Raw genomic sequence first — 49,484 nt, 5'->3', positions numbered from 1 at the left:
TCAGCCCGTGGGGAGAGGGAGCAGACACTAAAAACGGCAACATAGTTGCCGTTTTGCGTTTACCTTGTGCGGCCTGATGCCCTCACCCCACCCCTCTCCCACGGGGAGAGGGCGCAGACACTAAAAACGGCAACGTGGTTGCCGTTTTGCTTTTATTTATGGCTCAAACGGCCGACGCTGAAACTGGTCGTGCCCGCATTTCGGACACAGCGGCAACACATCCGGCGTATACACCGCAATATGGTGATGACATTTCTCGCACACCAGATTTCCCAGCCCAACCACTTCACCACTCTGGTACACACCGTGGTGGTTCAAATCCTGAAACACCTCGCGCCACTCCAGCTGCGTTTTATCAGTAATATCGGCCAGTTCCTGCCACAGACTCTCTTTAATCACCCGCATAAAGACGCTGTCGGCGATCTCGTCCTGGCTCTCCTCGTAGCTGCGCGCAAACTCTTCCAGGTCACGGCGCACGGCACGGGTCACCTCTTCCACTTCGGTTCGCGTTAACTCACCCGTTTGCGTCACCCGGGCACGAGCCTGCTCCACCAGCGCGTCAATATCGCGCTCGCCGTTACGCAGCCGTTCCGTCAGTGTCGCCACCAGTTCGCGGTAAAATTGAGCAACCTTGTTCATCATTTTGCCTCCCGGGTAAGTAACTATTTCTAATAATAGACCTTATTTCATCGCCGCTTTGTCAGGTGAAGCACAGACCCGGTAAATTCCTGCAAAGCGCATTTGTGCGAAAGGCTGTTTTGACGCGGGCGTTTGGGCTATGCTATGCGGATCTGAATTACCACATCCATTGGCTACATTTGTAGCTGTATTGAAAACAGGACCACTGGCTGCCATGCAAGAGCAATACCGCCCGGAAGAGATAGAATCAAAAGTCCAGCAACACTGGGACGAGAAGCGCACCTTTGAAGTAACCGAAGACGAGAGCAAAGAGAAGTATTACTGCCTGTCGATGCTTCCCTATCCTTCTGGTCGACTACACATGGGCCACGTGCGTAACTACACCATCGGTGATGTGATTGCACGCTATCAGCGCATGCTGGGCAAGAACGTTCTGCAGCCAATCGGCTGGGATGCGTTTGGCCTGCCTGCGGAAGGCGCAGCGGTAAAAAACAATACGGCGCCAGCCCCGTGGACGTACGACAATATCGCGTACATGAAAAACCAGCTCAAAATGCTGGGCTTTGGTTATGACTGGAGCCGCGAGCTGGCAACCTGTACCCCGGAATACTATCGCTGGGAACAGAAGTTCTTCACCGAGCTGTACAAAAAAGGCCTGGTGTACAAGAAGACGTCTGCCGTTAACTGGTGTCCGAATGACCAGACCGTTCTCGCTAACGAACAGGTTATCGACGGCTGCTGCTGGCGCTGTGACACCAAAGTTGAGCGTAAAGAGATCCCGCAGTGGTTTATCAAAATCACCGCTTACGCTGACGAACTGCTGAACGATCTGGATAATCTGGACCACTGGCCGGATACCGTTAAGACCATGCAGCGCAACTGGATCGGCCGTTCTGAAGGCGTGGAAATTACCTTCAACGTTGAGAACTACGACCAGACTCTGACCGTCTATACCACCCGTCCGGACACCTTCATGGGCGCGACCTACCTGGCCGTGGCCGCAGGTCACCCGCTGGCGCAGAAAGCGGCAGAAAATAATCCGGAACTGGCCACCTTCATCGACGAATGCCGCAACACCAAAGTGGCTGAAGCCGATATGGCAACGATGGAGAAAAAAGGCGTGGATACTGGCTTCAAAGCCATTCACCCACTGACCGGCGAAGCCATCCCTGTCTGGGCCGCCAACTTCGTGCTGATGGAGTACGGCACGGGTGCCGTAATGGCCGTTCCGGGTCACGACCAGCGCGACTACGAATTTGCCACCAAATACGGCCTGACCATCAAGCCTGTTATCCTGGCGGCTGACGGTTCTGAACCTGACCTGTCCGAACAAGCGCTGACCGAAAAAGGCACCCTGTTCAACTCAGGCGAGTTCAGCGGCCTGAGCTTCGAGGAGGGCTTTAACGCCATTGCCGATAAACTGGCTTCTCTGGGCGTAGGTGAGCGTAAGGTGAACTACCGTCTGCGCGACTGGGGCGTCTCCCGTCAGCGTTACTGGGGTGCGCCAATTCCAATGGTGACCCTGGAAGATGGCACCGTGATGCCAACGCCTGACGATCAGCTCCCGGTGATCCTGCCGGAAGACGTGGTCATGGACGGTATCACCAGCCCGATCAAAGCCGATCCCGAGTGGGCAAAAACCACCGTCAACGGCCAGCCTGCGCTGCGTGAAACCGACACCTTCGACACCTTTATGGAGTCATCCTGGTATTACGCGCGTTACACCTGCCCGCAGTATCAGGACGGCATGCTGGACTCCAACGCGGCAAACTACTGGCTGCCGGTTGATATTTACATCGGCGGTATTGAACACGCCATCATGCACCTGCTCTACTTCCGCTTCTTCCACAAACTGATGCGCGACGCGGGCATGGTGAACTCTGACGAACCTGCTAAACAGCTGCTGTGCCAGGGCATGGTGCTGGCAGATGCGTTCTACTACGTGGGTGCAAACGGCGAGCGTAACTGGGTTTCTCCGGTCGATGCGATCGTTGAGCGCGACGAGAAAGGCCGTATCGTGAAGGCGAAAGACGCCGAAGGTCATGAGCTGGTCTATACCGGCATGAGCAAGATGTCCAAGTCTAAAAACAACGGCATCGACCCGCAGGTGATGGTTGAGCGTTACGGTGCGGATACCGTGCGTCTGTTCATGATGTTTGCCTCTCCGGCAGACATGACCCTGGAATGGCAGGAGTCAGGCGTTGAAGGGGCGAACCGCTTCCTGAAGCGCGTCTGGAAACTGGTTTACGAACACACCTCACTGGGCGATGCTCCGGCCCTGAACGCCGCCGCCCTGACGGAAGATCAGCAGGCGCTGCGCCGTGATGTTCATAAAACGATTGCGAAAGTGACCGATGATATTGGTCGTCGTCAGACCTTCAATACCGCAATTGCGGCTATTATGGAACTGATGAACAAACTGGCGAAGGCGCCGCAAGAGGGCGAGCAGGATCGTGCCTTAATGCGTGAAGCACTGCTGGCCGTCGTTCGCATGCTGAACCCGTTCACGCCTCACGTCAGCTTCACCCTGTGGCAGGAGCTGAAAGGCGAAGGCGATATCGACAACGCGCCGTGGCCAGAGGCTGACGAAGCCGCGATGGTGGAAAACACCACGCTGGTTGTGGTCCAGGTAAACGGTAAAGTCCGCGGTAAAATTACCGTGGCGGTCGACGCAACCGAAGAACAGGTTCGCGAGCGTGCGGGCCAGGAACCGCTGGTCGCAAAATATCTTGAGGGCGTTACCGTACGTAAAGTGATCTACGTACCAGGTAAATTGCTGAATCTGGTCGTTGGCTAAGCGCGGGAGGAAACGTGCGACAACTGGCAACAATACTCTTATCTCTGGCGGTGCTTGTCACCGCTGGCTGTGGCTGGCACCTGCGCAATACCACGGCGGTGCCTGCTGAGATGAAAACGATGATTTTCGACTCATCGGATCCTAACGGTCCACTCAGCCGCGCAATTCGTAATCAGTTGCGTCTGAACGGCGTTGAGCTGATCGAAAAAGGCACCCTGCGCCAGGATGTACCGTCTCTGCGTGTGCTGGGGATGACGCTCAGCAAAGATACGGCCTCTATCTTCCAGGACGGCCATACCGCAGAGTATCAGATGGTCATGGCGGTTAACGCGGCAGTTCTGATCCCGGGTAAAGACATCTACCCGATCAGCACGAAAGTGTACCGTTCGTTCTTCGATAACCCGCAGACGGCGCTGGCAAAAGATGCCGAACAGCAGATTATCATCAACGAAATGTATGACAAGGCAGCGGAACAGCTGATCCGTAAACTGCCAGCTATTGCAGCGTCAAAAAAACAAGGATCTGACATTGTTGAAAAACCGGATGCCGACGCGTCTCCTGTTTCTACCTCAATGGGTAACTGATGATCAGGCTGTATCCTGAACAACTCCGCGCGCAGCTCAATGAAGGGCTGCGCGCGGCGTATCTGCTCCTCGGTAACGATCCGCTATTACTACAGGAAAGCCTGGATGCCGTGCGACACGCGGCGGCCGCTCAGGGCTTCGATGAACACCACACCGTCCAGCTGGATAACAATACCGACTGGAATGCCCTCTTCTCACTTTGCCAGGCGATGAGCCTGTTTGCCTCGCGTCAGACGATCCAGATCCTGCTGCCAGAGAATGGTCCAAACGCGGCCATTAATGAACAACTGGCCACGCTGGTCAGTCTGTTACACAGCGATCTGCTGTTGATCGTGCGTGGCAATAAGCTGACGAAAGCGCAGGAAAACGCGGCGTGGTTTACCCAACTCGCGACCCATGCGGTGCAGGTCACCTGTCAGACGCCTGAGCAGGCACATCTGCCAAAATGGGTGGCCGCGCGCGCGAAGCAGAACAACCTTCAGCTGGATGACGCGGCAAATCAACTGCTCTGCTACTGCTACGAAGGCAATCTGCTGGCCCTCGCGCAGGCGCTGGACCGGCTCGCCCTGCTCTGGCCGGATGGCAAGCTGACCCTGCCGCGCGTCGAGCAGGCCGTTAACGACGCGGCGCACTTCACGCCGTTCCACTGGGTTGATGCCTTGCTGTCGGCGAAGAGCAAACGCGCCCTGCATATTCTGCAGCAGTTGCGCCTTGAAGGCAGCGAACCAGTCATTTTGCTGCGCACGCTCCAGCGCGAACTGCTGTTGCTGATCGCGCTCAAGCGCCAGTCTGCCCATACGCCCTTGCGCGCGCTGTTTGATAAACATCGGGTGTGGCAAAATCGCAGGGCGTTGACCACCGAGGCCGTCAACCGCTTGAGTCATGAACAGCTGCGTCAGGCAGTACAGCTTCTGATGCGCGCTGAGCTCACGTTAAAACAAGATTACGGTCAGTCGGTCTGGGCGGAGCTGGAAAGCCTTTCTCTGCTGCTCTGCCACAAGGCGCTGGCTGACGTTTTTATTGATGGATAGTATGCACTCTCTCCAGGCTTTGTATGGTGGCACCTTCGACCCGGTACATTACGGGCATCTGAAGCCGGTTGAAATTCTGGCGAATCTGATTGGTCTTCAGCGCGTTATCATTATGCCCAATAATGTCCCGCCTCATCGTCCGCAGCCCGAAGCAACCAGCGAGCAGCGAAAAGCGATGCTCGCCCTGGCCATCGCGGATAAACCGCTCTTCAGCCTTGATGAGCGCGAGTTGCGCCGCGACACGCCCTCCTGGACGTCGCAAACGCTGCAGGAGTGGCGCGCAGAACACGGACCAGACCAGCCGCTGGCCTTTATCATCGGTCAGGACTCTCTGCTGAATCTCCCCACCTGGCATCAGTATGAAACCATTCTGGAGAACAGCCATCTGCTCGTCTGCCGTCGTCCGGGCTATCCGCTGACCATGCGCGAAGCACAGTATCAGCAGTGGCTGGAAGATCATCTCACCGACAATATAGAAGATCTTCACACACAGCCGGCCGGGAAGATTTATCTGGCGGAGACGCCGTGGTTCGATATCTCTGCGACCCTCATTCGCGAGCGTTTACAGCACGGTTTAGCCTGTGACGATTTGCTACCGGCCCCGGTGCTGGCGTATATCCATACGCACGGTTTGTATCAGAAAAGCGCAGATGAATAGCCGAAGGGCATAATTAAGTGGCTTATTGTTTTTCCTGCCTTGACAGGGTAAGCCATACTGTTATCCTCCGCTGCCAGACTTTCCCGCCGATCATTGCTTTACAGAAATTGTTTTACAAAAATGGCGATGCAATCTCAGGCGGAGGGTGGGATGATACCCGCCTTCAAAAGCCGGGCAGGAGACATTTGTCCCGTTACAGGCCTGAGTTCAGGTATACTGTCTGGCTACGAATTCAACGTTATACAATCTCATTCACCCCAGGGGGAAAACTTGCAGGGTAAAGCACTCCAGGATTTTGTTATTGACAAAATTGATGACCTGAAAGGTCAGGACATCATCGCTATCGACGTTAAGGGTAAATCCAGTATTACCGACTGCATGATCATCTGCACCGGTACCTCTACGCGTCATGTTGTTTCAATTGCCGATCACGTGGTGCAGGAATCGCGTGCTGCAGGGCTGTTGCCGCTCGGCGTTGAAGGTGAAGCGACCGCTGACTGGGTGGTTGTCGATCTCGGCGATGTGATTGTCCACGTCATGCAGGAAGAGAGCCGTCGCCTGTATGAGCTGGAAAAACTCTGGGGTTAATGCGTGAAGTTGCAGCTGGTCGCCGTCGGCACCAAAATGCCGGACTGGGTACAAACCGGTTTTACTGAATATCTGCGTCGTTTTCCAAAAGACATGCCGTTCGAACTGGTGGAGATCCCCGCCGGAAAACGCGGCAAGAACGCCGATATCAAACGTATTCTCGATAAAGAGGGTGAACTGATGCTGGCAGCCGCAGGCAAAAACCGCATCGTCACTCTCGATATTCCAGGGAAGCCCTGGGATACGCCGCAGCTGGCGCACGAACTGGAGCGCTGGAAGCAGGATGGTCGTGACGTCAGTCTGTTGATTGGCGGGCCTGAAGGGTTGTCCCCTGCCTGCAAAGCGGCAGCAGAACAAAGTTGGTCTCTCTCCGCGCTGACGCTTCCCCACCCGCTCGTTCGGGTACTGGTGGCAGAAAGCCTGTATCGCGCGTGGAGCATTACTACCAACCACCCCTATCACCGCGAGTAATGACTGACCAGGGTAGATTAAGCAGCGGATGAAACTACAGAATTCTTTTCGCGACTATACGGCTGAGTCCGCGCTGTTTGTGCGCCGGGCGCTGGTCGCCTTTACCGGGATTTTGCTGCTTACCGGCGTGCTGATCGCCAACCTTTATAATCTGCAAATTGTCCGCTTTACCGATTACCAGACGCGTTCAAACGAAAACCGGATCAAGCTGGTGCCCATCGCGCCCAGCCGCGGCATTATTTACGATCGTAACGGCACCCCGCTGGCGTTAAACCGCACCATCTATCAAATCGAGATGATGCCGGAAAAGGTCGATAACGTTCAGGACACGCTGGAAGCATTGCGAAGCGTGGTCGATCTTAACGATGACGATATCGCGGCCTTCAAAAAAGAGCGCGCCCGTTCCCACCGTTTCACCTCCATTCCGGTTAAAACCAATCTGACGGAAGTCCAGGTAGCCCGCTTTGCGGTGAATCAGTACCGTTTCCCCGGCGTGGAAGTGAAAGGTTACAAGCGTCGCTACTACCCTTACGGCTCCGCGCTGACGCATGTCATTGGCTACGTCTCCAAGATTAACGATAAAGACGTCGAGCGCCTCGATAAAGACGGCAAGCTGGCGAACTACGCAGCAACGCACGATATCGGCAAGCTGGGCATTGAACGCTACTACGAAGATGTTCTGCATGGGCAGACCGGCTATGAAGAGGTTGAGGTGAACAACCGCGGCCGCGTCATTCGTCAACTGAAAGAGGTGCCGCCTCAGGCGGGACATGACGTATATCTGACCCTCGACCTTAAACTGCAGCAGTATATTGAAACCTTACTGGCGGGCAGCCGTGCGGCCGTGGTGGTCACCGATCCTCGTACCGGTGGCATCCTGGCGATGGTGTCAATGCCAAGCTATGACCCGAACCTCTTTGTTGACGGCATCTCCAGTAAAGACTATTCCGGCCTGCTGAATGACCCGAACACGCCGCTGGTGAACCGCGCTACGCAAGGGGTTTACCCGCCAGCGTCAACGGTTAAACCTTACGTGGCGGTCTCTGCCCTGAGTGCTGGTGTCATCAACCGTAATACCAGCCTGTTTGACCCCGGCTGGTGGCAACTGCCGGGGTCTGAAAAACGCTATCGCGACTGGAAAAAATGGGGCCACGGCCATCTGAACGTGACGAAATCGCTGGAAGAGTCCGCGGATACCTTCTTCTACCAGGTGGCGTACGATATGGGTATCGACCGTCTGTCAGAGTGGATGAGTAAGTTTGGCTACGGACATTACACCGGTGTTGACCTTGCCGAGGAACGCTCTGGCAACATGCCAACCCGTGAGTGGAAGCTGAAGCGCTTTAAGAAACCGTGGTATCAGGGTGACACCATTCCGGTGGGTATCGGCCAGGGCTACTGGACGGCCACGCCGCTTCAGATGAACAAAGCCATGATGATCCTCATCAATGACGGCGTGGTGAAAGTCCCTCATCTGCTGCAAAGTACCGTTGAAGACGGCAAAAAAGTGCCCTGGAACCAGCCGCACGAAGCGCCTGTGGGTGACATCCATTCTGGCTTCTGGGAAATCGCGAAAGACGGGATGTACGGCGTGGCAAACCGTCCGAACGGTACCGCGCATAAGTATTTCGCCGGTACGCCTTATAAAGTGGCTGCGAAATCCGGTACGGCGCAGGTATTTGGTCTGAAAGCCAACGAAACCTATAACGCCCATCGCATTGCCGAACGTCTGCGTGACCATAAGCTGATGACGGCGTTTGCCCCTTATGATAACCCGCAGGTCGCGGTGGCGATGATTCTGGAAAACGGCGGTGCCGGCCCCGCGGTCGGGACCATCATGCGCCAGATCCTTGACCACATTATGCTGGGTGATAACAACACCGAACTGCCGGCTGAAAACCCGGCCGCCGCTGCGGCGGAGGACCAATAATCATGACGGATAATCCAAATAAAAAATCGCTGTGGGATAAAATACACATCGACCCAGCCATGCTGCTGATCCTGCTGGCTCTGCTGGTTTACAGTGCCCTGGTTATCTGGAGCGCCAGCGGCCAGGACATCGGCATGATGGAGCGTAAAATTGGCCAGATCGCGATGGGTCTGGTCATTATGGTGGTGATGGCGCAGATCCCGCCGCGCGTCTATGAAGGCTGGGCGCCCTATCTTTACATCTTCTGTATTATTTTGCTGGTTGCGGTAGACGCGTTTGGCGCCATCTCAAAAGGGGCGCAGCGCTGGCTGGATCTGGGCGTTGTCCGCTTCCAGCCCTCGGAAATCGCCAAAATCGCCGTCCCCCTGATGGTGGCACGCTTTATCAACCGCGACGTCTGTCCGCCGTCTCTGAAAAATACCGCCATCGCGCTGGTGCTGATTTTCCTGCCAACACTGCTGGTCGCGGCTCAACCTGACCTGGGAACCTCAATCCTCATCGCCCTCTCCGGCCTGTTCGTTCTTTTCCTGTCGGGCCTGAGCTGGCGTCTGATTGGCATCGCGGTGGTGCTGGTTGCCGCGTTTATTCCGATTCTCTGGTTCTTCCTGATGCATGATTACCAGCGCCAGCGCGTCATGATGCTGCTCGATCCGGAAACCGATCCGCTGGGCGCGGGCTATCATATTATTCAGTCAAAAATTGCGATTGGCTCCGGTGGCCTGCGCGGTAAAGGCTGGCTGCACGGTACACAGTCGCAGCTGGAGTTTTTACCGGAACGCCACACCGACTTTATTTTCGCCGTACTGGCTGAAGAGCTGGGGCTGGTGGGCATCTTAATTTTGCTGGCGCTATACGTCCTGCTAATCATGCGCGGATTGTGGATTGCAGCACGCGCGCAAACCACCTTTGGTCGCGTTATGGCTGGCGGGTTGATGCTGATTTTATTCGTTTATGTCTTCGTAAATATTGGTATGGTGAGTGGTATTCTGCCGGTGGTTGGCGTACCGCTACCGCTGGTGAGTTACGGAGGCTCGGCACTGATTGTGTTGATGGCCGGGTTTGGTATCGTGATGTCGATCCATACCCACAGAAAAATGTTGTCAAAAAGCGTATAAAAATAAGGGGATCGGAATGCGTAAGCAGTGGCTGGGGATCTGCATTGCGGCAAGTTTACTTGCGGCCTGTACAAGTGATGATGGTCAGCAACAGGCAACCATCGCGCCGCCGCAGCCTGCGGTGTGTAATGGCCCGATCGTTGAAATCAGCGGTGCCGATCCCGTTTATGAACCGCTGAATGCCAGTGCGAATCAGGATTACGAGCGCGACGGCAAAAGCTACAAAATTGTTCAGGATCCTTCCCGCTTCAGCCAGGCTGGCTTTGCCGCCATTTATGATGCCGAACCCGGCAGTAACCTGACGGCGTCCGGGGAGGCCTTCGACCCAATGCAGCTGACTGCAGCACACCCGACGCTGCCGATCCCGAGCTATGCCCGTATCACCAACCTGGCGAACGGCCGTATGATCGTTGTGCGCATCAATGACCGCGGCCCGTACGGCAATGACCGGGTGATCTCCCTGTCTCGCGCGTCCGCCGATCGCCTGAACACGTCGAATAACACCAAAGTCCGAATCGACCCGATTATCGTGGCGCAGGATGGTTCGCTCTCCGGACCGGGTACCGCCTGTACGACAGTAGCGAAACAGACCTATGCCCTTCCCGACCGTCCAAATCTTGACGGCGGAATGGGTAGCGTCTCTTCTCCGGCCGAACCGGCTCAGCCGGGGGGAGAAATCCGTCCAATCAGCAATGACACGCTGCAAAGTGATGATTCAACGGGCGCACCGGTAAAGAGTAGCGGCTTTCTTGGCGCACCAACGACCTTAGCCTCGGGCGTGCTTGAAGGCAGTGAGCCGACGCCCGCCCCTGCACCCGTGAGTGCGCCAGCAGCTCAACCGGCGCCCGTAACGGCGCCAGCGGCCACGCAAAGTCCGGCGGTGGCAGCTCCGGCAGCGGCCAGCGGCAGCTATGTGGTTCAGGTAGGCGCAGTGAGCGATCAGGCTCGTGCCCAGCAGTATCAACAGCGTCTGAGCCAGCAGTTTGGCGTCCCGGGACGCGTTGAGCAAAACGGTGCGGTCTGGCGTATTCAGATGGGGCCGTTTGCCAGCAAATCGCAGGCAGCGTCCCTGCAGCAGCGTTTGCAAAATGAAGCTCAGCTTCAGTCATTTATCGCTGTTGCAAAGTAATTAATCGGCGGTGTCCGAAATGTCAGTTTGTGTAAAACACATTCACAAACTCATGCTTAAAGTCGGATGCCTGCCTGAATAGCATTTGCTATAGTAAGGCACTTTTTTTAATTCCATCACGGATGTCGTAGTTCTGACCATGAAGACCACTTTTTCTGCTCGTTTTGTGCAGCGCATGGCGCTGACCACGGCCCTTTGCGCTGCTGCACTTTCTGCAGCTCACGCCGATGACCTGAATATCAAGACCATGATCCCTGGCGTTCCGCAAATCGATGCGGAATCCTACATCCTGATCGATTACAACTCTGGCAAAGTGCTGGCAGAACAGAATGCTGATGCCCGCCGCGACCCGGCCAGCCTGACCAAAATGATGACCAGCTATGTTATCGGCCAGGCGATGAAAGCCGGTAAATTCAAGGAAACTGACCTGGTCACCATCGGTAACGATGCGTGGGCAACCGGAAACCCGGTGTTCAAAGGGTCGTCTCTGATGTTCCTGAAACCGGGTATGCAGGTTCCCGTTTCTCAGCTCATTCGCGGGATCAACCTGCAGTCAGGTAACGATGCCTGTGTGGCGATGGCCGATTTTGCTGCCGGTAGCCAGGACGCCTTCGTGGGCCTGATGAACAGCTACGTGAACGCGCTGGGTCTGAAAAACAGCCATTTCCAGACCGTACACGGTCTGGACGCCGACGGTCAGTACAGCTCCGCGCGTGATATGGCGCTCATTGGTCAGGCGCTGATCCGCGACGTACCTAACGAATACGCCATCTATAAAGAGAAAGAGTTCACCTTCAACGGTATTCGTCAGACCAACCGTAACGGCCTGCTGTGGGATAACAGCCTGAACGTTGATGGCATCAAAACGGGCCATACTGACAAAGCGGGTTACAACCTGGTGGCCTCTGCCACTGAAGGTCAGATGCGCCTGATCTCTGCCGTGATGGGCGGCCGTACCTTTAAAGGTCGTGAAACAGAAAGCAAGAAACTCCTGACCTGGGGCTTCCGTTTCTTCGAAACCGTGAACCCGCTGAAAGCAGGTAAAGAGTTTGCTTCCGAACCCGTCTGGTTCGGCGACAACGACCGAGCCTCTCTTGGCGTGGATAAAGATCTGTACCTGACCATTCCACGCGGTCGTATGAAGGATCTCAAAGCCAGCTACGTCCTGAACAGCACCGAGCTGCATGCGCCACTGCAGAAAAACCAGGTTGTAGGTACCATCAACTTCCAGCTGGATGGCAAGACGATCGATCAGCGTCCGCTGGTTGTCCTGCAAGAAATTCCTGAAGGTAATTTCTTCGGCAAAATCATTGATTACATTAAATTGATGTTCCATCACTGGTTTGGTTAAAAATTGAACACTTGAAAGTGTGATTTTGATCCCCATATACTAAGTATCCTGATAACTCCCACCTGACGTGGGAGTTATTCTTTTTGACGTTACGCCGGAGCTGACATGAAAACCAAACTTAACGAACTGCTTGAATTCCCTACCCCATTTACCTACAAAGTAATGGGTCTGGCGAAGCCTGAGCTGGTTGATCAGGTGGTTGAAGTGGTACAGCGCCATGCGCCGGGTGACTACTCTCCGTCAGTAAAACCAAGCAGCAAGGGCAACTACCACTCGGTTTCTATTACCATCACCGCTACACACATTGAGCAGGTTGAGACGCTGTACGAAGAGCTCGGCAATATCGAAATTGTTCGTATGGTGCTGTAGTCCCTTTGCGGTTACCCGGTTTGCCGGGTAACCCCTCTCCCCGCTGTGATATACTCCCCCGCATCTTTTGTCCCTCGTCTTCGGAGACGCTGTTTTGTATCAGGATAAAATTCTGGTCCGACACCTCGGGCTGCAACCTTATGAGCCTGTCTCCCAGGCTATGCATGACTTCACCGATTCACGCGATGACAGCACCCCGGACGAGATCTGGCTGGTCGAACACCTGCCAGTCTTTACGCAGGGTCAGGCGGGAAAAGCGGAACATTTATTGATGACGGGAGACATCCCGGTGATTCAGAGCGATCGCGGCGGGCAGGTCACTTACCACGGCCCCGGACAGCAGGTAATGTACGTCCTGCTCAATCTGAAGCGCAGAAAACTGGGCGTGCGTGAACTGGTCACTCTACTGGAACAAACTGTCGTCAATACGCTGGCGGAATATGGTATCGATGCGCATCCACGCGCCGATGCACCAGGCGTTTACGTCGGGGAAATGAAGATCTGCTCTCTGGGGCTGCGAATTCGTAAAGGCTGCTCCTTCCACGGCCTGGCATTGAATATTAATATGGATCTCACCCCATTCCAGCGCATAAACCCCTGCGGCTACGCCGGCATGGAGATGACGCAAATGCGCCAGTGGGTCGAGACCGCTACGCCAGACACTATTCGTCCTGTGCTTTTGAAGAATGTGTTAGCACTACTTAACAATCCCCCGCACGAATATAACCCTACTTAATATATCATACAACATGGCTCGCTAATTTGACGGGCCACTGTTTATTTACCGCTTTTGCGCTTTACAATAAACCACAGATTCTATATTTTCGAAGCGCCCGAATATTGCCGTTACATATTATTTAGCTTCCCTCAAACGTGACAAACAGGGTCTAAGTAACGTGAGTGATAATCACACAACTGTTTGATTTTTGATAAATAAGTGAAACAAAACCAACACTTTACGAATCTCTACAAGCATAATAAATAAATTCAACTATCATTCATATTGTGAATGTATACGGAGTAAAAGCGTGGAGTATAATAATTTACCAGCCAAACGCCTGAATGACCCTGGTGGCGAAGACAAGCCGCAAATTTTTCGGACTTTACGTAATATTGATCTCAATTTACTGACTATTTTTGAGGCAGTATATGTCCATAAGGGTATCGTTAACGCTGCGAAAATTCTTAATCTCACGCCATCAGCAATAAGCCAGTCCATTCAAAAGCTGCGCGCTATATTTCCCGACCCGTTATTTATCCGTAAGGGCCAGGGGGTGACGCCTACGGCCTACGCCACGCACCTCCATGAGTTCATCAGCCAGGGGCTGGAATCCATTCTGGGCGCGCTGGATTTAACCGGCAGCTACGATAAGCAGCGCACCATTACCATCGGCTGTTCCCCTTCCGTGGGCGTTCTGGTGATGCCTGCAATTTATCAGGCCGTGAAAGAGCATGCCCCGCAGCTTCTGCTGCGCAATGTGCCTCTCAGTGAGCCTGATATTCAGCTTGCCCAGTTCCAGACGGACCTGATTATTGAAAGCGGCAGCTTCAGTGCCAGAGCACTGGGGCAAAATGTACTCTATGCGGATAATCTGGTTCTGGTGTGTCGCCAGCAGCATCCTGCTCTCAGCGAACCGCTGACCCTTGAAAATCTGCGCAACTATGACCACTCGTCTTTCATGACCGAAGGACAGGCGAATCATGCTCTGCGCCAGCGTATTGATGAAATTTTCCCGGAACGCCAGATCAGTTTCAGCAGTTACAATATGTTCACTACCGCATCCCTGATCGGCAGCAGCGATATGCTGTGCATTATGCCGGCCCGTCTGTACAACCTGCTGCGCAAATGCTGGCCGCTGGAAAGTATCCCGCTCAGCCAGCTTAATGCGGAATCTGTCGAGATTTCACTGCATTACAACAAATTGAGTTTGCGCGATCCGGTCCTGGAAAACGTTATCCGCATTATCCGTCAGGCCTTCTGACCGCTTCAGACAGCACAAGTCCCTGCTGCAGGCAGGGCAAAAGGCACAAAACAACAACTATTTTACAAATTGGCGACCTGGCAGGCTGCTTTAACGCCCCTTTCAATGATATACTGCCTGTCGTTCGTTCAAAAATAGTTGATAAATACAACATTCCCTTGAATTGAAACGCTTTCCTTCGATATTCGCAACTGGAACACGCACGCTATGAGTAAACCCATTGTGATGGAACGCGGTGTTAAATACCGCGATGCCGATAAAATGGCCCTTATCCCGGTTAAAAACGTGGCTACAGAGCGCGAGGCGCTGTTAAGAAAACCGGAATGGATGAAAATCAAACTTCCGGCCGACTCTTCGCGTATCCAGGGGATCAAAGCGGCGATGCGCAAAAATGGCCTTCACTCCGTCTGTGAAGAAGCCTCTTGCCCGAACCTTGCTGAATGTTTCAATCACGGTACCGCGACGTTTATGATTCTGGGTGCTATCTGTACCCGCCGCTGCCCGTTCTGCGACGTAGCCCATGGCCGTCCAGTTGCACCTGATGCTAACGAACCCCAAAAACTGGCGCAGACCATCGCTGACATGGCGCTGCGTTATGTGGTCATCACTTCCGTAGACCGTGACGATCTGCGCGATGGTGGTGCACAGCACTTCGCTGATTGTATTACGGCCATTCGCGAGAAAAGCCCGAACATCAAAATTGAGACGCTGGTGCCTGACTTCCGCGGCCGTATGGACCGTGCGCTGGATATTCTGACCGCCACGCCGCCAGACGTGTTTAACCACAACCTGGAGAACGTGCCGCGTCTTTACCGCCAGGTTCGTCCGGGTGCGGATTATAACTGGTCTCTGAAGCTGCTGGAGCGTTTCAAAGAAGCGCATCCGCATATTCCGACCAAATCAGGTCTGATGGTAGGGCTGGGTGAAACCAATGAGGAAATCATCGAGGTCATGCGCGATCTTCGCCGCCACGGTGTAACCATGCTCACCCTGGGCCAGTATCTGCAGCCAAGCCGCCACCACCTGCCGGTACAGCGCTACGTCAGCCCGGACGAGTTTGATGAGATGAAAGCCGAAGCGATGGCGATGGGCTTTACCCACGCGGCGTGCGGCCCGTTTGTTCGCTCTTCATACCATGCGGACATGCAGGCGAAAGGCGAAGAAGTAAAATAATGCTGTAATATTCATTTACAGTAATACAAAAAAACCGGCCTCATGAGCCGGTTTTTTTTCGCATGCCCTCAGGCATGGCTGTCACTCTTTGTGAGAAAGCTTGTCTGCCGGGATGTCGTCCTCGGCGCTTTTCTTCGCAGCCGCGTCATCGTCGTTCATCGCTTTCTTAAAGCCTTTGATGGCAGCCCCCAGGTCACCACCCAGTGTGCGTAACTTCTTGGTACCAAACAGCAGGACGACCAGTGCGGCAACCACCAGCAGTTTGGTAATACTAATCTCACCCATAGATACCTTCTTTACTTAAAACAGGCTGCATACAGCGCCAAAACCTGAATCTATTAACGGTCATTTAGCGCGTGCACACAATAGCAATCTGTAACAAGGTGAATCAAGCGTTGTTGAAAAAAACATCACAATAATTGCGGTGGCGCAAACCGACGATTGCGAAGAACAGGTAATTGCTGACGTGCAAGCGCGATTCTGTCTACGTTTATCTCCGCCACCAGCAACTCGGGGGTTTCAGCGGCGGCGGCGATCGTCACGCCAAGCGGATCCACCACCCTGCTTTGCCCGATATTTTTCGTGCCGCATTCGCCTGCTGCAACCACATAGCAGGTCGTATCCAGCGCGCGCGCCGCAAGCAGCGTCGCCCAGTGATGCTCCTTCAACGGCCCTTTGACCCACGCGGCAGGCAATACCAGAACGTCCGCGCCCTGTAACGCCAGATGGAGCGCCAGCTCCGGAAAACGCAGGTCGTAGCAGGTCATCAACCCAATCTTTACTCCGTCAATCTCCAGCAGCGGGGGAATACGGTCTCCCGGGTCAACTCGCCGGGACTCCTGAACGCTGAAGGCATCATAGAGATGCAGCTTGGCGTAACGTGCGACAATCTTCCCGTCACGAATCGCCACCAGCGTATTGACCGCACGATCCTGTGTTGAGGGAACATGCACGGTCAGAATGGTGGTCATCTCGTTACCAGCACTCTGCGCCAGTAAATGCTGTAAAAAACCGCCATCCAGCGGCTGGGCCGACTTCACCGACAGATCCGGGTCATTATCATCACGGGCCAGCAAGGCCTCCGGGAGCACCAGCAGCGACGCGCCTTTTTGCTGTGCCTGCGCCATCAGATTGACGCAAGCGATCGCGTTCTCGTGCCAGCGAGGCGTGACCGCAAACTGTCCTACCGCAACATACATATTTGTCCCCTCATCATAAACGGCGTTAAACTCGCTTCTCTTACACATCAAATAGCAGGTATTAAGCGTGTTACAACTACTTTTAGCCGTTTTTATTGGTGGGGGAACGGGTAGCGTTGCGCGATGGTTTCTGAGTATGCGGTTTAACCCGCTGCATCAGGCGATTCCGATGGGGACGCTTGCCGCGAACCTGATTGGCGCCTTTATCATAGGCATGGGACTGGCCTGGTTTAACCGCATGACGCACATCGACCCAATGTGGAAGGTATTGATTACGACAGGTTTCTGCGGCGGCTTAACCACCTTCTCCACCTTCTCTGCAGAAGTGGTGTTTCTCTTTCAGGAAGGTCGTATCGGCTGGGCGCTGGTGAACATCGCCATTAACATGCTGGGCTCCTTTGCGATGACGGGGATCGCATTTTGGCTATTTTCCACTGCAAGTCAGCACTAACAGCCGGCGCGTTAATGTTGGCTTAATTTTTCTCTGTCACTCTGAGTGCAATACTGAACGAGGGTGACAGAATGAAACAGAGTCTGATGAGCGCAGGAATGGTGTTGTTGAGCGTGCTGATCGTGGCCAGCTTCCTGAAAATGTATCTGCTTGGCTGATTCAAAACGAAAAAAACCCGCTCAGTGAGCGGGTTTTGAAATTCTTGCTGACGCGTCTGAATTACAGAGCGATTACGTTAGCAGCAGAAGGGCCTTTGGCACCGTTAGTGATTTCGAACTCTACACGCTGACCTTCAGCCAGAGTTTTGAAACCATTAGACTGGATTGCAGAGAAGTGTACGAACACGTCTTTGCTGCCATCTTCAGGAGTAATGAAACCGAATCCTTTGGACTCATTAAACCACTTAACGTTACCTTTAATCTTAGACATCAAAATTACCTTTACATTAAAAAACGACACAAATGCTGTGTCGGTTACCAGTACATCAATTGTGGGACCTTTTGTCCAGCGGATCTTTGATAAAAAGTGACTAAAGTCGCGTTAATTTTCACTGGCAGATTTTTATCGTTTATGAATCAACGCCTGCGCGTTTTTTCACCAACATGTAAAGTTTTTTCAGTTAAAACTGAAAACGCATCCAGGCGAAGTAAACGTTACCGTTGTTGTACGTACCGGGAATGTAGGTCATCTGGAACGTTGCCGGCCCATAGCCAATAGAGGCCAGCGGCAGCAGCACCGGGATCGGAATGTAGTTCCAGTTGTCACGCGCAGTGACCCCGGCGGTATAGCCCAAACCGACGTGGAAGTTCTCGTCTGCTAACGGGCGCCAGGTTTTCTCCCAGCCATAACCGCCAATCGGTTCCCATTTATTAAACGAGTCCTTAAAGGCCATCAGATAGATGCCGTGCCAGTTGCCCTTTTCATCCCAGCGCGACTGACCAAACCCCGCCCCCCAGGGACGCTCGTTGTATTTATCGGTTTTCTCTTTGTCATAAGCAAAGCGCGCATGCCACGTTATTGCCGGAACGTAGAGATCATAATGTTCTGGTGCCGACCATGTCTGGGAAACATTATCCGTAAAGGTTGAGAACCAGCCTTTATCCGTCGCGTTGTCCGCTGCCTGTGCAACAGAAGAAAACGTTAACTGCCCAAAAATAAACAACAAAATAGAGAAAAAAGTATTACGTACGATCACAATGCAATTACCATTCTTAGTATTCGAGGCAAAGTTTACCATAAAATAGTTGAACCAGAACTTAACGGCATCGCTGTTATTCCTAATTATCCGGCCTTTTTTCGGGAATATTCTTAATTAAACCTGTCGGGAACGTTCGAATAAGCCCATATTACGTAGGCTTTTTACCTCTTTAACTTTTTAATCAACAACATACTAAACTACACAGGTTATTAACATTTTGTTATCATTATAAAGACATCCTGCGCGATGTCTGACGGTCAAGCCTCTCATGACATAAATGTATGGGCCATGGCAAAAATGCGGTTGTTCCGTTCTCTAGTCGTCTGTTTATTGATTTTAATCAGCAAGAACGGGCCATTTATTCGGCACATTTTCATCCTTCTTATTTTATTGATTTTTTGTGCTCCAGTGCAGCAAAGATACAGGGGAAATCATGCTTACGTTTATCGAACTCCTTATTGGGGTCGTCGTCATTGTCGGTGTCGCACGCTACATCATTAAAGGCTACTCGGCCACGGGCGTATTATTTGTTGGCGGGTTAACACTGCTGATTATCAGCGCCATAATGGGGCATCAGGTATTACCAGCCAGCGCAACCAGTACGGGTTACACCGCCACTGATATTGTTGAATACATTAAGATATTACTCATGAGCCGCGGCGGCGACCTGGGTATGATGATCATGATGCTGTGCGGTTTTGCCGCCTACATGACCCATATCGGTGCCAACGACATGGTCGTGAAGCTTGCCTCAAAACCTCTGCAGTACATCAACTCGCCCTATCTGCTGATGGTCGCCGCCTATTTCCTCGCCTGCCTGATGTCGCTGGCCGTGTCGTCGGCTACCGGACTTGGCGTACTGCTGATGGCCACACTGTTCCCGGTCATGGTCAATGTCGGTATCAGCCGTGGCGCGGCAGCGGCAATTTGCGCGTCACCGGCAGCGATAATTCTCTCCCCGACTTCAGGTGATGTAGTACTGGCAGCAAAGGCAGCGGAAATGTCACTCATCGACTTCGCCTTTAAAACCACATTGCCGATCTCTATTGTCGCCATTGTGGGAATGGGTATCGCGCATTTCTTCTGGCAGCGCTATCTGGATAAGAAAGAGAACATCAGCCACGAAATGATGGATGTGAGTGAAATCACCACCACCGCACCCGCGTTTTATGCCATTCTGCCCTTCACGCCGATTATCGGGGTACTGATTTTTGACGGCAAATGGGGTCCGCAACTGCACATCATCACCATTCTGGTGATCTGTATGCTGCTGGCCGCCATGCTGGAATTTGTGCGCGGTTTTAACACGCAAAACGTCTTCTCCGGTCTGGAAGTGGCGTATCGCGGTATGGCAGATGCTTTTGCCGGGGTGGTGATGCTGCTGGTTGCGGCAGGCGTCTTTGCCCAGGGCCTGAGCACAATTGGCTTTATCCAGAGCCTGATCTCCATTGCCACCTCGTTCGGCTCGGCCAGTATTATCCTGATGCTGGTTCTGGTGGTGCTCACCATGCTGGCGGCCATGACCACCGGCTCCGGTAACGCGCCCTTCTACGCTTTTGTGGAGATGATCCCCAAACTGGCTCACTCCTCCGGTATTAACCCGGCGTACCTCTCCATTCCCATGCTGCAGGCGTCAAACCTGGGCCGTACTATCTCCCCGGTGTCGGGCGTGGTCGTCGCCGTTGCCGGGATGGCAAAAATCTCGCCATTCGAAGTGGTCAAACGCACCTCAGTGCCGGTGATTGTTGGGCTGATTATCGTGATTATCGCCACCGAAGTGCTGGTTCCCGGCGCGGCCTAAGCTAAATTACGGCTATCCAGAAAGCGCCTGCGGGCGCTTTTTGTGCTTTAATAACTTCCAGAAATTTATTGTGCTCATTCGATCAGGAAATCATATGTTCAGGAAGGATATCGTTATCCCGTCTGGCGCATTCGCGCTTGCTCTTTGTGTTTTCTCCGCACAGGCCGAACCGCTCAAGGCAACGCAGTATGGCGATTTCGATCGTTATGTGCTGGCGCTGTCCTGGCAAACCGGGTTTTGTCAGAGCATGGTCGAGCGCAACCGTAATGAACCAGACGAGTGTCGCCTGCAAAAAGAGACCGACAATAAAGTCGATTTTCTGACCGTTCACGGACTCTGGCCAGGCCTGCCGAAATCGATTGCCGCCCGCGGCGTGGATGAACGTCGATGGATGCGCTTTGGCTGCGCCACGCGCCCGATCCCGAACCTGCCGGAAGCGAAGGCCAGCCGCAAATGTGCCGCCGCCGAAACCGGGCTGTCGCTGTCCGGTGCCGCAAAGCTTAACAGCGTGATGCCGGGCGCGGGCGGTAATTCCTGCCTGGAGCGTTACGAGTATGCCAAACATGGCGTCTGCTTTGGTTTTGATCCCGATGCCTATTTCGGCACGATGGTGCGGATGAATCAGGAAGTAAAAAGCAGCGCTGTCGGTCAATTCCTCGCCGATAACTACGGGAAAACCGTCAACCGTAGCGACTTTGACCGCGCCGTTGCCAAAAGCTGGGGCAAGGAAAACGTCAAAGCGTTCAAGCTCACCTGCAATGGCAATCCGGCGTATCTGACCGAAATGCAGATTTCACTCAAGGCAGCGACCATTAATAACCCGCTGTCTGCGACGTCATTTGCCCCGCAGCCACATCCGGGTAACTGCGGTAAACAATTCGTGGTAGATAAAGCCGGTTACTGACCCGCACCCGGGCGAACCATATCAAACCGGTTTTCATCACTGATGCCATAGTACGCCGTCGGCCCACCCGCACGCAGGATGGGCTGCGCTTTCGCCGTCTGGTAGATCCCCTCTTCCAGCAGCGATTCGGCAATATGGATACCGACCACTTCCCCCAGCACCAGCCAGGTATCAACCGGCGTACCGTCGGCGCCGGTCAGCTGAATGCACTGCGACAGGCGGCACTCAAAATTCACCGGGCTCTCCGCCACGCGCGGCGCCTTAACAAGCTGGCTCGCCGCCGGCGTCAATCCGGAAAAGGTAAACTCATCCCGGTCGTGCGGAAGCATCGCGGACGTTTGGTTCATCGCTTCAGCCAGTTCGCGCGTGGCCAGGTTCCAGACAAACTCCCCCGTTTCGGTAATATTACGCACGCTGTCCTTCCAGCCGTTGCTGGAAAAACCAATGATAGGCGGACGATAGTTAAAGCAGTTAAAGAAGCTGTACGGTGCGAGGTTCAACTGACCGGCCTTATCAGATGAGGAGATCCAGCCGATAGGACGTGGGCCAATAATGGCATTCAGCGGGTCATGCGGCAGGCCGTGCCCCTGAGACGGTTGATAGAAGTACATAGTGCTCTCTCGTTGGTGGGCATGGCGCTTCGCACCAGACCCCGGTTCAGAACGCTCAGCGTAACGCAATCCAGCGGAAAGGAAGACTGAATAAAATTCAACGAAAATTCATATGGACCATGAATGTGACCTTCATCACTTCAAACTTACGCGCTCAGCCAGTATCATCGGGAGAGTTAAACCCTCGCTGCCAGACGGCGAGGGTTTTCTTTTGGATCAGTTTCTGCGTAATACGCAGCATTAACGACATGGAGTAAAAATGTCCAGACCAACCATTATCATTAACGAGCTCGACGCAGAACGTATCGACAGACTACTGGAAAAAGCAGAATTTGCCTCACTGCCGGTGGCAGACGCTCTGAATGAGGAGCTCGACCGGGCACAAATGTGCACGCCTGAGTCGATGCCCCATGACGTGGTCACCATGAACAGCCAGGTAAAATTCCGCAACCTCACCACTGGTGAAGAGCTAACCCGCACGCTGGTTTACCCAGCGCAAATGACGGACAGCAGCACTCAGCTTTCTGTCCTCGCACCGGTAGGGGCCGCGCTGCTGGGGCTGCGCACGGGGGATACCATCCACTGGGAATTACCGGGCGGCGCCTCAACCCATCTGGAAGTCCTGGCGTTACTCTACCAGCCAGAAGCGGCGGGCGATTACCTGCGTTAACCCCCTTCTGAACAAGCGCGCCCCGCGTTGCACAGAGGATGCAGTCGCATCCTCTTTCCGCCAATTCACCCTAATGTCCTATATCGCGCAAAATGGCCTTAATCCACGCTTAATCTGTTTTGGTGCCGCGGGGACGGTCATGAGTGAGATAGGGGTTATCACGCTTATTTTTCTCATTTTTGTGGCGATTATCGTCACGGCGGTGCTTTATCTGGAGCGCCACTGGTAGATGAGTCACCTCACACCACCCCACCCGGAAAGGCATTTACCAGCCCTTTAACCTGCTGTTCCGCCGCCTCGGGCGTTTCGGCGCCGGGAACCAGGATCACCTTCCGGCACTCCTCCTCCCGTTTTTCGAAAATCTTATAGGCGCGTTCCGCATCCGCAAGGGGGAGATAATGGGTGACGATCTCTTCCGGCGTAAGCAGCCCTTTTTCGATCAGCGGTAACAGTTCGCCCAGCCAGGCGTGAACGTGCGTCTGGCCCATCTTAAACGTCAGCCCCTTATCGAAGGCATCGCCAAACAGGAAGCCATGAATAAACCCGGCGTACACGCCGGGTACGCTGACCACCCCGCCACGGCGAACGGCCGCAATACACTGACGCAACGCTTTCCCGCTGCTGCCTTCAATTTTAAGATTGCTGAGGATCGTTTCCGTGGTGCTGCCTTTCGCTTCGAATCCTACCGCATCAATCACGGCATCAACCCCACGCTGGCCGGCGGTCTGCTCGATGATTTTTTCCGCGGCGTCATTATCTTCATCAAAGTTGATGGGGATGGCACCGTAACGCGCCTCGGCAAATCGCAACCGATACGGGTGGTGATCGATAACAAAGATCTGCTCGGCCCCTAACAGCCGTGCGCAGGCAATGGTCAGTAGCCCCACCGGCCCGGCACCGTAAACCGCCACGCTTGAGCCTTTTTCGATCTGCGCATTTTTTGCCGCCTGCCAGGCCGTGGGCAAAATATCCGACAGGAACAGCGCCTTATCATCAGAAAGAAGTTGCGGGACTTTAAACGGCCCGACGTTACCTTTCGGCACGCGCACGTATTCCGCCTGTCCCCCCGGCACGCCGCCGTAGAGATGGCTATAGCCAAACAGCGCTGCCGGCGCGGGGATTTGCTTTTTGTTCAGAGCCGCCCCCTGTCCGGCATTGGTATTCTCACAGGCCGCGTACTGCTGCAAACGACAAAAGAAACAGTCTCCGCAGGCGATGACAAAAGGGATCACCACGCGATCGCCCTTTTGCAGCTGCTTCACCTCTGAGCCGCACTCAACAATTTCGCCCATGAATTCGTGACCAAAAATATCGCCGTGCTGCACCTTCGGGATCTTGCCACGATAGAGATGCAAATCGGAGCCGCAGATCGCCGTGGCCGTAACGCGCAGGATGATATCGTCGGGCTGTTCAATGATGGGGTCAGGGACATTCTCGACGCGAACATGGTGCGGACCGTGATACGTAAGTGCTTTCATGCGACCTCCGAAAGGTTCCAGGTAAGTGTATAAGGGTAGCTACCCCTGAAGGTCTGCCCGGGAATAGAGGCCTTTTGAGATTTTTCCTGGCGAGATAAGAAAACTGACGAGGCGCTTACAGAAACCATGACTATTTTGTGGTTGAATGAGTTCAGCGTTTATAAACAAGGAGAAACGGGTATGTATCAGAGAATCATTATGCCGGTTGATGTTTTTGAGATGGAGCTGAGCGACAAGGCCGTACGCCATGCCGAGTTCCTGGCGCAGCAGGACGGTGTCATCCATCTGTTGCATGTGCTGCCAGGCTCCGCCAGCCTGAGCCTTCACCGCTTCGCCGCGGATGTGCGTCGCTTTGAGGAGCATTTGCAGCACGAGGCGGAAACGCGCCTGCAAACCATGGTGGGCCATTTCAGCATCGACCCTTCACGCATCAAAACGCACGTCCGGTTTGGCAGCGTGCGTGATGCGGTAAACGAACTGGCAAACGAACTGAAAGCTGACGTGGTGGTCATCGGTTCGCGTAACCCGTCCATCACCACGCATCTGCTCGGGTCGAACGCCTCCAGCGTGATCCGCCACACGCACATCCCGGTGATGGTTGTCAGATAAAAAAAGAGGCCACCTTCCGGTGGCCTCTTGCTATTGCAGGTGTCGTCTTACTTTTTTATGCGGTTTTGGTACGAATGAGATAGTCGAATGAACTCAGGGACGCCTTCGCACCTTCGCCCGTGGCGATGATGATCTGTTTGTAAGGCACGGTGGTACAGTCGCCGGCCGCAAATACGCCCTTCACGCTGGTCTCACACTTCGCATCAATAATGATTTCGCCCATACGGTTGCGCTCAATCGCCCCTTCCAGCCAGGTGGTGTTTGGCAGCAGGCCAATCTGCACGAAGATCCCCGAAAGCGCTACGCTGTGGACATCGCCACTCACGTGGTCGCGGTATTCCAGACCGGTCACCTTGCTGCCGTCACCCTTCACTTCCGTGGTCTGCGCGTTCAGGATGATGTCGACGTTTTTCAGGCTGCGTACTTTGTCCTGCAGAACCTGGTCGGCTTTCATCTCCGGGGCAAACTCCAGCAGGGTAACGTGTTCCACAATACCCGCCAGGTCGATAGCCGCTTCCACGCCGGAGTTACCGCCGCCGATCACCGCCACGCGTTTCCCTTTGAACAGCGGACCATCGCAGTGCGGGCAGTAGGTCACGCCCTTAGTGCGATACTGATCTTCGCCCGGGACGTTCATGTTGCGCCATTTCGCGCCGGTAGCAATGATAATGCTGCGCGCTTTCAGCACCGCGCCGGAGGCGGTTTCAATCTGATGCAAGCCACCTTCAACCGCGGCCGGAACCAGCTTGCTGGCGCTCTGGCTGTCGATCACATCCACTGCGTAATCACTGACGTGCGCTTTCAGTGCCCCGGCCAGTTTCTGACCTTCGGTTTTCGGTACTGAGATATAGTTTTCAATGTCCACGGTATCCAGTACCTGACCACCAAAACGTTCGCCCATCAGGCCGGTACGGATCCCTTTACGTGCGGAGTACACCGCCGCCGCCGCGCCCGCCGGGCCAGAACCGACAATCAGGACATCATACGCATCACGCGTGTTCAGCTCTTCGGCAGCCCGTTTTTCGGCACCCGTATCCACTTTGGCGACAATTTCCGTCAGGGTCATACGCCCCTGGCCAAACTCCTGCCCGTTCAGGAACACTGCCGGAACACCCATCACGTTGCGATCGGTGATTTCGTTCTGGAAGGTACCCCCGTCAATAGCCGTGTGTTTGATGCGCGGGTTCAGAACCGACATCAGATTCAGCGCCTGCACCACGTCCGGGCAGTTATGGCAGGAGAGTGAGTAATAGGTCTCAAACTCAAAATCACCGTCGATATCGCGGATCTGCTCCAGCAGCGCCTGTGCTTCTTTCGACGGATGGCCGCCGGTCCACAGCAGGGCCAGCACCAGCGAGGTAAACTCATGCCCCAGCGGGGAACCGGCAAAGCGCGGCCCTTGATCAGAGCCTGGGTTGGTTATCAGGAAAGAAGGCTTACGGACTGCCAGGGAATTGTCTTCTTTGAACGTCACTTTTGGCGACAGTTCAGCGATCTCTGCCAGCAGTTCCTTGATTTCTGCCGATTTCGCGCTGTCGTCCAGCGTGGCAATCAGCTCAACAGGTTTGGTCAGTTTCTCAAGGTAGGCCTTGAGCTGGGTTTTCATCGTAGTGTCGAGCATTATTCTTCCCTCTCTTAAAACGTCATCATGCAAGCAGCCTTTCTGCGGGCGGCCTGAATGCAACTTGCATCATGGTGCTGGAATGAAATGGGCGCGGGTGCGCCCATTGATTGCCGGGTGGCACTTCGTTTACCCGGCCTACGATACTGCAGGCCTGTGCAAGCGCAGCGCCGCCAGGCTTTACAGACTTAGATCTTGCCGACCAGGTCCAGAGATGGCGCCAGGGTCGCTTCGCCTTCTTTCCATTTCGCCGGGCAGACTTCGCCTGGGTGAGAAGCAACATACTGAGCCGCTTTCACTTTACGCAGCAGGTCAGAAGCATCACGGCCGATACCTTCAGCGGTAACTTCGATAGCCTGGATAATGCCCTGCGGGTCAACAACGAAGGTCGCGCGGTCAGCCAGGCCTTCATCTTCACGCATGTTGTCGAAGTTACGGGTCAGGGCGCCAGTCGGGTCACCGATCATCGCGTATTTGATTTTGGCGATGGTTTCAGAGCTGCTGTGCCATGCTTTGTGGGTGAAGTGGGTGTCGGTAGACACTGAGTAAACATCTACGCCCAGCTTCTGCAGTTCGTCGTAGTGATCTGCCACGTCACCCAGTTCAGTCGGGCAAACGAAGGTGAAGTCAGCAGGATAGAAGAAGAACACGCTCCAGCGGCCTTCGGTATCTTTTTCAGTGACTTCAATGAACTCACCGTTTTTGAACGCCTGGTTTTTGAAAGGTTTAATTTTGGTATTAATCAAAGACATCTGTACTTCCTCCGTGTTTTCGTTGAGATGTAAGGTAACCAACTTTATCCATCGGGGCTAATGCGTATGCTTTATCAAATCAATCAGCCAAACCTAACAACCCAATCAAGACAACGTTAAGAACTGAATAAACAAAAGCCCGAAAGTAAAAAGGCCGCCCTGGTGGGCGGCCCTGATACCTGAACTTTCCACAGGAACTTTCAGTGCCAGTAACACTGGCGTTGCGTTGCGCTCTACTTACCTTTTTATCAGGATCGTAACAGCCTCCTGATTACAGCACCCGTACTGACCCAGAGCAATGCGCGAAAGGGGTAATCGTATCTATGGCTGTGATAGGTTTTACCAAACGGTCTTTTTCACGCACGCCCCTCTTATCCGGCGTGAAAAATAGAAATGAGTGATATTTACTTGTCGATATATAAACGACACTATTTTTATTCAATTTTATCTGCGTTTTTAAAGATAAAAATATCTTCATCATAATTGAAGTTCTATTTCATTAATCTACGTTCGTGATATATTAAGTTCGCATTGAATAACAATTAAGTTAGTTAACTATCACGGATGGTAAATAGTTAACTTAGTTCTATAGTTATCATTGATGTGATAACGCAACGCAGCTCACTCAGGATGAAACATGGCAAACCTTTACGACCTTAAAAAATTCGATCTCAACCTGCTGGTCATTTTCGAATGTATCTACCAGCACCTGAGCATCAGCAAGGCAGCAGAAACGCTGTACATCACTCCGTCAGCCGTCAGTCAATCGCTGCAGCGTCTGCGTAACCAGCTCAACGATCCGCTGTTTATCCGTTCGGGGAAAGGAATTACGCCCACCACGGTGGGTGTCAATCTTCACCATCATCTTGAGCAAAACCTCAATCAGCTTGAGCAGACAATCAACATTATGAATGCGTCTGCACTTAAAAAGAATTTTATCGTTTACAGTCCGCAAATCCTGACGACGGAAAACCTGATTACCCCGCTTAAGCTCCTGATGAGACATCATAATTACGAGATAGAGCTTCACGATATGCTGCTGACTGCTGATTCCGCAGAAGACCTGCTGGCGTACCGTAAAGCGGATCTTATTTTTTCTATGGCGCCGGTTAACAACCGTTCCATGGTGTGTGTCCCTTATGCAAGCTATTCGATGGTTATGGTATGCAGTCAGGATCACCCGCGCATGAAGGACGTTGTGACGATGGAAGAACTTCAGGAAGAGAAATTTACGATTTTCCTCAGCGAGGAAGCTGGCGTGAAGAACTACCAGTCACAAGTGGCGAAGGTGCATGCTGAGAAAAACATTGGTTTCCGTTGCGATTCCGTATACACGATCCTCGCCATGATTAGCGCCTCGCATCTCATTGGTTATTTGCCCGAAGTATTATTTGAAAAATACAAAGACGTAATGCGGCTCAAAAGATTGCACGCCCCCATCACGCTTCCCCCTGTGGATGTGTTCATGATTTATAACCGCTCTGCCCTAAACAGCTCGATTTTCTCGACCTTTATTGGACAAGTTGCGGAAATTTAAACACCTCGGGCTGGGGTTCACACAGCCCTTTTCTTTTATAAACAGATAATCCTCATTTATAGATAATAAAAACTTTTCTCTTTTTCATTTACCTGTTCCTGTTTTTCACTACTATTATCCTCACACCTTAATTGACACCCATCCGGTATTTATATCCAGGGAGAAGATTGGTTATGTCAATGTATAAGTATCCGCTCAATCAAAATGTCCTGGAGGCTGCGGAGGACCGCATAACATGGACGCTTGAGAATCTACCCAGAGTTTGTGTTTCATTTTCAGGTGGGAAAGATTCCACCATTATGCTGCATTTAACGGCCCGTCAGGCCCGCAAAATGGGGAGAAAAATTCATCTGCTTTTTATCGACTGGGAAGCGCAGTTTACCTATACCATTCAGCATGTAAATAATATGCTCGTGCAATACGCCGACGTGATTGAACAATACTGGTGGGTTGCGCTCCCCCTCACCACGCAAAATGCCCTGACACAATTCGAGCCAGAATGGCAATGCTGGGAGCCAGGGAAACAGTGGGTGCGCCAGCCGCCTGCAGGGGCGATTACCGATCCGGCTTACTTCGATTTCTACCAGCCAGGCATGACGTTTGAAGCCTTTGTCCGCGCCTTTTCCGACTGGTACGCTCAACGACGCCCGGCGGCAATGATGGTCGGTATTCGCGCCGATGAATCCTACAACCGTTTTTTGACCATCGCCAACGCGCGAAAGCAGCGTTTTGCCGATGACAAACCCTGGACCACAGTCGCCCCTGGCGGCCACGCCTGGTATATCTATCCGCTTTATGACTGGAAAACCGCTGATATCTGGACATGGTTTGCCAAAACGGGCGGATGCTATAACCCGCTTTACGACCTGATGTTCCAGGCGGGCGTCCCCCCGCGCTATATGCGCATCTGTGAACCCTTTGGCCCCGAGCAGCGCCAGGGGTTGTGGCTCTATCACGTCGTGGAGCCCGAGCGCTGGGCGGCGATGTGCGAGCGGGTGGCGGGCGTTCACTGCGGTGGCGTCTATGCCGGGCAGGACAATCATTTTTATGGCCACCGCAAAATTCTGAAACCCGACGCGCTCAGCTGGCGGGAATACGCCCTGCTGCTGCTCGACAGCATGCCGCAAATGACGGCGGAACATTACCGCAATAAAATCGCGATTTATTTGCACTGGTATCAGAAGAGAGGCATGGCCGATATTCCCGACACGCAGGAAGGCGATATCGGGGCGAAAGATATTCCGTCCTGGCGACGCGTGTGTAAGGTATTACTCAATAATGACTACTGGTGTCGGGCGCTTTCATTCAGTCCTAATAAACCAAAGCATTATCAGCGTTACAGCGAACGGATAAAGTCAAAACGCAAGGAGTGGGGAATATTATGCAGCAACGATTGATTCAGGAAATTAAACGTTATCTTCAGTCTCTTCCCGAAGACCAACGCATTGAAGCCATCAACGCCTTTCGTCAGGCCATTCATGAAAATAGCCCTTTCCGTGAGCAGCCTGTCGACTGCGTGCTGTGGATTAAACAGGACGATATCACCGCGAACGATTACAACCCCAATAACGTCGCGCCGCCGGAAAAACGGCTGCTCTGCAAATCACTGGAGCTGGACGGTTTCACCCAGCCCATTGTGGTAACGGAAAGCGGTACTCAACATTATGAAATCGTCGACGGCTTTCACCGCCACGAAATGGGTTCGAACCGGGCGGTGTTAAAGCGCCAGCTAAAAGGCTACCTGCCCGTCACCTTTCTGCGTAAAGAACGGCAGAAAAAGTTCGACCGGATGGCGGCCACCATTCGCCATAATCGTGCCCGGGGTCGTCACCAGATTAGTGCGATGTCCGACATCGTCCGCGAGCTGGCCCAGCTTGGCTGGGATGACGAGAAAATCAGTCAGGAACTGGGAATGGACAACGACGAGGTCCTGCGCCTCAGGCAAATCAACGGCCTGCTGGAACTCTTTGCAGACCGTCGATACTCCGAAGCCTGGACGGTAAAATAATCAGAGCGCGTTTAGACGTTCTGCCGCCGCCAGCAGCGTCGATTCCTGTTTCGCAAAGCAGAGACGGATCAGCTTATGCGGGAAGGGATCGGCGCAAAATACCGATAACGGGATCGCCGCCACGCCCACCTCTTTGGTCAGCCACTGGCAGAAGCTGACGTCATCCAGATCGGAAACCGCGCTGTAGTCAGCCAGCAGGAAGTAAGTCCCTTCCGAAGGCAAAATCTCCAGACGGCTTTTACTGAGCGCTGAGACAAACAGATCCCGACGTTCGCGGTAAAAATGCGGTAATTCGCGATAATGTCCAGGTTCAGCGCGCAGCATATCGGCCAGCGCCAGCTGGGCTGGCGTATTCACGGCAAACGTCAGGTACTGGTGCACTTTGCGCAGCTCCGCGCTAATGGCGGCCGGCGCGATGCAGTAGCCCACTTTCCAGCCGGTCATATGATAGGTTTTACCGAATGACGACACGGCGATAGCCCGCTCGCGAAGCTGCGGATGGGCCAGCACGCTGGCGTGCCCTTCCTCTGCAAAGCAGATGTGCTCGTACACTTCATCGCTCAGAACATAAATCTCGCGTTCGGCGATAGCCTGCCACAGTGCGGCGAAATCGGCCTTCTGCCACATGGTCGCCGAGGGATTATGCGGCGTATTCAGGATCACCAGGCGGGTTTTGTCACTCAGCAGCGCAGCGAATGCCTGCCAGTCAGGACGGAAATGCGGTGGCTGTAACGCCACCCGTTTTACCACGCCGCCGGAGAGTTCAACCGCCGGCGCGTAGCTGTCGTAGCTTGGGTCAAAGCAGATCACCTCATCGTCGGTGCGGACCAGCGCCGTGATCGCCGCATACAGCGCTTCGGTAGCCCCTGCCGTCACCGTGATGTCAGTATTTGCATCAGGCTTATGGCCATATAGCTCAGCCGTTTTGTCCGCAATGGCCTCCCGCAGTGCCTGCACGCCGGTCATCGGCGCGTACTGATTCGACCCCTGTGCGACGTGGTACGCCAGTCGCGCCTGCAAATATGACGGTCCGTCAAAATCCGGGAACCCCTGCGAAAGGTTAATCGCATTGTGCTGCTGCGCCAGGGCGCTCATCTGCGTAAAGATGGTTGTCCCCAGTTGAGGAAGCTTACTCTGCGGAATCAATGCGTTAGTGCTCATTGTGTTGTGCCTGCTTGTAATACTTATGTTGCCGCCACTATAACACGATGTTAGTCTTTGGCAATCAAGACGCTTAGACGTCTATATGCTATTCATATTCCTGTCCGGGAGGATACAAGGCAATGACAGACAACCCGCAACTCACCTCTCTGGTCGACGCCTGCCGCTGGATCGGGGCCAAAGGCTGGGCGCCTGCCACCGGCGGCAATATGTCGGTGCGTCAGGACGAACATCTGTGCTGGCTCAGTGAATCCGGAAAAGACAAAGGCAGCCTCACAACAGAGGATTTTTTGCAGGTGGAGATCGCCACCAACCGCGCGCCATCTGGCCGCAAGCCCTCGGCGGAGACCGGGCTGCACACCCTGATCTATCGTCTGTTCCCTGAAGCCAACGCCGTGTTGCACGTTCACACGGTTAACGCCACGGTGCTGTCGCGTCTGGTGAAAGAAGCTGAGCTCAACATCAGCGGCTTCGAGATGCAAAAATCCCTCACCGGGCAAACCAGCCATCTGGATACGGTGGCCATTCCGGTGTTTGACAACGACCAGGATATCGACGCCCTCGCCTCGCGAATCGCCCATTACGCACAGGAACGCCCGCTTAATTATGGTTTTCTTCTGCGCGGTCATGGCTTAACCTGCTGGGGACGCGATGTGGCCGAGGCCCGCCGTCATCTTGAAGGGTTAGAATTCTTATTTGAATGCGAAATGCGTTTACGACAACTGGAGAAGGTATGATTCGCGCAATTGTGACGGATATTGAAGGCACCACCAGCGATATCCGTTTTGTCCATGATGTTTTGTTCCCCTACGCGCGTGAGCGTCTGGCGGCCTTCGTCACCGCTCAGCAATACGCCGAGCCGGTCAAATCCATTCTGGACAACCTGCGCGATGAAATTGACGCGCCGCACGCCAGCGTCAGCACGCTTATCGACACCCTGTTTACCTTTATGGATGAAGACCGCAAATCGACGGCGCTGAAGGCACTGCAGGGGATTATCTGGCACGACGGATACGTCAATGGCGACTTTACCGGCCATCTCTACCCGGATGTGCTCCCTGCGCTGGAAAAATGGAAATCGCAAGGGATTGATCTCTATGTTTATTCCTCTGGCTCCGTCGCAGCGCAAAAACTGTTATTTGGCTACAGCGACGAAGGTGATATTACTCATCTGTTCAGCGGCTATTTTGATACCCATATCGGCGCCAAGCGTGAAGTGCAGTCTTATCAGAACATTGCGGCGCAAACGGGCATCTCCCCGTCGCAGATCCTGTTCCTGTCAGATATTCATCAGGAGCTGGACGCGGCTGAACAGGCAGGTTTTCGCACCCTGCAGCTGATTCGCGGCGATGATGACGGCGCAAGCCACCATCATCAGGTTCACCAGTTTGACGAGATTAACCCGGAGCAGATCCCTTCATGAGCGCATTGACCATTTATTCCGACAAAGACGCCCGTCAGCCTCTGTGGCAAAGCACTGATGCAGCCGAGATTGCCCAACAGCTCAACGCCAAAGGCGTGCGCTTTGAACGCTGGGCGGCCGATCGGGATTTAGGACAGGACCCCACGCCTGAAGCCGTGATCGAAGCTTATCAGCATGCGATCGATAAGCTGGTGGCGGAGAAGGGTTACCAGAGCTGGGATGTGATCAGCCTGCGCGCCGACAACCCGCAGAAAGAGGCGCTGCGCGCGAAGTTCCTGAACGAGCACACCCACGGCGAAGATGAAGTGCGCTTCTTTGTAGAAGGTGCCGGGCTGTTCTGCCTGCACATTGGTGATGAGGTGTATCAGGTGCTGTGCGAGAAAAACGACCTGATTTCCGTGCCGGCGGGCACGCCGCACTGGTTTGATATGGGTTCAGAGCCGAACTTTACCGCGATCCGTATTTTCGACAACCCGGAAGGCTGGGTGGCCCGGTTTACCGGTGATGCGATTGCGGATGCGTATCCGCGCCTCGCATGATCTTTGCTCCCTCTCCCTGTGGGAGAGGGCCGGGGTGAGGGCCGGGGTGAGGGCACCAGCGCGCCCTACGCGTTAAGCCCCTTCACATACCCCACCAGTTGATCCAGCACAATCCCCCACCCTTCGTGGAAGCCCATCTGCTCATGCTGCTCGCGGATCGCCTTCGTTGGATGCCGCGCAATGGCCGTGTAGCGGGTCTTGCCCTCCCCGACATCTTCCAGCAACAGGATCGCCGTCATAAACGGCTTTTCGGCCGGTTTCCAGCCTTCGGTATAACCGTCGGTAAAGACCAGCTTTTTGCCAGGATCGATTTCCAGAAAGACGCCGCGGTTATCCATCCGCTGACCGTCCACCTCAAACACGGTGTTGAACCGCCCGCCCACGCGGAGATCGAGATCGCATTCGGTCACCTTATGGGGTGCAGGAATGAAGAAGTTTTTGATGTGCTCGGGCGTAGTCCAGCACAGCCATAGCAGGTCGCGCGGTGCATCCACCACGCGCTCCAGTTTTAAATCTGTCTCAGGGTCGAGCGTCACGATGTTGTCCTCTCAGGGGAACCCCTTAAAGGATAGCCGGAGTCAGGCGAATTTCCCGTTTGCCACCGCTTCCGGTGTGACCACGCCCGTATCCAGTACCCAGCCGCTAATCAACGAGGCAGGCGTAACGTCAAAGGCCGGGTTATAGACCCGTGCATTTTCCGGCGCCCACTGCACCGCGCCAAAGCTTCCCGCCACGCCCGTCACTTCGCTGGCGGCACGCTGCTCGATGGGGATCGCGTCCCCGTTCGGGCAGGCCGGGTCGAGCGTGGTCTGCGGCGCGGCAACGTAGAACGGAATACCGTGGAATTTCGCCAGCACCGCCAGAGAGTAGGTGCCAATTTTATTCGCCACATCACCGTTGGCGGCAATGCGGTCGGCCCCTACCCACACAGCGTCGACCTGACCTTTCGCCATCAGGCTGGCGGCCATGGAATCGGTGATAAGCTGATACGGCACACCCAGCTCGCCAAGCTCCCATGCGGTCAGCCTGCCGCCCTGCAGCAGCGGCCGGGTTTCATCCACCCAGACGTTAGTGACGTTGCCTTCCTGATGCGCACGGGCAATAACGCCGAGCGCGGTTCCCACGCCCGCGGTTGCGAGACCGCCAGTGTTGCAGTGGGTCAGCAGACGGCTACCGGGCTTCACCAGCGCACTGCCCGCACGCGCGATGGCGTCGCAGAGCTGCTTATCCTCATCAATCAGACGCAACGCTTCCGCCGTCAGCGCTGGCACAAAATCTTCCTGCCAGAGCGCCAGCTTCATGCGGTCGAGGTTGTTCATCAGGTTAACCGCCGTCGGCCGGGAGGCGCACAGCGTTTCCAGCGCCAGCGCCAGTTCATCACGGCTTTTGCCGTTTTCGGCCAACAGCGCCAGCAGCAGGCTTGCAGAGAGACCAATCAGCGGCGCACCGCGCACGCGAAGGGCATGAATATGCCCCACCAGCGCCTCTACCGTTGTCGCGTCCAGCCAGCGTTTCTCCTGCGGAAGCGCCTGCTGGTCGAGAATAAAGAGCTGATTATCCGTCACCCGCAGGCTGGTCGTCTGTATTGTCTGCATGTCGTTAATTCCCTGTTGCGTTGTTGTAGCACATTGTGTCAGGATGAAATCCAGATGTATAGACGTCTACATGTCTTTATTCGCAAAATCAGTGAGGAGCAGGCAATGTCGCAATACCGTACCTTTACCGCCCAGGACGCCGTGGAGTATGCCAGGCAGTTTGGCGGCCTTGATAATCCCTCATCGCTGGTAGAGGCGCAGGAAGTGGGCGACGGTAACCTTAATCTGGTTTTCAAAATTTACGATGCCCAGGGCGTGAGCCGTATCATCGTTAAGCAGGCACTCCCTTACGTGCGCTGCGTCGGCGAGTCCTGGCCGCTGACGCTGGACCGCGCGCGCCTGGAGGCGCAAACGCTGGTTGAGCACTACCGGCACAGCCCGCAACACACCGTGAAAATCCACCATTACGACCCGGAGCTGGCGGTGATGGTGATGGAAGATCTCTCCAGCCATCGCATCTGGCGCGGCGAGCTGATTAAAAATCATCACTACCCGCAGGCCGCACGTCAGCTGGGGGAATACCTGGCGCACACGCTGTTCCACACCAGCGATTTCTACCTGCACCCGCACGATAAAAAAGCACAGGTGGCGAAGTTCATTAACCCTGAGATGTGCGAGATCACGGAAGATCTGTTTTTCAACGATCCGTACCAGATCCACGCGCGCAACAGCTACCCGGCCGAGCTGGAAAGCGACGTCGCCGCCCTGCGCGACGACGCTCAGTTGAAAATTGCCGTGGCCTCACTCAAGCATCGCTTCTTCTCGCATGCCGAAGCGCTGCTGCACGGCGATATTCACAGCGGATCGATATTCGTGGCGGAAGACAGCCTGAAGGCCATCGACGCTGAGTTCGGCTACGTAGGCCCGATTGGCTTTGACGTGGGCACCGCTATCGGCAACCTGCTGCTCAATTTCTGCGGCCTGCCGGGGCATCTGGGCATTCGCGATGCCGCCGCCGCGCGCGAACAGCGCCTGACCGATATTCAGGAACTCTGGAACACCTTCGCGGAACGCTTCCAGGCGCTGGCACATGAGAAAACGCGCGATGCCGCGCTGAGCGTACCGGGCTATGCCTCCGCGTTTCTGAAAAAAGTCTGGCACGATGCCATCGGCTTCAGTGGCACCGAGCTGATCCGCCGCAGCGTAGGGCTTTCACACGTGGCGGATATCGACACCATCGCGGATGACGCCATGCGCCACGAATGCCTGCGCCACGCGATTACGCTCGGCAAGGCGCTGATTGTGATTGCCGATCGCATCGACAGCGTGGAAGAGCTGGTGGCACGGGTGCGTCAGTACAGCTGAGACCGTTTGCCCGGTGACGCTGCGCTTACCGGGCAAACTCTCACCCCAGATACTCAATCACCGACAGCCCGCCGTTATAATCCGTGCTGTAAATAATCCCCTGCGCATCCACAAACACATCGCATGACTGGATCACCTGCGGGCGATTCGGCCGCGTGTCCATCATCCTCTCAGGCGCAGCAGGCACCAGCGCACCGGTTTCCAACGGACGATACGGATTGGAAATGTCATACGCGCGTATGCCAGCATTCTGGTAAGTGGCAAAAATCAGCGTTGAGCTGACAAAGCTCCCCGGCCGGTTTTCATGCAGATTATGCGGTCCGAAATGTGCCCCTTTCGTCACGTAGTCTCTCTCATCCGGCTGCGGGAATGTTGAGATACTGACCGGGTTTGCCGGCTCGCGGATATCAAACAGCCAAATCAGTTTCTCGCCGTCTTCCTGATTGTCGAGCACCGCTTCGTCGAGCACCACCAGCAGATCGCGGTCGGGCAGCGGCAGCGCGGTGTGCGTCCCACCGCCAAACGGCGGACTCCAGTTGCGATGGCTAATTAATGTCGGCTGGGTGCGGTCTTTCACGTCCAGCAGCGTCAGACCGCCGTCGCGCCAGCTGCCGTAGGCGGTATCGCCTGCGACGATCGCATGATGCAGCGCATAGCGTTTGCCTTCCGGCCAGTCAGGCTTTTCCCCTGCCGCCTGATTCATCCCCGGCAGCCACCAGCGCCCTGCCACTTCGGGCTTACGCGGATCGGCCAGATCGATGGTCAGGAAGATGTAGTCGGTAAAACCGTCGATCAGCGCGGACACATAGGCCCAGCGCCCGCCGACGTACCAGATGCGGTGAATGCCGATGCCGCTCAGTGACAGAAAGCCGATCTCACGCGGCTTGTCCGGCGTGGAAATATCAAACACGCGCAGCCCGGCGCTCCAGCCTTTGTCCTGCACGTCGCTGACGGTCTCTCCCACCTGACGGGTGTAGTAAACCTTCTCGTCGGCAAAACGGGCATCGGCAAACAGATCCCGGGCATTGATCACCAGCAGCAGATCGTCATGCGCCTGGAGGTGCACATTCCAGGTGCCGGGCGGCGCGGGAACATAGCCCGCGGGTTTGGGTTTTTTCGGGTCGCGCACGTCCACTATCGAAAAGCCCTGCGACACCATATGGCCGATCCAGGCGAAACCGCGGTGCACCATCAGCTGCACGCCGTCAGGGCGACCGCCCTGGTCGCTATGGCCAATCAGCCGCATATTGCGGCTGTATTCGGGGGTGGGTAATGCTGACATAGTGGATTCCTTTCGCCCGGTGGCGCTGCGCTTACCGGGCCTACGGGTGCAAAATGTAGGCCGGGTAAGGCGCAGCCGCCACCCGGCTTGTTTTATTTATTTTTCGCTTCCAGCGTCGCAAACCACGGGGCGATAAAATCTTCCGTCTGGCCCCAGCCCGGAATGATTTTCCCCAGCGACGCTACGTTCACCGCGCCCGGCTGGGCGGTCAGCAGGGCCTGCGGGATGGCCGCGGCTTTAAAATCGTAGGTGGCCGGTGTCGGTTCACCGGCAATCTTATTGGCCACCAGACGCACGTTGGTGGCCCCAATCAGCTTCGGATCCACCGCCACGCTCACCTTCCACGGGCTGCCCGGCTCGCGCATCAGCTGCAGATCCTGGTTGGAGATGTCGATGCTGTAGAGCTTGATCTCGGTGCGGCCGTTCTCTTTCAGCGCCTTATAGGCGCCCTGGCTGAAGGCGTCCCAGGTGCCCCAGATGGCGTCGATTTTACCTTTCGGGTATTTCGCCAGGATCGCGCCCACCTTGTTGGCGGTGTCACCCTGCACGTCAGACGAGACCGCGCCGATAGACTCCAGCTCTTTGATCTCCGGATACTGCTTTTGCAGCGCTTTATAGGCCGCCTGACGACGCTCCATCGGCGGGAAACCCGCCACCCACAGCTTGACGATATTGGCTTTGCCGTTGAAATCTTTCGCCAGCTGGCCGAAGGAGAGATTGGTCAGGGAGGCATCGTCCTGCTGGGTAACGGTCACGCCCGGGATCTCGCCGTTCACCGCAGTATCGAATACCGCGACTTTGATCCCGGCATCCACCGCTTTCTTCACCAGCGCAGTCGCATACGGATCGCGCCCCTGGGAGAGAATAATCCCGTCATATTTCTGGCTGATGGCCTGGTTCACAAAGTCCTGGAATTTGGCATCGTCCCCGTTGCTTAAAAAGGTGCTGACCTTAAAGCCGAGCTTCTTGCCTTCCTGAATCGCTCCGGCAATAAACTGCGTGGTGTTGTCGTCTGAACCGAGGTTACGGATCACCGCGATGCGGATCGGGCCGTCGTGGTTAGCAATGGCTGGTGGAAGCGGTGCCGGCGTGGCCGCAAAGCCAGGCAGAGCAGTGAATAACCCTAATGCCACCAAAGAGCGTGCAATCTTTTTCATTTTTTATCCCGTTGTGTTGTCAGCGTTTTTGTATGTAGGTAATCGCCAGCGCTACCGCGAGCACCAGCCCTTTTATAATGTCCATGGCGTAATACGGCACCGAGAGCATCACCAGCCCGTTCGACAGCACGCCAAGAATGATCGCCCCGACCAGGGTTCCCAGCGCGTTCGGCTTGCCGGAGCCGGCCAGTGAGAAGCCGATCCACGCCGCCGCCACCGCATCCATCAGGTAGCCGCCGCCCGCATTGACCTGCGACGAACCGATGCGCGAGGCCAGCAAAATCCCCCCCAGGCCCGCCAGCAGAGAGGCAATCACGTAGGCCGCGACCTTGTAACGGGTAGTGCGGATGCCGGAAAGGCGAGCCGCTTCCGGGTTACCGCCGATGGCGTACATCCGACGGCCGTGGGTGGTCAATGACAGGCCCAGCTGCGCCAGAATGGTCACCGCCAGCATGATGATCACGATGGTTGGCACCTGCCCCAGCAGGCTGAACGCCGCCGGAATGGTCCCTTCCGCCATGTCACCGCTCGGCAGCACCATGTTCTCGGTAATCGACCCGCCGTAGCTGTAAGTCATCGCCACGCCCTGGATCACAAACAGGCTGGCAAGCGTCGCGAGCATATCCGGAATACGCAGGATGACGATCAGAAAGGCGTTAAACAGCCCCACCAGCGTGCAGAGCGCGAGGGTGATCAGAATCGACTCGGTGGTGCCGAAGCCGTGCCAGACGAAGAGTGAAATCACCAGCGCGTTCGCCAGCGACGCGGTAGATCCCACGGAGAGATCGAACCCGCCAATGGTCAGCGAAATCGACACGCCAATGGCAATCACCGTCACGATGGCAATCGAACGCAGAATATTGATGATGTTATTCGGGTCGAGGAAGCTGTCCGACGCCAGGCCAAAAACGGCCACCAGCGCGACGACGGTCAGCAACATGCCCCACTTATAGAGAAAATCGAAAATCTGCTGACGGCCAGACGCCGCCGCGTTCACTGAAAGGGCCTTACTCACGACGCCGTTCCTCCGGTTGAATAATAAAGCAGGGTTTCTTCACGGGCCTCGGCCCCGGCGATTTCCGCCACGATACGCCCGTCCCACAGCACACAGATGCGGTCGCACAGCCCCACCAGCTCGGCAAACTCGCCGGAGGCGTAAATGACCCCTTTGCCCTCGCGCGCCAGGCCGTCAATCAGCTGGAACAGGTCGGTTTTGGCCTTCACATCCACGCCTTTGGTCGGTTCGTCGAATATCAGTACGCTGGCGTCATTGCGCAGCCATTTGCCGATGGCGACTTTCTGCTGGTTACCGCCGGACAGACGGCGCAGCACCTGCCCCGGCCCGCGCGCCCGCACGCCGACGCGGGCGATAACCTCTTCCGCCCAGCGCCACGCCTGACGATGGCCGAACAGGCTCCAGCGCGAGAAGCTGTTATCCGCCGTCACCGCCAGATTCATGCTCACCGGCTCGTCGATAAAAATGCCCTCTTTGCGCCGCTCCTCCGGCACCAGCGCCAGGCCGCGCAGCACCGAATCCGCCGGGTCGCGCGGTTTCCAGGGCTGATGATTCAGCTCACCGCGCGCCACGCGGCTTTTGCTGGCACCAAACAACGCTTTGCAGAGTTCGGTTTTACCTGCGCCCGCCAGCCCGGCTATGCCGAGAATTTCGCCTTTGCGCAGGTGCAGGGAGATATCTTTCAGCAGCGCGTCGTCGTGCAGCCCCTCCACGCGTAGCAGCGTTTCGTCGCCGTGCGCAGGGCGCGCGGGCGGGTAGATATCGCTCAGCACGTGGCCAAGCATCTTCTCGACAATCGCCTCGCCGCTGAGATCCGCCATTGGACCGGACTCAATCAGCTTGCCGTCGCGCAGCACCGTCAGGGTGTCGCAAATGGCTTTCAGCTCGTGAATGCGGTGCGAGATAAACACCACGCCGATGCCCTGCTGCTGTAAACGTCTGACCACAGCAAACAGGCGCTCGCTTTCGTGGGCGTCCAGCGGCGCGGTGGGCTCATCGAGAATTAAAAAACGGCAGTGATGGGACAACGCCCGCGCCAGCAAAATCTGCTGTTTTTCGGCAAGCGAACAGCTGTCGATAACGCGGCGTACGTCAAGAGAGACGTCCAGCTGTGCCAGGGCCTGTCTCGCCTGCTGGCGCAGCGTACGCCAGCTGAAGCGATGTCCCGGCTGCGCCAGCGTATCGAGCATGATGTTCTCGGCAATGGTTAATCCCGGGATCAACGCCACATCCACTTCCTGCTGTACCAGATGGATCCCCAGCCGTTTGGCGTCCAGCGGCTCGCGGATCGTCACCGGCTGGTTATTAATGCAGATCTCACCTTCATAACGTTCGTGCGTTCCGCACAGCACCGCCATCAGCGTTGATTTCCCCGCGCCATTGGCGCCGGTCAGGGCATGCACCGATCCGCCGGTTAGGGTGAAATTCACGCGCGACAGGGCCTGAAAGCCGGAAAAGGCCAGGCTGATACCGCGCATCTCAAGGCGACTGGAAACCATCCGCGTAAATCCTTCATTACTCTTCTGATTTAGCGAATTTTTCACAGCTCCGGTTGACTGACAACGACGGAAAAGGCATAAGTTAAAGCGAAATATTATTAGCCATCCGGATGTCCAGACATAACATCGGGTTAGCGCTTGCTAAAAAAGGACACCTTCATGAGCACCACCGATATCCGCGTCGTACCTGGCCCGGCGAACTACTTTTCCCATTCCGGAAGCCTTACGCGTCTGAATGACTTCTTTACCCCGGAACAGCTTTCCCGCGCGGTATGGATCTACGGCGAGCGCGCCATCGAAGGCGCGCGCCCTTTCCTGCCGGAGAGTTTTAACGCGCCGGGGGCGAAACACCTGCTGTTTAAAGGCCACTGCAGCGAGCGTGACGTCACCCACCTGGTGCATGACGCCGGCAGCGAGGCGAGCGTGGTGATTGGCGTTGGCGGTGGTGCGCTGCTCGATACCGCCAAAGCGGTGGCTCGCCGTCTGGGTATCCCGGTAGTGGCAATTCCGACCATCGCCGCCACCTGTGCGGCATGGACGCCACTTTCCGTCTGGTACAACGACGCCGGTCAGGCGCTGCAGTTTGAGATTTTCGACGACGCCAACTTCCTGGTGCTGGTCGAGCCGCAAATCATTCTCAACGCCCCGGCGGAGTACCTGCTGGCGGGGATTGGCGATACGCTGGCGAAGTGGTATGAAGCGGTGGTGCTGGCGCCTCAGCCTGAAAACCTGCCGCTGACCGTGCGGCTGGGCATTAACGGCGCGCTGGCGATCCGCGACGTGCTGCTGGCGCACAGCGAGGAAGCGCTGGCTGACCAGCAGCGCGGCGAACAAACCCAGGCATTCAGGGACGTGGTGGATGCCGTTATCGCCGGTGGCGGGATGGTCGGCGGCCTGGGCGAGCGCTATACCCGCGTGGCGGCGGCGCATGCAGTGCATAATGGCTTAACCGTACTGCCGCAAACGGAAAAATACCTGCACGGTACCAAGGTGGCCTACGGCATCCTGGTGCAAAGCGCTCTGCTCGGCCAGGAGGACGTGCTGGCACAGCTTATCTCGGCGTATCAGCGTTTCAACCTGCCGACCACGCTTCGCGCGCTGGAGGTCGATATCAATAACCACGAGGAACTGGATAAGGTCATTGCTCATACCCTGCGCCCGGTAGAGTCAATTCATTATCTGCCGGTGACGTTAACGCCTGAGGTTCTGCGCGCGGCGTTTGAGAAGGTGGAATCCTTCAGCCGTTAATTGCCCCGAGGGACTATACCTAATGATGATTCTCACCATTCTCGCAACGAGGTCATCATGCAGATCGATTTAACAGGTAAGAAGGCGCTGGTTACCGGCGCCAGCCGTGGGTTGGGTCGCGCTATCGCGCTGTCGCTGGCGCGCGCCGGTGCCGACGTGGTTATTACGTATGAAAAATCGGCCGATAAAGCCCAGGCGGTTGCCGATGAAATTAAGGCGCTTGGGCGGCACGGTGAAGCGGTGCAGGCCGACAGCGCCAGCGCGCAGGCCATTCAGGATGCCGTCACCCATGCGGCGCGCGCCCTCGGCGGGCTGGACATTCTGGTCAACAACGCCGGGATTGCGCGCGGCGGCCCGCTGGAGTCCATGACGCTGGCGGACATTGACGCCCTGATCAACGTCAATATTCGTGGAGTGGTCATCGCCATTCAGGAGGCTCTGGTGCATATGTCTGACGGTGGGCGCATCATTAACATCGGCAGCTGTCTGGCTAACCGCGTGGCCATGCCGGGCATTGCCGTTTACTCAATGACGAAGTCCGCCCTCAACTCTCTTACCCGCGGTCTGGCGCGCGATCTAGGCCCGCGCGGCATCACCGTTAACCTGGTCCATCCTGGCCCTACCAACAGCGACATGAACCCGGAGGATGGTGAGCAGGCAGAAGCGCAGCGCCAGATGATTGCCGTCGGTCACTACGGCCAGCCGGAGGACATCGCCGCGGCGGTCACCTTCCTTGCCAGCCCGGCCGCCGGGCAGATCTCCGGCACAGGACTGGACGTGGACGGCGGTCTGAACGCCTGATCGCACACTCTCTGCAAGCCTCTGTCGCCAGGCAGAGGCGTTTTGAAGCCGCCTCGAGGGAATGCGTTTTGCCTCTTACCGGCGTTTATTCTCCGCTCTACAGTACCCCATAAGAAATTCGGAATTTATCTAATAGTCTTATTATTTCCTTATATTTTGTGTGGGCGTACAGTGGAGGTACGGATGAAGATTGTCTGGTCCAATGGTGCAAAGAAGGCGTTTTCAAAGATTGACGAGCGGTATCAGCGACGCATTGAGGTAAAGCTTGCTGAACTGGATGACCGTTCCGCTCCCCGGCCCGATATCAAAAAAATATCGGCGACAGAAGATCATTTCCGGCTACGCGTTGGCGATTATCGCATCATCTATACGCTTCGGGACGATCCCGATGACCATTGTTATGTTTTGGCCATCAAGCGTAGAACTTCAACGACTTACCTGCATGAGGAGAGTGCACCCTATGGCTGTACAGCTAATCAAGGACGATAACGGGAAAACGCAGTACGTCGTTATTCCCTATCACGAATATTTTCGTATGCTCTTACAGATGGCAGAAATTGACGACGAAACCGACGACGACCTGGAGGATATTGAAGTCGAACACGATAGTCTGGATGACGTTGAGCTTCCTGGCGAGGTTTGCAGCATCATGACCTGGCAGAACGTCAGCCTGCAGGCCGCATGGCGCATCCTGCGCGGCATGTCCCAGCAGGAGGTGGCAGAGAAACTGGGTATCAGCCAGTCCGCCGTGTCACAGCTGGAAGCGCTGGACTCGCGCCCGCAAAAGCGTACCCGCGAAAAACTCGCGGCACTTTATGGCTGTAAGCAGGAACAGATCAGCCTCTATTTACCGAAAGAGGGTTAACAGCACTTCGCCCCGCCCTTGCCGCCGTAGCGGGCGTCCTGGCGATCGCGGAAAAATGCTTCGTAGGTCATTGGCGTCTGGTCCGGATGGTTGACCCGCATATGCTCGACGTAGTTGTCGTAATCCGGTACGCCGATCATCATTTTGGCGGCCTGGCCCAGGTACTTACCTGCTTTGGAAAGGGTGTCGAACATATTTCTCATCTCACAGGAAAAGTAGGCCGGGTAAGGCGAAGCCGCCACCCGGCACAAAGGTTAATGCGCCCCTTTCGCCTGGGTGACAATCGTTTCCAGGTTTTCAGGCATTGGCTCATACGGTGTCTCTTTCGCCGTCGGCTTGTCTTCTTTCAGCGCCGCCAGCGCGGTCTTCAGAGAATACAACGCCAGCACCACGACCACCACCATAAAGAAGATGGTCAGCCCGGCATCCAGACGGTTGTTAAACACCAGCTGCGACAGCTGTGATTCCGTGTACTGCGCCGGGATCTTACCGCTGTCGATCATCGCCTGGAACTTGTTGGCAATCGCCAGGAAGCCCACTTTATTGTCCGGACTGAAGGCTTTCTGCCAGCCCGCCGTCAGGGTACAAATCAGCAGCCAGGCCGTTGGTACCAGCGCCACCCATGCATAACGCTGACGTTTCATCTTGAACAGCACCACTGCACACAGCATCAGCGCCATGCCTGCCAGCATCTGGTTGGCAATCCCGAACAGCGGCCACAGGGTGTTAATCCCCCCCAGCGGGTCGACCACGCCCTGATGCAGGAAGTAGCCCCACGCCAGCACGCACAGGGCCGTCGCCAGCAGGTTCGCCGGTAGCGACTCAGTACGCTTCAGGTTCGGGGAGATCACCCCCAGCAGATCCTGCAGCATAAAGCGCGCCGCACGGGTTCCCGCATCCACCGCCGTCAGGATAAACAGCGCTTCAAACAGAATGGCGAAGTGATACCAGAATGACACGTCCATCAGCCCGCCCAGCGCGCCATGGAGGATATACGCCATACCGACCGCAAGCGTAGGCGCCCCGCCCGCTCGTGAGATAATTGACTGCTCGCCCACTTCACTGGCGATAGCCGTCAACGTATCAGGGGTAATCGCAAAGCCCCAGCCGCTCACCACCTGCGCGGCAGACGCCACGACGTCAGCGGTGCCCGCCGGCGCCAGAACCGCCATCGGGCTGTTCATCGCAAAGTAGACGCCCGGGTCGATAACGCAGGCGGAGACCAGCGCCATAATCGCCACGAAAGATTCCATCAGCATGCCGCCGTAGCCAATCAGGCAGGCCTGATTTTCATTTGCCAGCATCTTCGGCGTGGTGCCGGAAGCAATCAGCGCGTGGAAGCCCGACACCGCACCACAGGCGATGGTGATAAACAGGAACGGGAACAGATTGCCGGTCCAGACCGGGCCGGTGCCGTCGATGAATTTGGTCAGCGCAGGCATGGTCAGGGTCGGGCGCATAATCAGAATGCCAATCGCCAGCCCGACGATGGTACCGATTTTCAGAAAGGTGGAGAGGTAATCGCGCGGGGCCAGCAAGAGCCACACCGGCAGCACCGCCGCCACAAAGCCGTAGCCCACCAGCATCCAGGTGAGCTGTACGCCGGTAAAGTCAAAGAACGGTGCCCAGGTCGGGCTTTCCGCTACCCAGCCGCCGGAGATAATGGCGAACACCAGCAGCACCAGACCAATGACCGACACCTCACCAATGCGTCCCGGACGCAGGTAACGAATGTAGATCCCCATAAAAATGGCCAGTGGAATGGTGAACGCGACGGTGTAGGTCCCCCACGGGCTGTGGGTCAGCGCTTTCACCACAATCATCGCCAGCACCGCAAGGATGATCACCATGATCATAAAGGTCGCCACCAGCGCAATCACCCCGGCGGTGGCCCCCATCTCCTCTTTCACCAGCTCGCCCAGTGAACGGCCGTCGCGACGGGTGGAGACGAACAGCACCATAAAGTCCTGCACCGCCCCCGCCAGCACCACGCCGGCGAGGATCCAGATCATCCCCGGCAAATAGCCCATCTGCGCCGCCAGCACCGGCCCAACCAGCGGGCCCGCTCCGGCAATCGCCGCAAAATGGTGACCGAACAGCACTTTCTTGTCCGTCGGAACGTAGTCCAGCCCGTCGTTATGGCGAACGGCGGGGGTCATGCGCGTGGCGTCAACCGCTAAAACATTCTTCGCGATATAGCGGCCATAAAAACGGTACGCGATCAGGTAAATGCAGACGGAGGCAACGACAATCCACAGCGCGTTGATCTGTTCCCCCCGGTTGAGGGCGATATAACCCAGGGCAAAGGCTCCCACAACGGAGAGCCCTGCCCATAAAAGGTGTTTCCCTGAGTTGTTCATAATGGTGATCCGTTGTTGTGAAACAGTGAGATGTTACATTTTGTTTCTAGAACAACAGCGAAAATTTAACAACTTTGAAACGCAATAATGCGTGGTCAAACCAGACATTTACACCACATTGTTAAGCCGATCACTTTCGTACCGTCACCGGTCACACTTTTGCCTTTTTCGTCCCGCCCCGGCCTTACGGGATGATTTGTATCATTTTTTTTGCCCGAAACCCCGCCAGAATGACCCTGCGCAATGGCGTGCATACAAGGAAAAGGATATGAACAGTTCAGTACCTCAGGATAGTAAGGTCGGGCCCGGCGCGTACTTCGCCCTGGCGTTTGCAGCCGTCTTCTTCTCTGGCCTGTTGGGCGGAAAAGAGTGGTACGGCGTGTTTGATTTCACCACCCTGAACGGTGCGTTTGGCAAAGTGGTCAGTAAAGCCAGCCTGGAGGATGGCACTCTGACGACGGCCAGCAGCGCCTTTCGCGGCACAGGCGGCAGCGGTGCGATGGACGGCTTTCTCTTCGCGCTCGGTCTTATTCCGGCCGTGATGTTTGCGCTTGGGATGATCAACGTGCTGGAGCACTACGGCGCCCTGCGTGCCGCCCGCAAGCTCTTAACCCCGCTGCTGCGCCCCCTGCTGGGCATTCCCGGCACCACCGGGCTGGCACTGATAGGCAGCCTGCAAAGCACCGACGTGGGCGCGTCACTCACCCGAAACCTGTCTGATGAAGGGCAAATCAGCGAAAAAGAGAAAGATGTCTTCGCCATGTTCCAGTTTTCCGCCGGGGCGATGATCACCAACTTTTTCTCCTCCGGCGCCATCCTCTTTACGCTGGTGGCCGTCGACGGCACGGCTGCCGTTCCCACCTCCATCGGCGCCTGCATCGCTGTGATGTTCATCATGAAAATCGTGGGGGCAAATCTGCTGCGTTTGCTCCTCTCTTTCACCGCTAAAGGAGACGCCGCATGAGTGCTCCACAATCCAACCCGGTTATCACTGATGTCTTCGTCGAGGGGGCACGCAAAGGCTGGAGCATTGCCACCAGCAGCACCCTGCCCAACGTGGTAATGGCGTTTATCATCATCAAAGCGCTGGAGATCACCGGCGCGCTAAAAGGACTGGGGATGCTCTTCGCCCCGCTGATGGGGCTGTTTGGCCTGCCGGGCGAAGCCGCCGCCGTGCTGATTGGCGGCTGGATGTCGATGGGCGGTGGGATAGGCGTCGCCATTGGTCTGTTTGATAAGGGCATTCTCACCGGCGAGCACCTGGCGATTCTGGCGCCTGCCATCTACCTGATGGGCTCGCAGGTGCAGTACCTGGGCCGCATTCTGGGGGTAATCGGCACCCGCGCCAGACGCATTCCGCTGATGATCGCCATCTCGGTAGTCAACGCATTCTTAGCCATGCTGCTGATGCGCATTATTCTCTGAACAGGACGTGAACATGAATCTTGACCATTACATCGAAGAACTGAAAAGCCTGGTGAACGTAGACTGTGGAACCCAGACGATTGCAGGCGTCGCCACCGTGGCAGCCGTTATGCAGCAGCTCTGGCAGCGCGAGGGCTGGCATACCGAACAGGTGAACCTGGGCGACAAGGTGGGTCCCGGCGTTTTCGTCTGCAACAAGCCGCAGGCACAACAGTTTGACGTGCTGCTGGTGGGCCATCTGGACACCGTGTTTGCCCCCGGCACCGTGGCCGGGCGCCCGCTGAGCGAGGACGATACTCGCCTGTACGGCCCCGGCGTCTCGGATATGAAGAGCGGACTGCTGAATATTTTATGGGCAATGCGCGAACTGGACACCGCTGACAAAGAACGTCTGGCGATAGCCGTGGCGATGAACCCGGACGAAGAGACGGGTTCTGTCTATTCCCACGAATGGATTGGCACGCTGGCAAAACGCTCCCGCTGCGTGCTGGTCTGCGAAGCCGCCCGCGCCGACGGCTCGCTGGTAAAAGCGCGGAAAGGCATGGCGGGCTATCACCTCACCTTTAGCGGCGTGGCGGCGCATGCGGGTAACGACCCGGAAAAGGGCCGCTCGGCGATCGCCGCCCTGGCGAACAGCGTTATCGCCATTAATGCCCTGACGAACTGGGATCGCGGCACCACGCTGAACGTTGGGGTGATACAGGGCGGCAGCGCGGCGAACGTGGTCGCGGACAGCGCTGTAGCCGAACTGGACGTTCGCTTCTGGGAAAACGATGAGTATGACCGGGTAAATCAGGCGCTGGAGGCGTTATGTGAAAAAGGCTTTCTGGACGGCGTGACCACCACGCTGACGCGGGTTAACCACAAACCGGCGATGGCAGCAAGCGTTGCAACGCACGCGCTGATGCAGCAGGTTGAAGCGGCAGGGAAAGCGGAAGGTATCGCCATTACCTGGCAGGCAGTTGGCGGCGGCAGCGATGCCAACCACACCGCGGCGCTCGGCATCCCGACGCTTGACGGCTTCGGGCCCGTTGGCGCCGGGTTCCACAGCCCCGCGGAGTGGCTGGATAAAGCGTCCATAGCGCCGAGAATTCGGTTACTTAAGCGCGTCGTTTCAATGCTCTAATTTTGCACGACACTGTCCCCTCTCCCT

The 49,484-nt window shown here is 55.6% G+C and carries 52 protein-coding genes; 34 read left to right on the top strand and 18 right to left on the bottom strand.

Annotated features, from left to right (window positions below; genetic code table 11):
• Positions 1 to 156: 156 nt before the first annotated feature.
• Positions 157 to 639, bottom strand: coding sequence for a zinc ribbon-containing protein (locus tag EKN83_RS20760; RefSeq protein ID WP_025756340.1), 483 nt, complete (start codon positions 637 to 639; stop codon positions 157 to 159).
• A 214-nt stretch (positions 640 to 853) separates the two neighbouring features.
• On the opposite strand from EKN83_RS20760, the gene leuS reads away from it, so the two are divergent.
• The 14 genes from leuS to lipA all read left to right on the top strand — a co-directional run bounded on the left by leuS (position 854) and on the right by lipA (position 15,817).
• The gene (leuS, locus tag EKN83_RS20755; RefSeq protein ID WP_148110461.1) at positions 854 to 3,436 is read left to right on the top strand and encodes a leucine--tRNA ligase; all 2,583 of its coding nucleotides are present in this window, start codon (positions 854 to 856) and stop codon (positions 3,434 to 3,436) included.
• A 14-nt stretch (positions 3,437 to 3,450) separates the two neighbouring features.
• A complete protein-coding gene (lptE, locus tag EKN83_RS20750; RefSeq protein ID WP_025756339.1) occupies positions 3,451 to 4,020 on the top strand; it encodes an LPS assembly lipoprotein LptE in 570 nt (189 codons plus the stop codon).
• A complete protein-coding gene (gene holA, locus EKN83_RS20745) occupies positions 4,020 to 5,051 on the top strand; it encodes a DNA polymerase III subunit delta (protein WP_126801600.1) in 1,032 nt (343 codons plus the stop codon). The genes lptE and holA overlap by 1 nt, the downstream gene beginning before the upstream one ends.
• On the top strand, positions 5,044 to 5,709 hold the full coding sequence (gene nadD / locus EKN83_RS20740; RefSeq protein ID WP_025756337.1) for a nicotinate-nucleotide adenylyltransferase: 666 nt from the start codon (positions 5,044 to 5,046) through the stop codon (positions 5,707 to 5,709). The genes holA and nadD overlap by 8 nt, the downstream gene beginning before the upstream one ends.
• A gap of 270 nt (positions 5,710 to 5,979) precedes the next feature.
• On the top strand, positions 5,980 to 6,297 hold the full coding sequence (gene rsfS, locus EKN83_RS20735) for a ribosome silencing factor (protein WP_003858696.1): 318 nt from the start codon (positions 5,980 to 5,982) through the stop codon (positions 6,295 to 6,297).
• Positions 6,298 to 6,300: 3 nt separating this feature from the next.
• Positions 6,301 to 6,768 (top strand): 23S rRNA (pseudouridine(1915)-N(3))-methyltransferase RlmH, encoded by a 468-nt coding sequence (gene rlmH, locus EKN83_RS20730; RefSeq protein WP_003858701.1) that lies wholly within the window; start codon positions 6,301 to 6,303, stop codon positions 6,766 to 6,768.
• A gap of 28 nt (positions 6,769 to 6,796) precedes the next feature.
• Positions 6,797 to 8,698 (top strand): peptidoglycan DD-transpeptidase MrdA, encoded by a 1,902-nt coding sequence (gene mrdA, locus EKN83_RS20725; protein ID WP_025756336.1) that lies wholly within the window; start codon positions 6,797 to 6,799, stop codon positions 8,696 to 8,698.
• Between the two features lie 2 nt (positions 8,699 to 8,700).
• Positions 8,701 to 9,813, top strand: coding sequence for a peptidoglycan glycosyltransferase MrdB (gene mrdB / locus EKN83_RS20720; RefSeq protein WP_013097590.1), 1,113 nt, complete (start codon positions 8,701 to 8,703; stop codon positions 9,811 to 9,813).
• A 16-nt stretch (positions 9,814 to 9,829) separates the two neighbouring features.
• Complete coding sequence (rlpA, locus tag EKN83_RS20715) at positions 9,830 to 10,942, top strand: endolytic peptidoglycan transglycosylase RlpA (RefSeq protein ID WP_126801599.1); 1,113 nt, start codon at positions 9,830 to 9,832, stop codon at positions 10,940 to 10,942.
• Between the two features lie 139 nt (positions 10,943 to 11,081).
• On the top strand, positions 11,082 to 12,293 hold the full coding sequence (gene dacA / locus EKN83_RS20710; RefSeq protein WP_025756334.1) for a D-alanyl-D-alanine carboxypeptidase DacA: 1,212 nt from the start codon (positions 11,082 to 11,084) through the stop codon (positions 12,291 to 12,293).
• Positions 12,294 to 12,398: 105 nt separating this feature from the next.
• Complete coding sequence (gene ybeD / locus EKN83_RS20705; RefSeq protein WP_003858718.1) at positions 12,399 to 12,662, top strand: DUF493 family protein YbeD; 264 nt, start codon at positions 12,399 to 12,401, stop codon at positions 12,660 to 12,662.
• Positions 12,663 to 12,756: 94 nt separating this feature from the next.
• Positions 12,757 to 13,398, top strand: a complete 642-nt coding sequence (gene lipB / locus EKN83_RS20700) for a lipoyl(octanoyl) transferase LipB (protein WP_126801598.1) — start codon at positions 12,757 to 12,759, stop codon at positions 13,396 to 13,398.
• A gap of 292 nt (positions 13,399 to 13,690) precedes the next feature.
• Entirely contained in the window at positions 13,691 to 14,644 is a 954-nt protein-coding gene (locus EKN83_RS20695; protein WP_045286197.1) for a YbeF family transcriptional regulator, read from the top strand.
• A gap of 207 nt (positions 14,645 to 14,851) precedes the next feature.
• Entirely contained in the window at positions 14,852 to 15,817 is a 966-nt protein-coding gene (lipA, locus tag EKN83_RS20690; RefSeq protein WP_024907012.1) for a lipoyl synthase, read from the top strand.
• Positions 15,818 to 15,898: 81 nt separating this feature from the next.
• Here lipA and tatE read toward each other — a convergent pair whose 3' ends face one another.
• Together tatE and EKN83_RS20680 are read right to left on the bottom strand one after the other, a co-directional pair.
• Positions 15,899 to 16,102, bottom strand: coding sequence for a twin-arginine translocase subunit TatE (gene tatE, locus EKN83_RS20685; protein WP_025756331.1), 204 nt, complete (start codon positions 16,100 to 16,102; stop codon positions 15,899 to 15,901).
• Positions 16,103 to 16,227: 125 nt separating this feature from the next.
• On the bottom strand, positions 16,228 to 17,016 hold the full coding sequence (locus EKN83_RS20680) for a deaminated glutathione amidase (protein WP_126801597.1): 789 nt from the start codon (positions 17,014 to 17,016) through the stop codon (positions 16,228 to 16,230).
• A gap of 67 nt (positions 17,017 to 17,083) precedes the next feature.
• Here EKN83_RS20680 and crcB point away from each other — a divergent pair, with 67 nt between their 5' ends.
• On the top strand, positions 17,084 to 17,467 hold the full coding sequence (gene crcB / locus EKN83_RS20675) for a fluoride efflux transporter CrcB (RefSeq protein WP_025756329.1): 384 nt from the start codon (positions 17,084 to 17,086) through the stop codon (positions 17,465 to 17,467).
• A 219-nt stretch (positions 17,468 to 17,686) separates the two neighbouring features.
• Here the strand turns inward: crcB and cspE are convergent, their stop codons facing one another.
• Together cspE and pagP are read right to left on the bottom strand one after the other, a co-directional pair.
• The gene (gene cspE / locus EKN83_RS20670) at positions 17,687 to 17,896 is read right to left on the bottom strand and encodes a transcription antiterminator/RNA stability regulator CspE (protein ID WP_002439184.1); all 210 of its coding nucleotides are present in this window, start codon (positions 17,894 to 17,896) and stop codon (positions 17,687 to 17,689) included.
• Between the two features lie 190 nt (positions 17,897 to 18,086).
• On the bottom strand, positions 18,087 to 18,704 hold the full coding sequence (gene pagP / locus EKN83_RS20665; protein WP_047958016.1) for a lipid IV(A) palmitoyltransferase PagP: 618 nt from the start codon (positions 18,702 to 18,704) through the stop codon (positions 18,087 to 18,089).
• A gap of 394 nt (positions 18,705 to 19,098) precedes the next feature.
• On the opposite strand from pagP, the gene dcuC reads away from it, so the two are divergent.
• Positions 19,099 to 20,466 carry an anaerobic C4-dicarboxylate transporter DcuC gene (gene dcuC / locus EKN83_RS20660; RefSeq protein ID WP_045286223.1) on the top strand — a complete coding sequence of 456 codons (1,368 nt, stop codon included), beginning with the start codon at positions 19,099 to 19,101 and terminating at the stop codon, positions 20,464 to 20,466.
• A 94-nt stretch (positions 20,467 to 20,560) separates the two neighbouring features.
• A complete protein-coding gene (rna, locus tag EKN83_RS20655; protein ID WP_095450050.1) occupies positions 20,561 to 21,370 on the top strand; it encodes a ribonuclease I in 810 nt (269 codons plus the stop codon).
• Here the strand turns inward: rna and EKN83_RS20650 are convergent.
• Positions 21,364 to 21,981: a flavin reductase family protein gene (locus tag EKN83_RS20650; protein ID WP_126801596.1), complete on the bottom strand. Its 618-nt coding sequence runs from the start codon at positions 21,979 to 21,981 to the stop codon at positions 21,364 to 21,366. The two genes, rna and EKN83_RS20650, sit on opposite strands and share 7 nt — an antisense overlap.
• A 259-nt stretch (positions 21,982 to 22,240) precedes the next feature.
• Here EKN83_RS20650 and rnk point away from each other — a divergent pair, with 259 nt between their 5' ends.
• Both rnk and yldA read left to right on the top strand, forming a co-directional pair.
• Positions 22,241 to 22,651 carry a nucleoside diphosphate kinase regulator gene (gene rnk, locus EKN83_RS20645; protein ID WP_025756324.1) on the top strand — a complete coding sequence of 137 codons (411 nt, stop codon included), beginning with the start codon at positions 22,241 to 22,243 and terminating at the stop codon, positions 22,649 to 22,651.
• A 139-nt stretch (positions 22,652 to 22,790) separates the two neighbouring features.
• The gene (yldA, locus tag EKN83_RS23650) at positions 22,791 to 22,880 is read left to right on the top strand and encodes a small membrane protein YldA (RefSeq protein ID WP_008501020.1); all 90 of its coding nucleotides are present in this window, start codon (positions 22,791 to 22,793) and stop codon (positions 22,878 to 22,880) included.
• Positions 22,881 to 22,890: 10 nt separating this feature from the next.
• On the opposite strand, the gene EKN83_RS20640 is transcribed toward yldA, so the two are convergent.
• Positions 22,891 to 24,129 (bottom strand): zinc-dependent alcohol dehydrogenase, encoded by a 1,239-nt coding sequence (locus EKN83_RS20640; RefSeq protein ID WP_025756323.1) that lies wholly within the window; start codon positions 24,127 to 24,129, stop codon positions 22,891 to 22,893.
• Between the two features lie 180 nt (positions 24,130 to 24,309).
• Between EKN83_RS20640 and uspG the strand changes: the two genes are divergently transcribed.
• Positions 24,310 to 24,738 carry a universal stress protein UspG gene (gene uspG, locus EKN83_RS20635; protein WP_025756322.1) on the top strand — a complete coding sequence of 143 codons (429 nt, stop codon included), beginning with the start codon at positions 24,310 to 24,312 and terminating at the stop codon, positions 24,736 to 24,738.
• Positions 24,739 to 24,793: 55 nt separating this feature from the next.
• Here uspG and ahpF read toward each other — a convergent pair whose 3' ends face one another.
• Together ahpF and ahpC are read right to left on the bottom strand one after the other, a co-directional pair.
• Positions 24,794 to 26,359 (bottom strand): alkyl hydroperoxide reductase subunit F, encoded by a 1,566-nt coding sequence (gene ahpF, locus EKN83_RS20630; protein ID WP_126801595.1) that lies wholly within the window; start codon positions 26,357 to 26,359, stop codon positions 24,794 to 24,796.
• A 188-nt stretch (positions 26,360 to 26,547) separates the two neighbouring features.
• Positions 26,548 to 27,111, bottom strand: a complete 564-nt coding sequence (gene ahpC / locus EKN83_RS20625; protein WP_008501015.1) for an alkyl hydroperoxide reductase subunit C — start codon at positions 27,109 to 27,111, stop codon at positions 26,548 to 26,550.
• A gap of 637 nt (positions 27,112 to 27,748) precedes the next feature.
• Between ahpC and citR the strand changes: the two genes are divergently transcribed.
• From citR to EKN83_RS20610, 3 genes are all read left to right on the top strand, one after another.
• Positions 27,749 to 28,648, top strand: a complete 900-nt coding sequence (gene citR / locus EKN83_RS20620) for a DNA-binding transcriptional repressor CitR (RefSeq protein WP_025756320.1) — start codon at positions 27,749 to 27,751, stop codon at positions 28,646 to 28,648.
• A gap of 173 nt (positions 28,649 to 28,821) precedes the next feature.
• Entirely contained in the window at positions 28,822 to 30,045 is a 1,224-nt protein-coding gene (locus tag EKN83_RS20615; protein WP_095450054.1) for a phosphoadenosine phosphosulfate reductase, read from the top strand.
• Complete coding sequence (locus EKN83_RS20610) at positions 30,030 to 30,656, top strand: IbrB-like domain-containing protein (RefSeq protein WP_095452211.1); 627 nt, start codon at positions 30,030 to 30,032, stop codon at positions 30,654 to 30,656. Before EKN83_RS20615 ends, EKN83_RS20610 begins: the two co-directional genes overlap by 16 nt.
• Here the strand turns inward: EKN83_RS20610 and EKN83_RS20605 are convergent, their stop codons facing one another.
• The gene (locus EKN83_RS20605; protein ID WP_126801594.1) at positions 30,657 to 31,817 is read right to left on the bottom strand and encodes a pyridoxal phosphate-dependent aminotransferase; all 1,161 of its coding nucleotides are present in this window, start codon (positions 31,815 to 31,817) and stop codon (positions 30,657 to 30,659) included.
• Between the two features lie 122 nt (positions 31,818 to 31,939).
• Here EKN83_RS20605 and EKN83_RS20600 point away from each other — a divergent pair, with 122 nt between their 5' ends.
• The 3 genes from EKN83_RS20600 to EKN83_RS20590 are packed head-to-tail and all read left to right on the top strand — an operon-like array spanning position 31,940 to position 33,779.
• The gene (locus EKN83_RS20600; protein WP_025756316.1) at positions 31,940 to 32,554 is read left to right on the top strand and encodes a methylthioribulose 1-phosphate dehydratase; all 615 of its coding nucleotides are present in this window, start codon (positions 31,940 to 31,942) and stop codon (positions 32,552 to 32,554) included.
• Positions 32,551 to 33,240, top strand: a complete 690-nt coding sequence (gene mtnC, locus EKN83_RS20595) for an acireductone synthase (protein ID WP_126801593.1) — start codon at positions 32,551 to 32,553, stop codon at positions 33,238 to 33,240. The genes EKN83_RS20600 and mtnC overlap by 4 nt, the downstream gene beginning before the upstream one ends.
• Positions 33,237 to 33,779: a 1,2-dihydroxy-3-keto-5-methylthiopentene dioxygenase gene (locus tag EKN83_RS20590; protein ID WP_095450058.1), complete on the top strand. Its 543-nt coding sequence runs from the start codon at positions 33,237 to 33,239 to the stop codon at positions 33,777 to 33,779. Before mtnC ends, EKN83_RS20590 begins: the two co-directional genes overlap by 4 nt.
• A gap of 65 nt (positions 33,780 to 33,844) precedes the next feature.
• Here EKN83_RS20590 and EKN83_RS20585 read toward each other — a convergent pair whose 3' ends face one another.
• Both EKN83_RS20585 and mtnA read right to left on the bottom strand, forming a co-directional pair.
• The gene (locus tag EKN83_RS20585) at positions 33,845 to 34,315 is read right to left on the bottom strand and encodes an SRPBCC family protein (RefSeq protein ID WP_045286208.1); all 471 of its coding nucleotides are present in this window, start codon (positions 34,313 to 34,315) and stop codon (positions 33,845 to 33,847) included.
• A 42-nt stretch (positions 34,316 to 34,357) separates the two neighbouring features.
• Positions 34,358 to 35,374: an S-methyl-5-thioribose-1-phosphate isomerase gene (gene mtnA / locus EKN83_RS20580; RefSeq protein WP_126801592.1), complete on the bottom strand. Its 1,017-nt coding sequence runs from the start codon at positions 35,372 to 35,374 to the stop codon at positions 34,358 to 34,360.
• 105 nt (positions 35,375 to 35,479) lie between these two features.
• Here mtnA and mtnK point away from each other — a divergent pair, with 105 nt between their 5' ends.
• Positions 35,480 to 36,679 carry an S-methyl-5-thioribose kinase gene (gene mtnK, locus EKN83_RS20575; protein ID WP_047958005.1) on the top strand — a complete coding sequence of 400 codons (1,200 nt, stop codon included), beginning with the start codon at positions 35,480 to 35,482 and terminating at the stop codon, positions 36,677 to 36,679.
• A gap of 40 nt (positions 36,680 to 36,719) precedes the next feature.
• On the opposite strand, the gene EKN83_RS20570 is transcribed toward mtnK, so the two are convergent.
• From EKN83_RS20570 to EKN83_RS20555, 4 genes are all read right to left on the bottom strand, one after another.
• On the bottom strand, positions 36,720 to 37,961 hold the full coding sequence (locus EKN83_RS20570; protein ID WP_126801591.1) for an LVIVD repeat-containing protein: 1,242 nt from the start codon (positions 37,959 to 37,961) through the stop codon (positions 36,720 to 36,722).
• A 92-nt stretch (positions 37,962 to 38,053) separates the two neighbouring features.
• Positions 38,054 to 39,118, bottom strand: coding sequence for a sugar ABC transporter substrate-binding protein (locus tag EKN83_RS20565; RefSeq protein WP_104556695.1), 1,065 nt, complete (start codon positions 39,116 to 39,118; stop codon positions 38,054 to 38,056).
• 19 nt (positions 39,119 to 39,137) lie between these two features.
• Positions 39,138 to 40,133: an ABC transporter permease gene (locus tag EKN83_RS20560; RefSeq protein WP_045286213.1), complete on the bottom strand. Its 996-nt coding sequence runs from the start codon at positions 40,131 to 40,133 to the stop codon at positions 39,138 to 39,140.
• Positions 40,130 to 41,632 (bottom strand): sugar ABC transporter ATP-binding protein, encoded by a 1,503-nt coding sequence (locus EKN83_RS20555; protein ID WP_047958002.1) that lies wholly within the window; start codon positions 41,630 to 41,632, stop codon positions 40,130 to 40,132. Before EKN83_RS20555 ends, EKN83_RS20560 begins: the two co-directional genes overlap by 4 nt.
• Positions 41,633 to 41,791: 159 nt before the next feature.
• Between EKN83_RS20555 and EKN83_RS20550 the strand changes: the two genes are divergently transcribed.
• From EKN83_RS20550 to EKN83_RS20535, 4 genes are all read left to right on the top strand, one after another.
• Complete coding sequence (locus tag EKN83_RS20550; protein ID WP_126801590.1) at positions 41,792 to 42,880, top strand: oxidoreductase; 1,089 nt, start codon at positions 41,792 to 41,794, stop codon at positions 42,878 to 42,880.
• A 57-nt stretch (positions 42,881 to 42,937) separates the two neighbouring features.
• Positions 42,938 to 43,681, top strand: a complete 744-nt coding sequence (locus EKN83_RS20545) for an SDR family NAD(P)-dependent oxidoreductase (RefSeq protein ID WP_045286216.1) — start codon at positions 42,938 to 42,940, stop codon at positions 43,679 to 43,681.
• A gap of 183 nt (positions 43,682 to 43,864) precedes the next feature.
• A complete protein-coding gene (locus tag EKN83_RS20540; RefSeq protein ID WP_025756304.1) occupies positions 43,865 to 44,170 on the top strand; it encodes a type II toxin-antitoxin system RelE family toxin in 306 nt (101 codons plus the stop codon).
• A complete protein-coding gene (locus EKN83_RS20535) occupies positions 44,142 to 44,546 on the top strand; it encodes a helix-turn-helix domain-containing protein (protein ID WP_025756303.1) in 405 nt (134 codons plus the stop codon). Before EKN83_RS20540 ends, EKN83_RS20535 begins: the two co-directional genes overlap by 29 nt.
• On the opposite strand, the gene EKN83_RS20530 is transcribed toward EKN83_RS20535, so the two are convergent.
• Both EKN83_RS20530 and cstA read right to left on the bottom strand, forming a co-directional pair.
• Positions 44,543 to 44,740 (bottom strand): YbdD/YjiX family protein, encoded by a 198-nt coding sequence (locus tag EKN83_RS20530; protein ID WP_014169079.1) that lies wholly within the window; start codon positions 44,738 to 44,740, stop codon positions 44,543 to 44,545. The two genes, EKN83_RS20535 and EKN83_RS20530, sit on opposite strands and share 4 nt — an antisense overlap.
• A gap of 60 nt (positions 44,741 to 44,800) precedes the next feature.
• A complete protein-coding gene (gene cstA / locus EKN83_RS20525; protein ID WP_126801589.1) occupies positions 44,801 to 46,906 on the bottom strand; it encodes a pyruvate/proton symporter CstA in 2,106 nt (701 codons plus the stop codon).
• Positions 46,907 to 47,174: 268 nt separating this feature from the next.
• On the opposite strand from cstA, the gene EKN83_RS20520 reads away from it, so the two are divergent.
• The 3 genes from EKN83_RS20520 to EKN83_RS20510 are packed head-to-tail and all read left to right on the top strand — an operon-like array spanning position 47,175 to position 49,457.
• Positions 47,175 to 47,870 (top strand): nucleoside recognition domain-containing protein, encoded by a 696-nt coding sequence (locus tag EKN83_RS20520; RefSeq protein WP_095449377.1) that lies wholly within the window; start codon positions 47,175 to 47,177, stop codon positions 47,868 to 47,870.
• Positions 47,867 to 48,331, top strand: a complete 465-nt coding sequence (locus EKN83_RS20515) for a YjiG family protein (protein ID WP_045286221.1) — start codon at positions 47,867 to 47,869, stop codon at positions 48,329 to 48,331. Before EKN83_RS20520 ends, EKN83_RS20515 begins: the two co-directional genes overlap by 4 nt.
• A 13-nt stretch (positions 48,332 to 48,344) precedes the next feature.
• Positions 48,345 to 49,457, top strand: a complete 1,113-nt coding sequence (locus EKN83_RS20510; RefSeq protein WP_126801588.1) for a M20 family metallopeptidase — start codon at positions 48,345 to 48,347, stop codon at positions 49,455 to 49,457.
• Positions 49,458 to 49,484 lie beyond the last annotated feature (27 nt).

This window comes from Enterobacter sp. WCHEn090032, from assembly GCF_003986875.1.
Lineage (GTDB): Bacteria > Pseudomonadota > Gammaproteobacteria > Enterobacterales > Enterobacteriaceae > Enterobacter > Enterobacter sichuanensis.
Note: the sequence above shows the minus strand (reverse complement) of the source record. Positions and strands in the feature narration are given on the sequence as shown.

Excerpts from the sequence above, each read along its gene's own strand:
- EKN83_RS20530 (WP_014169079.1), bottom strand. The coding sequence starts at position 44,740 with ATGTTCGACACCCTTTCCAAAGCAGGTAAGTACCTGGGCCAGGCCGCC.
- mrdB (WP_013097590.1), top strand. The coding sequence starts at position 8,701 with ATGACGGATAATCCAAATAAAAAATCGCTGTGGGATAAAATACACATC.
- yldA (WP_008501020.1), top strand. The coding sequence starts at position 22,791 with ATGAGTGAGATAGGGGTTATCACGCTTATTTTTCTCATTTTTGTGGCG.
- citR (WP_025756320.1), top strand. The coding sequence starts at position 27,749 with ATGGCAAACCTTTACGACCTTAAAAAATTCGATCTCAACCTGCTGGTC.
- rna (WP_095450050.1), top strand. The coding sequence starts at position 20,561 with ATGTTCAGGAAGGATATCGTTATCCCGTCTGGCGCATTCGCGCTTGCT.
- EKN83_RS20535 (WP_025756303.1), top strand. The coding sequence starts at position 44,142 with ATGGCTGTACAGCTAATCAAGGACGATAACGGGAAAACGCAGTACGTC.
- EKN83_RS20590 (WP_095450058.1), top strand. The coding sequence starts at position 33,237 with ATGAGCGCATTGACCATTTATTCCGACAAAGACGCCCGTCAGCCTCTG.
- dcuC (WP_045286223.1), top strand. The coding sequence starts at position 19,099 with ATGCTTACGTTTATCGAACTCCTTATTGGGGTCGTCGTCATTGTCGGT.
- EKN83_RS20545 (WP_045286216.1), top strand. The coding sequence starts at position 42,938 with ATGCAGATCGATTTAACAGGTAAGAAGGCGCTGGTTACCGGCGCCAGC.
- EKN83_RS20520 (WP_095449377.1), top strand. The coding sequence starts at position 47,175 with ATGAACAGTTCAGTACCTCAGGATAGTAAGGTCGGGCCCGGCGCGTAC.
- EKN83_RS20760 (WP_025756340.1), bottom strand. The coding sequence starts at position 639 with ATGAACAAGGTTGCTCAATTTTACCGCGAACTGGTGGCGACACTGACG.
- holA (WP_126801600.1), top strand. The coding sequence starts at position 4,020 with ATGATCAGGCTGTATCCTGAACAACTCCGCGCGCAGCTCAATGAAGGG.
- cspE (WP_002439184.1), bottom strand. The coding sequence starts at position 17,896 with ATGTCTAAGATTAAAGGTAACGTTAAGTGGTTTAATGAGTCCAAAGGA.
- EKN83_RS20510 (WP_126801588.1), top strand. The coding sequence starts at position 48,345 with ATGAATCTTGACCATTACATCGAAGAACTGAAAAGCCTGGTGAACGTA.
- ybeD (WP_003858718.1), top strand. The coding sequence starts at position 12,399 with ATGAAAACCAAACTTAACGAACTGCTTGAATTCCCTACCCCATTTACC.
- EKN83_RS20650 (WP_126801596.1), bottom strand. The coding sequence starts at position 21,981 with ATGTACTTCTATCAACCGTCTCAGGGGCACGGCCTGCCGCATGACCCG.
- ahpC (WP_008501015.1), bottom strand. The coding sequence starts at position 27,111 with ATGTCTTTGATTAATACCAAAATTAAACCTTTCAAAAACCAGGCGTTC.
- EKN83_RS20600 (WP_025756316.1), top strand. The coding sequence starts at position 31,940 with ATGACAGACAACCCGCAACTCACCTCTCTGGTCGACGCCTGCCGCTGG.
- mtnK (WP_047958005.1), top strand. The coding sequence starts at position 35,480 with ATGTCGCAATACCGTACCTTTACCGCCCAGGACGCCGTGGAGTATGCC.
- uspG (WP_025756322.1), top strand. The coding sequence starts at position 24,310 with ATGTATCAGAGAATCATTATGCCGGTTGATGTTTTTGAGATGGAGCTG.
- EKN83_RS20640 (WP_025756323.1), bottom strand. The coding sequence starts at position 24,129 with ATGAAAGCACTTACGTATCACGGTCCGCACCATGTTCGCGTCGAGAAT.
- EKN83_RS20565 (WP_104556695.1), bottom strand. The coding sequence starts at position 39,118 with ATGAAAAAGATTGCACGCTCTTTGGTGGCATTAGGGTTATTCACTGCT.
- nadD (WP_025756337.1), top strand. The coding sequence starts at position 5,044 with ATGGATAGTATGCACTCTCTCCAGGCTTTGTATGGTGGCACCTTCGAC.
- leuS (WP_148110461.1), top strand. The coding sequence starts at position 854 with ATGCAAGAGCAATACCGCCCGGAAGAGATAGAATCAAAAGTCCAGCAA.
- mrdA (WP_025756336.1), top strand. The coding sequence starts at position 6,797 with ATGAAACTACAGAATTCTTTTCGCGACTATACGGCTGAGTCCGCGCTG.
- EKN83_RS20570 (WP_126801591.1), bottom strand. The coding sequence starts at position 37,961 with ATGTCAGCATTACCCACCCCCGAATACAGCCGCAATATGCGGCTGATT.
- EKN83_RS20515 (WP_045286221.1), top strand. The coding sequence starts at position 47,867 with ATGAGTGCTCCACAATCCAACCCGGTTATCACTGATGTCTTCGTCGAG.
- pagP (WP_047958016.1), bottom strand. The coding sequence starts at position 18,704 with ATGGTAAACTTTGCCTCGAATACTAAGAATGGTAATTGCATTGTGATC.
- EKN83_RS20540 (WP_025756304.1), top strand. The coding sequence starts at position 43,865 with ATGAAGATTGTCTGGTCCAATGGTGCAAAGAAGGCGTTTTCAAAGATT.
- EKN83_RS20605 (WP_126801594.1), bottom strand. The coding sequence starts at position 31,817 with ATGAGCACTAACGCATTGATTCCGCAGAGTAAGCTTCCTCAACTGGGG.
- lipA (WP_024907012.1), top strand. The coding sequence starts at position 14,852 with ATGAGTAAACCCATTGTGATGGAACGCGGTGTTAAATACCGCGATGCC.
- EKN83_RS20550 (WP_126801590.1), top strand. The coding sequence starts at position 41,792 with ATGAGCACCACCGATATCCGCGTCGTACCTGGCCCGGCGAACTACTTT.
- tatE (WP_025756331.1), bottom strand. The coding sequence starts at position 16,102 with ATGGGTGAGATTAGTATTACCAAACTGCTGGTGGTTGCCGCACTGGTC.
- rlpA (WP_126801599.1), top strand. The coding sequence starts at position 9,830 with ATGCGTAAGCAGTGGCTGGGGATCTGCATTGCGGCAAGTTTACTTGCG.
- rnk (WP_025756324.1), top strand. The coding sequence starts at position 22,241 with ATGTCCAGACCAACCATTATCATTAACGAGCTCGACGCAGAACGTATC.
- mtnA (WP_126801592.1), bottom strand. The coding sequence starts at position 35,374 with ATGCAGACAATACAGACGACCAGCCTGCGGGTGACGGATAATCAGCTC.
- EKN83_RS20680 (WP_126801597.1), bottom strand. The coding sequence starts at position 17,016 with ATGTATGTTGCGGTAGGACAGTTTGCGGTCACGCCTCGCTGGCACGAG.
- EKN83_RS20610 (WP_095452211.1), top strand. The coding sequence starts at position 30,030 with ATGCAGCAACGATTGATTCAGGAAATTAAACGTTATCTTCAGTCTCTT.
- EKN83_RS20615 (WP_095450054.1), top strand. The coding sequence starts at position 28,822 with ATGTCAATGTATAAGTATCCGCTCAATCAAAATGTCCTGGAGGCTGCG.
- ahpF (WP_126801595.1), bottom strand. The coding sequence starts at position 26,359 with ATGCTCGACACTACGATGAAAACCCAGCTCAAGGCCTACCTTGAGAAA.
- mtnC (WP_126801593.1), top strand. The coding sequence starts at position 32,551 with ATGATTCGCGCAATTGTGACGGATATTGAAGGCACCACCAGCGATATC.
- dacA (WP_025756334.1), top strand. The coding sequence starts at position 11,082 with ATGAAGACCACTTTTTCTGCTCGTTTTGTGCAGCGCATGGCGCTGACC.
- cstA (WP_126801589.1), bottom strand. The coding sequence starts at position 46,906 with ATGAACAACTCAGGGAAACACCTTTTATGGGCAGGGCTCTCCGTTGTG.
- EKN83_RS20555 (WP_047958002.1), bottom strand. The coding sequence starts at position 41,632 with ATGGTTTCCAGTCGCCTTGAGATGCGCGGTATCAGCCTGGCCTTTTCC.